We start from the raw sequence: 57,671 nt of genomic DNA, 5'->3' as shown, positions 1-57,671 counted from the left end.
GGCGGTGCGGGTTTCTCCACTGGCCTAAAGTGGAGCCTGATGCCGAAAGACGAATCCATGAACATCCGTTACCTGTTGTGTAACGCCGATGAAATGGAGCCGGGCACTTACAAAGACCGTCTACTGATGGAGCAACTGCCACATCTTTTGGTGGAAGGCATGCTGATCTCCGCTTTCGCTTTGAAAGCCTATCGCGGTTATATCTTCCTGCGTGGCGAATACGTTGAAGCGGCGGTGCATTTGCGTCGTGCGATCGCGGAGGCCACCGAAGCGGGGCTGCTGGGCAAAAATATCATGGGCAGCGGTTTTGATTTCGAGCTGTTTGTCCACACCGGCGCCGGGCGTTATATCTGCGGTGAAGAAACCGCCTTGATTAATTCACTGGAAGGCCGCCGTGCCAACCCCCGTTCCAAGCCGCCATTCCCGGCCTCCGCCGGCGTCTGGGGTAAACCGACCTGTGTGAATAACGTTGAAACGTTGTGCAACGTGCCGGCGATTTTGGAACACGGCGTGGACTGGTATCAGGGGATCTCTGCGGGTAAGAGCAAAGACGCCGGTACCAAGCTGATGGGGTTCTCTGGCCGGGTAAAAAACCCTGGGCTGTGGGAATTACCGTTTGGCACCACCGCGCGTGAGATTCTGGAAGATTATGCAGGCGGCATGCGTGACGGCCTGAAGTTCAAAGCCTGGCAGCCGGGCGGCGCCGGAACCGACTTCTTGACCGCCGATCACCTCGACTTGCCGATGGATTTTGAGAGCATCGGCAAAGCGGGCAGCCGGTTGGGTACCGCGCTGGCGATGGCGGTGGATCACGAGATCGGTATGGTTTCGTTGGTGCGCAACCTGGAAGAATTTTTCGCCCGTGAGTCGTGCGGTTGGTGTACACCTTGCCGCGACGGTTTGCCGTGGAGCGTGAAGATCTTGCGTGCGCTGGAAAAGGGCGAGGGGCAACCGGGGGATATCGAAACCCTTGAGCAACTGTGCCGCTTCCTTGGCCCGGGCAAAACCTTCTGTGCCCACGCGCCAGGTGCCGTAGAGCCACTGCAAAGCGCGATTAAATATTTCCGTGATGAGTTTGAAGCCGGTATCGCTGCCCAACATTTCAGTAATGCCAAAGCGATTGGCGGTATTCAGGCCAACAACTTACTGAAACAGCGCTGGTGATACCTCAGCAACATCTGGGGCGTTGAACACAACGCCACGATTGCGGGTAACAAATTTTATAATTAACGCTTGAACATAACCAACGCGTTTACGTTGCGGCAAGGCGGTCACGCAGTAGCGTAAAAGATAACGGTTATTTCAGGCCATTTGGAAGCATGCTGACTATGGCTACGATTCATGTAGACGGCAAAGAATACGACGTAGATGGAGCCGACAACCTGTTGCAGGCGTGTCTCTCTCTCGGCCTCGATATTCCTTACTTTTGCTGGCATCCGGCGCTGGGAAGCGTCGGCGCTTGCCGCCAATGTGCGGTAAAGCAATACCAAAATGCGGAAGATACGCGCGGCCGTTTGGTGATGTCCTGTATGACACCGGCATCTGATGGAACGTTCATTTCCATCGACGACGAAGAAGCCAAACAGTTCCGTGAGAGTGTGGTGGAGTGGTTGATGACTAACCACCCACATGACTGTCCGGTTTGCGAGGAGGGCGGCAACTGTCACCTGCAAGATATGACAGTGATGACCGGCCACAGTTTCCGTCGCTATCGCTTTACTAAACGTACTCACCAAAATCAGGATTTAGGGCCATTTATCTCGCACGAGATGAACCGCTGTATCGCCTGTTACCGCTGCGTGCGTTATTACAAAGACTATGCCGATGGCACCGATCTGGGCGTGTATGGCGCACATGACAACGTCTACTTCGGTCGTCCGGAAAGTGGCACGCTGGAAAGCGAGTTCTCCGGTAACCTGGTGGAAGTGTGCCCAACCGGCGTGTTTACCGATAAAACCCATTCAGAACGCTACAACCGTAAGTGGGATATGCAGTTCGCCCCTAGCATTTGCCAACAATGCAGCATCGGTTGTAACACCAGCCCAGGTGAGCGCTATGGCGAACTGCGTCGGATCGAAAACCGTTATAACGGCAGCGTGAACCATTACTTCCTGTGCGATCGTGGTCGTTTCGGTTATGGCTACGTCAATCTGGACGATCGCCCACGTCAACCGCAGCAGCGTCGCGGCAATGACTGGATCGCCCTGAATGCCGAACAGGCAATGCAGGGTGCGGCGGATATTTTGCGTCAGGCGAAGAAAACCATCGGTATCGGTTCACCGCGTGCCAGCCTGGAAAGCAACTTTGCGCTGCGCGATCTGGTGGGAGCAGAGAATTTCTATACTGGCATTGCTAAAGCAGAACAGTCGCGTTTGACATTGATGCTGAACGTGCTGCAAAACAGTGGCGTTTATACCCCTGCGCTGCGCGAAATCGAAGACTACGACGCGGTGCTGGTGCTGGGTGAAGATTTAACCCAAACCGGTGCGCGCATCGCCCTGTCTGTTCGTCAGGCGGTGAAGGGCAAGGCCAGAGCGATGGCGGCGGCACAGCGGGTTGCCGATTGGCAGATCGCGGCGGTGCAAAATATTGGTCAGCACGCTAAACATCCGCTGTTTATTACTAACGTCGATAACACCCGCATGGATGACATTGCCGCGTGGAATTATCGTGCGCCGGTAGATGAGCAAGCTCGCTTAGGTTTTGCTATTGCTCACGCGCTGGATAACGCCGCGCCAGCGGTGGACGATCTGGCCGAAGGGCTGAACAAGAAAGTTGATATCATCGTGCAGGCACTGGCCGATGCACGTAAACCGCTGATCATTACCGGCAGTAACGCGGGCAGCGATGCGATCATCGAAGCGGCGGCAAACATTGCCAAAGCGTTGAAGGGGCGGGGCTCTGACGTGGGTATTACCTTCGTTGCGGCCGCCGCTAACAGCATGGGGCTGGCAATGATCGGCGGTGGTTCACTCGATCAGGCACTAGAACTGCTGGAAAGTGGCGAAGCCGATACCGCCATCGTGATGGAAAACGATCTCTATCGTCACGCGCCGGCGGCAAAAGTGGACGCGGCATTGGCGAAGGTCAGTCATCTGATCGTTGCCGATCACCAACGTACCGCCATCATGGATAACGCCGACCTGATCCTGTCAGCCGCCAGTTTTGCTGAAAGCGACGGCACGCTGGTTAACCAAGAAGGTCGCGCGCAGCGCTTCTTCCAGGTTTATGATCCGGCTTACTATGATGATGCGCAGAAAAACAGCCATACGGAAATGTTGGAAAGCTGGCGTTGGATGCACTCGTTGCATTCGACCTACACCAGCCGCCACGTTGACTGGACGCAGCTTGACCATGTGATTGATGCCTGTGTCAGCGCACTGCCGCAGCTACAGGGCATTGTGGATGCGGCACCGGATGCAGCGTTCCGCATTCGCGGCCAGAAGCTGGCGCGTTCTCCACACCGGTCAAGCGGTCGTACTGCGATGCGCGCCAACATCAGCGTGCATGAGCCACGTCAGCCGCAAGATAAAGACACCATGTTCGCCTTCTCCATGGAAGGTAACAACAGCCCACTGGCCGATCGTCAGCAGATTCCTTTTGCTTGGGCTCCGGGCTGGAACTCACCACAGGCATGGAACAAATTCCAGGCTGAGGTGGGCGGTAAATTGCGCTTTGGCGATCCGGGCGTGCGTTTGATCGAAGCAGGGGAGGGTAACCTCGACTACTTCACCCAGGTTCCTGCTGCCTTCACCGCACAAGGCTGGCGTGTGGCGCCGTATTATCATCTGTTTGGTAGCGACGAAATGTCGCAGCGAGCCGGAGTCATCCAGCAACGCATGCCGCAAGCGTACGTGATGGTCAACCCGGCCGATGCCGCGCAACTGGGCGTTAATGCCGGCAGTGTGATGGAATTCAGCTGTGCGGGTCAGACGTTGCGCTTGCCGGTACGCCTGAGTGAAACCCTGACCCAAGGCCAGGTTGGTTTGCCGCTCGGCTTGCCAGGGATCCCGCCGATCTTGGTGGGTGCAACGGTTGAAAATCTGCGGGAGGCGGCACGATGAGCTGGTTTACCCCTGAGGTGATTGATGTTCTGATCGCCGTTCTGAAAGCGGTAGTGATCCTGCTGGTGGTAGTGAGCTGCGGGGCATTCATGAGCTTCGGCGAACGCCGCCTGCTCGGTTTGTTCCAGAACCGTTATGGGCCAAACCGTGTTGGCTGGGGCGGCTCACTGCAGCTGGTCGCCGACATGATTAAAATGTTCTTTAAAGAAGACTGGGTGCCGAAATTCTCCGACCGGGTGATCTTTACCCTGGCGCCGATGATCGCCTTTACTTCTTTATTGTTGGCCTTTGCTATCGTCCCGGTTAGCCCAACTTGGGCGGTTTCCGATCTTAACATCGGTATTTTGTTCTTCTTGATGATGGCGGGCTTGGCGGTGTATGCCGTGCTGTTCGCCGGTTGGTCGAGTAACAACAAATACTCGTTGTTAGGGGCGATGCGTGCTTCTGCGCAAACCTTGAGCTATGAAGTCTTTCTGGGGCTGTCGCTGATGGGCGTGGTGGCACAGGCGGGTTCATTCAACATGCAGGCTATCGTTGAATCGCAGGCCCATCTCTGGAACATCGTGCCGCAATTCTTTGGTTTCCTGACCTTTGCGATTGCCGGCGTTGCGGTGTGTCACCGTCACCCGTTTGACCAACCGGAAGCCGAGCAGGAATTGGCGGACGGTTACCACATTGAATATTCCGGCATGAAATTCGGTTTGTTCTTCGTCGGGGAATACATCGGTATTGTCACCGTTTCCGCCCTGATTGTGACGTTGTTCTTCGGTGGCTGGCAGGGGCCTTTCCTGCCACCGTTCATCTGGTTCGCATTGAAAACGGCATTCTTCATGATGATGTTCATTCTGATTCGTGCTTCGTTGCCGCGTCCGCGTTATGACCAGGTGATGTCTTTCGGCTGGAAAATTTGCCTGCCGTTGACGCTGCTGAACCTGTTGGCGACCGCAGCGGTCATTTTGTACAACGCTCAATAAGGGGTGAATAAACCATGACATTGAAAGAGTTAGTGGTTGGTTTCGGCACCCAGGTGCGCAGCATTTGGATGATTGGCCTGCACGCCTTCGCCAAGCGCGAAACCCAGATGTACCCGGAAGAGCCGGTATATCTGCCGCCACGTTATCGCGGCCGTATCGTATTGACGCGCGATCCCGACGGCGAAGAGCGCTGCGTCGCGTGTAACCTGTGTGCCGTTGCCTGCCCGGTTGGCTGTATCTCGCTGCAAAAGGCGGAGCAGAAAGACGGGCGTTGGTATCCAGAATTCTTCCGCATTAACTTCTCACGCTGCATTTTCTGCGGCTTGTGTGAAGAAGCGTGCCCCACCACCGCGATTCAGCTAACGCCGGATTTCGAAATGGGTGAGTTCAAGCGTCAGGATTTGGTGTACGAAAAAGAAGATTTGTTGATCTCGGGCCCGGGTAAATATCCGGAATATAACTTCTACCGGATGGCCGGTATGGCCGTTGACGGCAAAGCGAAAGGCGAAGCTGAAAACGAAGCCAAACCGATCGACGTCAAAAGCCTGTTGCCGTAGGAGCAAGCCAAACATGGAAATTGCATTTTATCTGGCAGGATTAATCGCGATCCTCGCGACCATTCGCGTGATTTCGCATACCAATCCTGTTCATGCGTTGCTGTATCTGATCGTCTCACTGTTGGCGATCTCTGCAGTCTTTTTCTCATTGGGTGCTTACTTTGCTGCGGCGTTGGAAATCATCGTTTACGCCGGCGCCATCATGGTGCTGTTCGTGTTTGTGGTGATGATGCTGAACTTGGGTAATGCGGTGCAGCAGCAAGAGCGCGAATGGTTGAAGCCATCGGTGTGGATAGGCCCGGGTCTGTTGTCACTGATTCTTCTGGTGGTATTGATTATCGCCATCCGCAGCGTGTCCGATCAGGGCATCAGCGGCGAGATGGTGGATGCCAAAGCGGTCGGTATCAGTCTGTTCGGTCCTTATGTGCTGGCGGTTGAATTGGCTTCAATGCTGTTGCTGGCCGGTCTGGTGGTGGCTTTCCACATTGGCCGCGAGCATAAACCGGGTGAGGTGTTGAGTAACGCGCCGGCGGGTAGCGAAATGGCGAAAAGAAAATCGGAGGAGCAAGCATGATCCCTCTCCAACATGGGCTGATTCTGGCGGCGATTCTGTTCGTACTCGGTCTGACCGGGTTACTGATCCGTCGTAACTTGCTGTTTATGCTGATCAGCCTGGAAGTGATGATCAACGCAGCGGCGTTGGCGTTTATCGTGGCGGGAAGCTACTGGGGGCAGGCGGACGGGCAGGTGATGTATATCCTGGCGATCAGCCTGGCAGCAGCCGAGGCCAGTATTGGCTTGGCTCTGCTGCTGCAGCTCTACCGCCGTCGTCATACTCTGAATATTGATACTGTCAGTGAGATGCGCGGATGAACCTATTATATTTAACTATTCTGCTACCGCTGATCGGGTTCTTGCTGTTAGCGTTTTCTCGTGGCCGCTGGTCGGAGAACACGGCGGCGACCGTTGGTGTAGGTTCGATTGGCTTGGCGGCGGTCGTTACCCTTTATGTGGCGATGGATTTCCTCAGCCAAAAAGCAACCGGCGTGCAGCTGTTTGAACAGCATCTGTGGAACTGGATGAGCGTCGGCAACTTCAATATTGGCGTTACGCTGGTGTTGGACGGCCTGTCGCTGACCATGCTGTCGGTTGTCACCGGCGTCGGTTTCTTCATTCACATGTTTGCCTCTTGGTACATGCGTGGTGAAGAGGGTTACTCGCGCTTCTTCGCCTACACCAACTTGTTTATCGCCAGCATGGTGGTATTGGTACTGGCAGATAACCTGTTGCTGATGTACTTGGGTTGGGAAGGCGTGGGCCTGTGCAGTTACTTGCTGATCGGTTTCTACTACAAAGATCCGGCTAATGGTGCGGCGGCGATGAAAGCGTTCGTTGTTACCCGTGTCGGCGACGTGTTCTTGGCTTTCGCGCTGTTCATCCTGTATCACGAACTGGGCACGTTGAACATTCGTGAGCTGATGGTGCTGGCGCCGCAAAAACTGGCGGTAGGCGATACGGCGATCACTTGGGCGACGCTGATGCTGTTGGGCGGCGCGGTCGGTAAATCGGCGCAGTTGCCATTACAGACTTGGCTGGCTGATGCCATGGCCGGCCCGACGCCGGTTTCCGCGCTGATCCACGCAGCCACCATGGTTACAGCAGGGGTTTATCTGATTGCGCGTACCCACGGTTTGTTCCTGATGGCGCCGGAGGTATTGAACCTGGTGGGCATCGTAGGGGCGGTAACGCTGTTGCTGGCGGGCTTTGCCGCGCTGGTGCAGACCGATATCAAACGCGTGTTAGCCTATTCCACCATGAGCCAGATTGGTTATATGTTCTTGGCGCTGGGCGTGCAGGCGTGGGATGCGGCGATCTTCCATTTGATGACCCATGCGTTCTTCAAGGCGCTGCTGTTCCTGTCGTCCGGTTCGGTTATTTTGGCCTGCCACCACGAACAAAACATTTTCAAAATGGGTGGCTTGCGTAAAAGCATCCCGCTGGTCTATGTCTGCTTCTTGGTCGGTGGCGCAGCCTTGTCGGCACTGCCGATTATCACGGCGGGCTTCTTCAGTAAGGACGAGATCCTGGCCGGCGCGATGGCCAACGGTCACGTTAATCTGATGATCGCCGGTCTGGTGGGGGCATTCATGACCTCGCTGTATACCTTCCGCATGATTTTCATCGTGTTCCACGGCGAAGAAAAAATCAAAGCGCATGCCGGTAAGGGGATTACGCACCATCTGCCACTGCTGGTTCTGCTGGTGCTCTCTACCTTCGTCGGCGCGATGATCGTGCCACCGTTGCAGGGGGTATTGCCTGCGACTACGGCGTTGGCGCACGGCAGTGTATTGATGCTTGAAGTAACCTCGGGTGTGGTGGCTATCGTCGGTATTCTGTTGGCGGCTGCATTGTGGCTGGGTAAACGTCGCTTGGTTACCGCGATTGCGAACAGCGCGCCGGGGCGTTTCTTCTCGACCTGGTGGTTCCATGCATGGGGCTTCGACTGGTTGTACGACAAGGTATTCGTTAAGCCTTATCTGGGTATCGCCCGCTTGTTGCAAAGCGATCCGCTGAACTCGCTGATGAACATACCGGCCGTGTTCTCCCGCTGGGGGAACCGAGGCCTGACGGTCAGTGAGAATGGTCAGATACGCTGGTATATCGCGTCTATGGGTGTGGGAGCAGTGGTCGTATTGGCGCTGTTGATTTTGGTTTAACCAATAATCTATAAAGCATTTATCGGGCAGAGCGCCTATTCATCGGGTGCTATGTACAATGTTTTATACCGTATGAATTTCACGTTGTGGTGAGGTGGCAAGTGCGTAAATTGCAGCAACTTACTTATTGTAAGTGGCAACAGAAGCGTAGCTTGCCAACAACGCCACAGCGTGAAGGACAACGGTAGAAATAAGGGACACAAAACGCCATGCTATTACCTTGGCTAATTCTTATCCCCTTTATCGGCGGTCTGCTGTGCTGGCAGTGCGAGCGTTTTGGCAGCAAAGCGCCACGCTGGATCGCGTTGATTACGATGGGGCTGACATTGGCGCTTTCGCTGCAACTGTGGTTGCAGGGTGGCTATACATTGCTCAAACCGCAGGGCATACCGCAGTGGCAGTCTGAGTTCATTCTGCCGTGGATCCCGCGTTTTGGTATTACTGTTCATCTGGCGCTAGACGGCCTGTCACTGCTGATGGTGGTGTTGACCGGGTTGCTGGGTGTGCTGGCGGTTCTCTGTTCCTGGCGTGAAATCCAGAAATATCAGGGCTTCTTCCACCTGAACCTGATGTGGATCCTGGGTGGCGTTATCGGCGTGTTCCTCGCCATCGACATGTTCCTGTTCTTCTTCTTCTGGGAAATGATGTTGGTGCCGATGTACTTCCTGATCGCGTTATGGGGCCATAAGGCATCGGATGGTAAAACGCGTATCACAGCGGCCACCAAATTCTTCATCTATACCCAGGCCAGCGGCTTGGTGATGCTGATTGCGATTCTGGGGCTGGTGTTTGTGCACTACAATGCGACCGGCGTGTGGACCTTCAACTACGAAGAGCTGCTGAAAACCCCGATGTCGCATAATGTGGAATACCTGCTGATGCTGGGCTTCTTCATCGCTTTCGCGGTGAAAATGCCGGTGGTGCCGTTGCACGGTTGGTTGCCGGATGCGCACAGCCAGGCACCGACGGCCGGCTCGGTTGATTTGGCAGGTATCTTGCTGAAGACGGCGGCCTACGGTCTGTTGCGTTTCAGCCTGCCATTGTTCCCGAATGCCTCTGCCGAGTTTGCGCCGATTGCCATGTGGCTGGGCGTCATTGGTATCTTCTATGGTGCATGGATGGCCTTTGCGCAGACCGATATTAAGCGTCTGATTGCTTACACCTCCGTTTCACACATGGGCTTCGTGTTGATCGCCATCTACACCGGTAGCCAACTGGCTTATCAAGGTGCGGTGATCCAGATGATTGCGCACGGCCTGTCTGCGGCCGGTATGTTCATCATTTGTGGCCAATTGTACGAACGTCTGCACACGCGTGACATGCGTCAGATGGGCGGTTTATGGGGGCGTATTAAGTTCATTCCTGCGCTGTCATTGTTCTTTGCGGTTGCCACGTTGGGGATGCCGGGTACCGGTAACTTCGTCGGTGAATTCATGATCCTGTTCGGCAGCTTCCAGGTTGTTCCGGTGATCACCGTGATTTCTACCTTCGGTCTGGTGTTTGCTTCGGTCTACTCGTTGATCATGATGCAGCGCGCGTACTATGGCGCCCCCAAGTCTGATCAACCGTTACCGGGCATGACGGCACGTGAGCTGTTCATTATTCTGTTGCTGGTGGTTCTGCTGGTGCTGTTGGGTGTTTATCCGCAGCCGATTCTGGATACCTCTGCGGCGGCAATGAGCAACGTGCAACACTGGTTTGGTTCGTCAGTTTCTGCAATTTCAACAACAAGGCCGTAATTCGCCATGACAATAACTCCTCAACAACTGATCGCACTCTTGCCGCTGTTGATCGTCGGATTGACGGTAGTGGTTGTGATGCTAAGCATTGCGTGGCGACGCGACCACTTTATCAACGCCACCCTGACCGTTATCGGCCTCAACCTGGCACTTTTTTCGCTGTACTTTGTGGGGCAGGTTGGCCCGATGGACGTGACCCCGCTGGTGCGGGTTGACGGCTATTCGATGTTCTATACCGGTTTGGTGCTGCTGGCGAGTCTGGCGACCTGTACCTTCGCCTATTCTTGGCTGGTCGGTTACCCGGACAACCGCGAAGAGTTTTACTTGCTGGTGTTGATCGCGGCAATGGGCGGTATTCTGCTTGCCAGCGCCAACCACTTGGCCTCGCTGTTCATCGGTATCGAATTGATTTCACTGCCGTTGTTCGGTCTGGTGGGGTATGCATACCGTCAGAAACGTCCGTTAGAAGCCGCGATCAAGTACATGCTGTTGTCTGCCGCTGCGTCCAGTTTCTTGCTGTTCGGCATGGCATTGCTGTATGCCGAGTCGGGCGATCTGTCGATAGCCGGTTTGGGTAAGAGCTTGGGCGAAAACATGATGCATCAACCGTTGATCCTAGCGGGTATGGGCATGATGATCGTCGGTCTGGGTTTCAAACTGTCGCTGGTGCCGTTCCAGTTGTGGACGCCGGATGTTTATCAGGGCGCACCGGCACCGGTTTCAACCTTCTTGGCGACCGCCAGCAAGATCGCTATTTTTGCGGTGGTCATGCGCTTGTTCCTGTATGCGCCAGCCGCCGATAACGAAGCGCTGCGTATGGTGTTGTCAATTATCGCCGTGTGTTCGATTCTGTTCGGTAACCTGATGGCGATCAGCCAGACCAATATCAAACGTCTGCTGGGGTATTCATCGATCGCGCATTTGGGTTATCTGTTGGTCGCATTAGTTGCGGTACAAACCCATCAACTGTCGCTGGAAACCGCCGGTGTTTATCTGGCGGGATATCTGTTCAGCAGCTTGGGCGCGTTTGGCGTGGTGAGCCTGATGTCCAGCCCGTACCGCGGGCCTGATGCTGACTCGTTGTTCTCCTACCGTGGTCTGTTCTGGCATAAGCCTATTTTGTCGGCGGTGATGACGGTCATGATGTTGTCGCTGGCCGGTATCCCGATGACGTTGGGCTTCATTGGTAAGTTCTTCGTGATTGCGATGGGCGTCAGTGCGCATCTGTGGTGGTTGACGGGGGCAGTGGTGCTAGGGAGTGCGATTGGTTTGTATTACTACCTGCGTGTGACCGTCAGTTTGTTCCTGAGCGCGCCGGAAACGCTGTCGCGTGACACGCCGAACAATTGGGCTTTAACCGCGGGTGGCGTGGTCGTCTTGATTTCTGCCGCGCTGGTATTGATTTTGGGTATCTATCCGCAACCGCTGATTACGTTGGTGCAGATGGCACAACCAATGTTCTAATCAAACACGGCAAGTCAGCAATGAGAATGCCGATCGGTTTTACCGGTCGGCATTTTTTTTGTCCAGCGTCAGTGGCAGTTTTGGGACGATGTTGCCAAATGAGTGTTAGTTCGATCACGGTGCCAAACCTGTTCGACCCGCGCTAGGTTCACCGTTAAGGTTGAACGGTATAAAAGAGTATTGTGTAACGCTGGCTTACTTTAATTGCCCTATCAGCACCGAGCTTCCTTTTCTTCCTCTGCATTAGGCCATTGTCAGGGCCGTAGGCGCGGCCCCGACACCCGCGCCCGGCTTAACATGGTCTGCCGGCTTCGCCGGTTCCCTCGCTGCGTCATCGTCGTCGGACGGGGCGCCTACGACTGGCTTCCCTGCCAATCTCGCCTCAATCGGCCATCCCTGGCCGATTGCCCCTGACGCCGCTGCTTTGCTCGGCAGCCCATGATGCGCTCAAGGTCAACCCCCCGAACCGGAGCAGATTCGCGATGGTTTAAAGCCAATGTCGCCAGGTAATTGGAATTGTTAGCTTGTCACTTAACCGTCGTGGCCGGCCAGTATTCAGTATTTGGCATCAAGCAACCGGGCGCGGCGTGCCACGCCCCTACGCGGTGAGCGGATGCGCTGTTGTTAGAAGAACATTAATGTGGGCACGGTGCCAATCGTAGGGGGTGAACATGTTCGACCCGAGCCAGTACACCGTTATGGTTGACCGACATGACAGATTATTTTGTAACCACGCCCCTACGCGGTGAGCGGATGCGCTGTTGTCAGAAGAGCATTAATGTGGGCACGGTGCCAATCGTAGGGGGCGAACATGTTCGACCCGAGTTGAGCACAGCGTTAAGGTTGAACGGTATAAAAGAGTATTGTGTAACGCTGGCTTCCTTTAATGGCCTTATCAGCACCGAACTTCCTTTTCTTCCTCTGAATTAGGCCATTGTCAGGGCCGTAGGCGCGGCCCCGACACCCGCGCCCGGCTTAACATGGTCTGCCGGCTTCGCCGGTTCCCTCGCTGCGTCATCGTCGTCGGACGGGGCGCCTACGACTGGCGTCCCTGCCAGTCTCGCCTCAATCGGCCATCCATGGCCGATTGCCCCTGACGCCGCTGCTTTGCTCGGCAGCCCATGATGCGCTCAAGGTCAACCCCCCGAACCGGAGCAGATTCGCGATGGTTTAAAGCCAATGTCGCCAGGTAATTGGAATTGTTAGCTTGTCACTTAACCGTCGTGGCCGGCCAGTATTCAGTATTTGGCATCAAGCAACCGGGCGCGGCGTGCCACGCCCCTACGCGGTGAGTGGATGCGCTGTTGTCAGAAGAGCATTAATGTGGGCACGGTGCCAATCGTAGGGGGCGAACATGTTCGACCCGAGCCAGTACACCGTTGTGGTTGACCGACATGACAGAGTATTTTGCCACCATCATTCCGGGTAGGTTTTGAACGCTTCTTCTAATGCCGTGACCACCGCACGTACCCGCGCGGCGCGCTGTAGATCCGGGTGTAATACCAGCCAAATATCCACCCAATCTTGCCGATCGGGGAAGATGCGCACTAAATCTGGATCGTTATCCGCAAGAAATGAAGATAGCAGGCCAATACCCAGCCCGTTACGGGTCGCCGAGCGTAACAACAGCTGTGAGTTGCATTGCAGTACCACGTTGGGATTGTTCAGCGTTTCGCCACAAAAACTTTGCCAGTGGCGTGGCACCAGTTCGCGCGGGAACATCAGCAAATCATGCCCGCGTAAATGTTCGCCTTTGACGGGCTCACCGTGTTTATCGAGGTATTCCTGCGTGGCGTATAACCCCATTTCGATGGTTGCCAACCGTTTGATGATCAACTCATCGGAATCAGGGCGAGCGCCACGAATGGCCAGATCGGCACCGCGATAGGAGATATCAGAAATATTTACCGCCGTCAGTAGGGTAACGGTAATCAGTGGATACTGGTCACGCAATTTTCGTAACGCGGGGATGACGAAAGTTTCGGCCATGGTGTCGGTGGTGGCGATACGGACATTACCGCAGAGACTCTCGTCGCCGCTGGTGGCTTTGCGACCGATAGCCTGTACCGCGTTCTCCATGTTTATCACGTCGGCCAGCATCTCCTCGCCCAAGGGGCTGAGAGAAAACGCTTTCGGCGTGCGAATAAATAATTTTGAACCCAACACCTCTTCAAAGGCGGCAAGGCGCCGCCCAACCGTGGCTTGATCGACATGAAGCTCTTGAGCGGCTTTACGAAGAGTGCCGCAGCGAGCTACAGCCAGGAAGAAGCGTGCATCATCCCAGTTCATTTGCGGTTTCCTTTGTGGTAGCCGTTTACAGGTGTGAGCGGTAGAGAAAACCTACCGCTAGGCGCCTGATTTACGCTAAAATGAGGCACCCGTATCATAATTATTTATTATGTTTCATAATATGAATAATTGCATCATTGTGACGCAATTTTGCATCTTTATTTTTACTTATCAATCCTTATGCTAATCCACGCCTTGTTGTGAGTGGGCACACATTTCATAAGAGCCGGTCTCTGCGGGCGTTACCGCCTGATGGGATTCGCTCGCACTTCCTATCATGATTGGACATTCAAAAATGGAGTCTCAGGCAGAGAATATGTATCCCTCCGTTGCGTTAGCGACGGCGGACGGTGTCAGCGTTATTGCGTCTGCCGATGCCAAGGTTGCAGATAAAAATAACGCCGATGTGATTATTCAGACGCTCGAAGCGCGTGGTATTCAGCATATCTTTCTGGTGCCCGGCAAATTAGTTTATCCCCTGATTAAATCGATAGAACGCTCTGCTATTGCCGGGATTGTCGGCGCGCATGAAACCGCCTGTGGTTTCATGGCGGATGGCTATGCGCGTGCGAGTCGGAAATTTGGCGTGTGTCTGGGTATCTCCGGCCCCGGCACCATGAATTTTTTGCCTGCGATGGCGGCGGCACAGGCCGATAAAATCCCGGTGCTGTATCTGGCCGGCGGTATTGCGACCTATCACGAAGCCCAAGGGGCATTCCAGGACGGCAGCAACAGCGGTATTGATGAACTGACGATCGTTAAGCCGTTGCTTTCAGCCGCGATTGAGGTCAAAAACCCCCTTACGTTGCAGCATGAATTGCGTCGCAGCCTGTCGTGCCTGAACAGCCAGCGTAAAGGCCGTGCCTACCTTAGCGTACCGGTCGATATGCAAAAGAAACCGTTGCAGGATAAGCCACCGGCGCAACCGCAACGCACGCCGTTGTGCCGTGAAACCGCGGTGGATGACGCGGCGCTGGATAGCGTGTTGGACGACTATGTACTGCGCGGTCTTAACATTGCCTGTCTGGTCGGTAGCCGGGTCAATAACCCGCAAGATGCAGAGTTGTTGTTGCGAGTGGCAGAGAAGTACCGTTTACCGGTGGCGACGACGCTGTCTGGTAAAGGCGCGTTTCCCGAAAAACACCCGTTGGCATTGGGGCTGTACGGTTTTGCCGGGCATACCCGTGCGGTGGAAACCATTAACGGTGATGGGGTGGACGTATTATTGGTGTTGGGCTGCGATCTGAGCCAACGCGATAGCCTAAACTGGAACCCGAAACTGCACGGAACGAAAACGCTGGTGGTGATTGATGAAGACTTCGATAAAGTCAGTTCGCATTATCAACCGGAGGTGCAGATTTTCTCCAACCTGACCGGCGCGCTACAACGGTTACTGGATGCGGTAGCGGATGACGACGCACATTTAGCCTGCGTTAATAAATTACGCGAACAATGGATGGAGCACGTCAGTCAACTGCCGCTGGAACAAACACCGTCAGATCTGCCTGCACGCGAAGCGCTGGGGGAGGCCAACATGTATCCCGGCGATGCCATTAAACATCTGCGTCGCCGCACGGCGGCTGATACCAATGTGGTGGTCGATTCCGGTGCACACCGGATTTTCATGGCGCACCACTGGCAAAGCAGCGGTTGTGGTGATTATCACACCTCCAGCTCATTGGCACCGATGGGCTGGGCGATTTGTGCTGGTATTGGCATCAAGCTCGCTGCGCCACACCGTGACTGTCTGGTGGTGACGGGCGATGGTTGTATGCTGATGCACGGGATGGAAATTCAGACGGCGGCGCGTTATCGCATAAAAATGACCTTTGTGGTGATGAATAACTGTGCGCACGGTGCGATGCACATTGATACGCTACAAAATCGCGGGATTTCTGCCGACTACACGGTGTTGCCAAACCATGATTGGCGGGCTTTTGCTCAGAGCCTTGGCGTCGCGGCGGCCAGCGCATCAACATTAGAGGAGTTGGATAACGCCTTGACGGCAGCGGCAGCACATGATGGCCCGTATCTGATTGAAATGCGGGTAGGCAATCATGTCGCGCCTAATCGTTACTATGCTGAGAGTATCGTAGAATATGAGCAGCGTATTAAAACGCTGTAAGGTGATGACCTGCCGCAGAGAAACTCTGGTGGCGAGCCTGCGGCAGGATGGGTTATTTAATGGTGTCTTGGTGTAACATTATTCAGTGGTGTTAATGAACAACCGTCACGGAGTGATAATAAAATGCATAAAATTATAGTGTTGTCCGTCATCATGGCAATTTGCGGCAGCGTGCAGGCAGCAGAGGATCACGGTGAAGGGATCAACAAAGAGACATTGTTGAAAACGGAAACCTCATGGGAAGGTACGCCGTATGGACATTATCCCGCCGGGGCTGCGCAAATTACCATGTTGAAAGTGACGGTCGAGCCGAACAAAGTGTTGGCCTGGCATACGCACCCGTGTATCAGCGCGGTATATATGACCGGAGGTAGCGTTTCATTGACCGTGGAAAAGACCGGTGAAAATAAAACCTTTAAGCAAGGTGATTCGTTTACCGACACGGTAGATATTGTGCATCAAGGCACGTCCGGTGCGGAAGGCGCAGAAATGCTGGTGTTTTTTGCTTGTGCAGACAATAAACCCTTAACGGTGAGTGCCAACAAATAATTGAAAATGCCTGACATACTTCAGGTTGCCGCTTAGTTGGCTATGTTCGTAGCTTCCGTGCAGCGCGTTTTTCTCTGTGTCTGAGAGCAGGCCGAACACCTTAAGTCACTCGAATTAATTAGGGCTTAGATCGCCAGAGTATTTTTTAGCTTCAAGGGAGTGCGGTCTTTCCAGGCCGCTATCAGAGGGTGTTATGGTTGCTTTGTGGATGTTGGTTGCCAGCGTGTTTTTTGCGCTGATGGGAGCCAGCATAAAACTGGCCTCGTCGAAGGTCGGTTTCTTCGAACTTATTTTTTATCGCTCGTTTATTAACGTGTTGATTGTCGCAGTATTGATTAAAATTAAAAATATTGGCTTCCGTACGCGTCATGTTGGCTTGCACATGAAACGTGCCGCCATCGGCAATGCGGCAATGTATTGCGGTTTTTACGCGTTGATCAATTTGCCCATTGCGACCGCGACCACGCTAGGTTACACCAGTCCTATCTTCCAATCAGTGATTACGTTTATCACCGCCAAAGGTCAATTAACCGGCAAATTGTTATTTTCTGTGTTGTTGGGATTTGTTGGGATTGTGGTGTTATTACGGCCAGATATGCCGCACGAAGCTTATAGCGCCACATTGGTTGGTTTATTATCCGGGTTGTTGACTGCGCTGGCGTATTTTAACGTCGGTAAGTTGGTTCGAACCGGTGAGCCTGAGTTGCGCGTGGTATTCTATTTTTCGTTAATAGGAACCTTGGTCGGGTTGGTAATGGCGGGTGCAACAGGGTTTACCGCCTTGGATGCGGTGATGTTGCTTAATGTGTGCGCCATCGGTATTTTCGGTAGCCTAGGGCAAATCGCCATGACGCGCGCCTACGGCAGCGGTAATCCGGTTATTGTCAGTATTCTTTCCTACAGTACGATTATCTTTTCGACGCTACTTGGTTTTCTGCTGTTTAATGAAAAACTGTCGTATATCGCGGCTATCGGCATGGCGTTAATTATTCTTTCGGGCGGCTTTGCCATTATGCGACGCGCGCCGGGGAAAGTACGTAAGGCCGAGGCAATTTAACGTTAGGTGAAATAACATTTGCTTATATCTTATGCTTAATTTGTCCAATGCGTTTTCTAGGCTTATTGTGCTAAGCCAGTAATAATGCAGATACATTAATGCATTAATGAATCACCGTGATGCATTCTTGGCTATTTTGAGTGTTATTCCAGAACGGTATGATAAATGCGTTTCCTGATAGAGTTTGGTTTTTCAGGATCCGGATTGATTAAGGCTGAGAGCCGATTTGTTCTGGGAGAAAATAATGTCTGATAGTTTGGCGGTTGATGACGCTGCTAAAGCGAATGTGGGCACATCGCATGTTGCCATTTTGCTGTTTTTAGCCCTGGCGTTAATGTCGGCATTGCTCAATAGCAGTGCGCCGACGCCGCTTTATCCGCTTTATCAGCATCAGTTGGGCCTGACCTCGGTCAGCCTGACAATGATTTACGGTGCTTATGCTGCTGGGGTGCTGATTTCGCTATTTGGTGTTGGCAATATGGCCGGCAAGGTAAACGATCTGCGTAGCATGATCGTACCGGCATTGCTGGTGGTGCTAGCTGGGGCGTTGTTGTTCTCAATGGCGGATTCGTTTTGGATGATGTTCATGGCGCGTCTGCTGGCGGGGATCGGAACCGGCGCATTAACCGGGGCGGCCAACATTGCATTGGTGCGTTTCGGGCCAAAAGATGGCGGAAAAAATGCCGCCTTGATTGCCACCTTGTCGTTCACGATGGGCTTGGCGCTGGGGCCGATATTCAGCGGCATTGCGTTGCAAACCGGGTTTCATACCACGTCATTGCCGTTCATGATTATTATGGCAGTGGCTGCGGTGGCCGCATTAGGCGTGACGCTCAAATGGCCGCGTGATGTGGTGGCGACGCCGGTAAACGCGACGCCAAGTGAAGCGCAACCGGCAGAAAAGGGCTCGCTAGCGGAGGGATTGCAGGCGACGGGAAGTCGATTTTTCCTGTGTGCCGGTGCCTTGTTTATATGCTGGGCGGTGGCTGCGAGTATTTTGGCGATTGGCCCGAGTGTGGCAGAAAAATTATTAGGTATGCACAGCCGTGGCATTTATGGCTATGTGATTGCGGTCTATTTAGTGATTGCTGGCATCAGCCAGATACTGAGCCGCAGAATTAACGCGCGTCATTCGCTGATGTTTGGCTGCTTAGCGCAGGCGTTATCGGTGGTGGTGTTTGCTGCCGCGATACAGATTCATTCTTTAGGATTGGCTAGCGTTGGCATGCTGATAGCCGGATATGCCTACGGGGCTATTTTTGTCGGTAGCGCAACCTTGGTGAACGTTATTTCACCGAAATCTAGCCACGCAAGATTGATTTCGTTGTTTTATGTTATTGCCTATATTGCCAACTGGGTACCTATCCTGTTGGGTGTGGTTATCGACCAGGCAAGTTTGCAACTGGCGGTTAACCTGTTATTCCTGGTCAGTACGTTGGTTTGCCTAGCTTTGGGCTTACTGGTAACACGAGCGGGTTTTCCGCGCTAAGAATCTATTATTGATGTAAATGTACGACCGACGATTTCCCTGGTGTTGTTGTGTGTCATTTCCAGCGTGCTTGCACGCTGGTTTTTTTTGTGATTAATCTTTAACTTTCAGAATTAGCCTTTCCCTAATTACATTCATTTAGTGATATTGGTCACAAAATAACCCCAGTTTTCGGGTACACTGCGCGGCTTCTTTTCTTACGAGTCGGTTTTATGAACGTTATTTTTGCCATAGCCATCACCACCGGCATACTTTCCGGCATTTGGGGCTGGGTGGCGGTCAGTTTAGGCTTGATCAGTTGGGCGGGCTTTTTGGGCTGCACGGCGTATTTCGCCTGCCCACAGGGCGGGGTAAAGGGGCTGGCAATCAGTACGCTGACCTGCTGCAGCGGTATCTTCTGGGCGATGGCTATCATTCTGGGCAGTGCGCTGGAACCGGCCTGGAGTTTGCTAGGATATCTGCTCACCGGCGTCGTGGCATTTTTGATGTGTATCCAGGCGCGGCAGCAATGGCTGGGCTTTGTGCCTGGCACCTTTATCGGTGCTTGCGCCACTTTTGCCGCTGAGGGAGACTGGCGATTGGTGACGCTTTCGTTGCTAGTGGGGCTGCTGTTCGGTTACGCAATGAAAAATAGCGGATTGTGGCTAGCGTCGCGCGGAGGTCGAAGCACGTCAACCGTGCCCGCCCGACAAAGCGGTGGGGATGCCTAAGCAGAAGGGGTTTTTTAACCTTAATTCTGATGGCAATGGCGTGCGGTTGTTGTCTATAGTTACCATTCGGTGATGGCCTTTAATAAGGAGAACGCGAGATGGCGACAAATCGGGACGAGAATCAAACTACCCTGGATGATGATCTGCGTATGCTGACGGATACGCTGGAAGAGGTGCTGAAATATTCCGGCGACCGCGCCGACCACGCGTATATCGAGATTAAATCCCGTGCGGAACAGGCAGTAGAGGAGGTGAAATCGCGCCTGAACGGTACCTCTGAAACCTATTATGCGCGAGCCAAAGAAGTGGCTTCCCGCACCGATGATTACGTGCGCGAAAAACCGTGGCAGGGGGTGGGGATCGGCGCCACGCTCGGATTGGTCTTCGGGCTGTTGCTGGCGCGCAAATAACGCGCTGCCGCTCAGGTTTCGCTATAGCATTGGACAATGCCACTCTTCACGTGCATGGGGGCGTATCTACGCCCCCTTGTCGTTTCGCCAGTGCGATAGGTCATCACTTTGCAGATAACAGCACGTCTACCTGATGGTTTTCGCCATTATCACGCAGTGGGATCACCGCCTCGGTTTGTACCTCACCATCAATGCTCACTTGTTCCTCACCATCTCCTTGTCGCACCGTAATGTGATAATGGCTGCTGCCTTCACGATAATGCAACGTCACAGAAGGCCAATTGGCTGGCAACCGGGTAGTGATGGTCAATGTTGAACCGTGACGTTTCAGGCCGAGCAGTGATTCAACGATTAACCGGTACATCCAGCCTGCGGAGCCGGTGTACCAACTCCAGCCGCCACGGCCGATGTGGGGTTCTACCGCATAAATATCCGCCGTTGCCACATAGGGCTCGACCTTATAACGCTCGGCGGCGGCGGCATCTAAACTGTGATTGATAGGGTTGATCAGCGCCATCAGTTCCCAAGCGCGTTCAATATTGCCCATCTCAGCGAAGGCCATCACCGCCCATACTGCACCGTGCGTATACTGCCCACCGTTTTCCCGCACGCCTGGCAGATAGCCACGAATGTAACCGGGGTTTGGCCCGTTGCCATCGAACGGCGGTGTCAGCAGCTTGATTAACCCAGCCCGATCGTCAACCAGATGCCGATCGAGGGATGCCATGGCCTGTTGACTGCGTTGTTCATCACCGCCGCCGGACAAAATCGACCAGCTTTGCGCGATGGCGTCGATTTTACATTCGGCCGCCAGATGCGAACCGAGCGGTTCCCCACTGTCAAAATACCCACGGCGATACCATTCACCGTCCCAGGCGTGATCGTGCAGGTTTTTTTTCAGCGTCGCTGCCTGCTCGCGGCACAAGGTTGCCAGCCGATTGTCGTTACGATTGGCGGCCAGCTTGCCGTAGCGTTGCAATATGTGGAATAAGAAGAAGCCCAGCCAGACGCTTTCGCCGCGCCCCTCCAGCCCGACCATATTCATCCCGTCGTTCCAGTCACCGGCGCCCATTAGCGGCAGGCCGTGTTCACCAAAGGTTAAGCCGTGTTCTATTGCCCGAGCACCATGTTGATATAGCGTTTCTTTCTTGCCGCTGGCGGACGGTTGCTCATAAGCAGACTCTTCGCCCGGAGCCAGTTTACGCGCTTGCAGATACTCCACTTCTTCTTCCAGAATAGCGTGATCGTCGGTGGCATCAAGGTAATGGCAAATTGCCAGTGGAAGCCACAGATAATCGTCAGAACAGCGGGTGCGCACCCCATTGCCTTGCGGCGGATGCCACCAGTGTTGCACATCGCCCTCAACGAACTGACGCGAGGCACACAGTAGAATCTGTTCACGCATGCGCTGTGGGAGAGCGTGGGTTAACGCTAGGGTATCCTGGAGCTGATCGCGAAAGCCAAACGCGCCGCCAGATTGATAATAACCACTCCGTGCCTGGATACGGCAGGACAGCGTTTGATACAGCAGCCAGCCGTTGGCCAGCAGGTTTACCGCCGGCAGTGGCGTTTCGATCTGCACTTTGCCCAGTATCTCATCCCAGTATTGTTGAACCTGTTGACGTTGTTCCTGTAACGCTTCTTCTTGCAAATAATGGTGCAGCAGGTTTTCCGCCTCCTCGGCGTTTTGCCCCAAACCAAGCACAAAGACAAAACTGCGCTGATCGCCATCGATCAGTTCGATCGCTGACTGCACCGCACCACACGGATCCAGTGCGGCTCCCGTTTTGCCGGAAAGGCGGCGCAGTTTCAATACCGCTGGATTAGCCAATGAGCCGTTACGGCCGATAAATTCACGGCGGTCGCCGGTAATTGAGCAATGAGCACCGGTCACGCCAAAGAAAGCGGTGCGCTCAGAACCGCTGCTACCGTAGTGGTTGGTTGCCAGCACTGCTTTACCGTTTTCACGCTCGGAGCCGCGCGTCACCACGTGCATAGCGGATTTCTGGCGTAAATCACCGAGTACAAACTCCATATAGCCGGTGGCCGACAGCTTGCGCGTTCGGCCGGAGTGGTTAGTCAGCGTCAACAGGAATAATTTGACCGGAGCATCTTTGGCGACCAACACGGTGAACTGGCTGTCGATACCGGTTTCTCGGTGCTCAAAAATGCTGTACCCAAAGCCGTGGCGGGTTAAGTAATGGCCACGGCCGCTGGCGGGTAGGGGAGTGGGCGACCAGACATGGCCGCTTTCTTCATCGCGCAGATAAAAGGCCTCGCCGCTGCGATCGCTGACGGGATCGTTGTCCCACGGCGTTAGCCGATATTCATGGGCGTTTTCATACCAGGTGTAAGCCTGGCCACTTTCTGAAATCACCGTTCCGAACAGGGAATTGGCGATCACATTCGACCACGGGGCGGGGGTAACCTTACTTTCGTTCGATGCGATGAGGTATTCACGGCCGTCTTTGGCGAAGCCCCCTATACCGTTAAAGAATTGCAGATCGCCGAATGAAGGTGACTGCGGAGAATGCAGATTGCGCTGAGGCTGTTTATCCAACACCAGTGTAGACGATGCCGTTGGTGGGCCCAGCGGTTGTTGCAAGGTTTGAGGCATTTGTAGCCGTTGGTTGAGCTGTTCAGTTAGCCCGCCGCGTTGGTCATCAAGATAAATTCGCGCCACGCTAAACAACAGTGTGCGGTCTTCGGGGGACATATGTTCGCTGGTACGGACAAAAATTCCCCCGGCCTTATCGGTCTGAGCTTCCAGCCCGGCGGCGATCAGCCCCATGATTTGGTTTTGTAACTCTTGGCGATAACCGCCAGCATCCTCATTGAGGATCACCAAATCGACCCGCAACCCTTTCAAGCGCCAATAGTTGTGTGCTTGGATCAGCTGTTGTACCAGCCTGATATTTTCGCTAGCGGTGACGGTCACCAGTACGATCGGCAGATCGCCAGAGATCGAGTGCCCCCATAAACCGGATTGACCACGACGGTTGTGGATGATCTCAGCGCTGGCGGCGCGCATTTCCTGTGTAGGGAAAATTACCGCGCTGGCCAACCGGTTAAACAGATTGGCATCTTCTTCGTTGGCGTTGATCTGGCGTAATACCACTTGGCTGTGTGACCAGGCCAACTCAAAGATACGATCGGCAAGATGCCGGTCGCGGTATTTTTCCAACATCGCGAGGCTACTGGCGCGATCCTCACAGACGCCGTAGAAAATATCCAACGTCAACGGCACATGTGGCTCGAGTTGTACCCGATGGCGGATGGCAATGATCGGATCAAGTACCGGCCCCGCCGTATTGCTCAATGGTTCACTTTGATGCATCACGACAGGATTGGCTGGCGAACGGCCACGGCCAATAAATTTAGCGCGATCGGTCTCAAATGAGGTTTGGCTGCTTTGCCCTTGCACCGTCATCATATGCAGCAGCCACGGTGAGTTATCTTTCGGTTCGCGCGGGCGGCGATGGCATAAAATCGCGTGTTGTTCTGGCAGTAACTCGGTTTGTACGAATAGATTGCTGAATGCCGGGTGAGCCAAATCATTACTGGCGGGGGCCAGCACGACTTCTGCATAGGTGGTGATTTCCAGCGTGCGGGGGTGTTTGCCATGGTTGACCAATGTGATGCGTCGCAGTTCGATATCATCCTCTGGCGACACCACAACCTGCGTTTTCATCTGTAACAGGCCTTGATGCCGCTGGAATTCTGCGCCTGCGTCATTGAACACGGCACGATAGCCCGTCGCCGCCCCGCCGACCGGTTGCCAGGTGTTACTCCAGATTTCACCGGTTTGGGTATCGCGCAGATAACAGAATGCGCCCCAATTATCGCGCGTGCTGTCCTCACGCCAGCGCGTTAGCGCCAGGTTGCGCCAGTGGCTGTAGCTGCCGCCGGCCTGGGTCAGCATCAGGTGATAATTGGCGTTGGACAGCAGTTGAACTTCGGGGATCGGTGAATCGACACGGTTAAATTCACGCGCGCTGAAATTGGCTGGTTTGAGCGTGCCGTCGTGCGTTTCGAAATGGCGGCGAGTGCTATAGAGTTCTACCGCATCGGGCACCCGTTCTTGCAACAGTAGCCGCGTCGCCTGGAAGGCCGGATATTGCGCAAAGCGTTCCACCATCGGCGCATCCAATAACAGATGCGACAGCGCCAGAAAACCCATGCCCTGATGGTGTGCCATGTAAGAACGGACAATCACATACAGTTGTCCTCGGCTAAGGCGCGAGGTGGTGTAATCGAGCGCTTCATAGTAGCCATACTGCCCCTTGGCACCGTTTTTCTCGAGCGCCAACAGATTGAGGTAGGCACTGTCAGGATCGACGATCAGCGCCATGAGCGTAGCGTAAGGAGCGATCACCATATCGTCGCCCAAGCCCCGCCGTAGGCCTAACCCGGGAACGCCAAACGCGTGATACTGATAGTTTTGTTGGGCGTCAAAGCCAAAATAACCGGACTCAGAAATGCCCCACGGCACACCACGCTCCTGGCCCCAGGCGATTTGCCGTTTTACCGCCGCGCGACACATTTGAACCAGCAATGAGTCGGGGTAAGCGGGCATCACCAACTGCGGCATCAGATATTCAAACATCGAACCGCTCCATGACATCAGAGCCGGTTCGTTATCGATCTGCGTGAATAGCCTGCCTAGTGCGAACCAACTGCGTTGCGGAACCTGATTGGTGGCGATGGCGACGTAATTGGTGAGGCGGATTTCCGAGGCTAGCAAATCGTATTTACCGTTATCGGCGCGATTGAGATCGCAATTAAAGCCGACGGTTAATAAATGGGTCGCGGAGTCATAGAGGAAATGGAAATCCATTTGCGCCATCTGCTCAAGCCGTTGCTGCAACTTCGTCAAGTCGCGGAGCCGTTGTTCAGCCAAGGCGCTGGCGCTAGCCAGTTGGTTTTTTTGTTCTGGTGACAGCGTTAATTGCTGCGGTGGATTTGCCAGCCAGCAGAGGCTGGGTAATTGTTCCAGCTCAGGCATGTTGTCGCTAAGCCAACTGTACCACTGGCTCCACTCTTGGCATAAATCAGTAAGCTGTTGATGCAGCGCGCTGGCCCAGCGTAGGGTATCTTGATGGTGAGCCTGCGCCGCTTCCTGCAGACTGTTGCAGAGTTGGCGCATGGCATTCAATTCGCCGAGCAAGGCGGCCGGGCGGGTATTTCCCGCCTGTTGCCAATGTTTACGCAGTTTGGCGAGCGCGCTGGGTGCGGCTTCTCCCCACTGCAACTCCAAGAGTTCAAGCGTGTCTTCCAGCCCGTTCAGCACTTGTTGCGGATCGATTATTGGTTGATGCATCAGACCGGGCAGAGCGGCGCTCAGCGTCAGCAGATGCCCGGCGAAGTTACCGCTGTCAACGCTCGAGACGTAGCGCGGATTGAGTGGCTCAAGTGTGCGGGTGTCATACCAGTTATACAGATGGCCGCGATAATGCTCCATGCGATCCAAGGTATTCAGCGTGAGTTCGGTGCGCTTTAGCGCGGCGCTGAGCGTGATATAGCCAAAATCATAGGCAGTCAGGTTAGCCAACAGTGACAAACCGATATTGGTTGGCGAGGTACGGTGAGCTACCACTGGCTCCGGCGTCTCTTGATAGTTATCCGGTGGCAGCCAGTTTTCCTGTTGATTGACGAAGGTGGCAAAAAAGTCCCAGGTCTCGCGCCCGGTGCGGCGTAAAAAACGCCGCTGTTGCCCATCTAATACGGTTTTACTGCGTTGAGGCGTTCGGCTGAGGGTATAAAGCAAGTACGGTGCCAGCAGCCACAGCGCCGCGAATGGCACGCTAATGATCAGCGCCATCGGGTTATACAACCCGGTGAACAGCAACAACAACGCGCCCGCGAACGGGTTAATCACCATATGGCGATAAAAGTTGAGCGGGGTAATATTCAGCTTATCCTGGCTCTGATCGAAACTGGTCCACTCTTGCAGATGGCGTTTACTGACCAGCAGCCGCCACAGGGTCACGCCGATAGCCTTCAAGCTATAAGTAGCTTCGTGTGGCAGCGTCGCTAAACGCAACCCAACTTGCGATACGCGCCGCAGTGTCCCTTTCAATGCCAGACGGCCATGTTGCAGCAGCGGTTGCCGCGACGGTTTGCGTAGCAGGTCTTGCAACAGCGCCAGCAGCGAAGGCAGCAGCAGAATAATGGCGAACACCCCTAGCCAATAGCGCGTACCCGGCAGCCAGATAAAGCCGCAGAACAGCAAAATCAACAGGCTCGGCGCGACCAAACTGCGACGCAGGTTATCGAGTAGTTTCCAGCGTGACAAGGTGCTCAGCGGGTTAGTGCTGCGCTTGCCCTCTTCAGTAACGACGCGTGGCATCAGCCAGTTCAGCAGTTGCCAGTCGCCACGAATCCAGCGTGAGCGGCGCGCAACATCAACCAGATAATTGCTGGGATATTGTTCATACAACAGAACGTCGCTTAGCAAGCCAGAGCGAGCGTAGCAACCTTCGAGCAAATCATGGCTCAGCACCAAATTTTCGGGGCAGCTCCCCCTGAGGCTATGCGAGAAAACATCAACGTCATAAATACCTTTACCGACAAACGAGCCCTCACCGAATAAATCTTGATAAATATCCGATGACATCAGGGTATAAGGATCGTTGCCCGGGGTACTGCTACACAGCGCGGCGTAACGGCCTTGACCATAGCGAGGGATTTCTTCCGCCATACGCGGTTGCAGAATGGCATAACCTTCCACGACACGACGCTGTTTGGCATCGTACTGAGGCTGGTTGAGCGGGTGCGCCATCGCGGCAATCAACTGATGCGCGCAATCTCGCGGCATGACGGTATCGCCGTCGAGCGTGATAACGTACTTAACGTTTTTCAGGACTTCTTTGCCTTCACCCAATGTTACCGAAAAGGCATCGTTGCGGTTGCGTAACCAGTCATTGAGCGCATTCAGTTTGCCACGCTTGCGTTCGTAGCCCATCCACACGCCTTGTTGTTCATTCCATTGGCGATCGCGGTGAAAAAGAAAGAAATGGCTAACGTTATCAGTGGCATAACGCGAATTTAGCGAGCGAATCTGTTGTTCGGCATAGGCCAGCAAGGCATCGTCGTCTGGATGCAGTGCCTGCGCGTGGTCGTGAAAGTCGGTGAGCAAGGCAAAGTGCAGATGCTTCATTGCATTCCCCAGATAACAGACCTCAAGGGTATTAACCAGTTTATCTATGGCGCTTTTACTGTTTATCAGCGTCGGAATGACCACCAGCGTACGAAATTCCGCAGGAATACCGCAGGAGAAATCCAATCTGGGCAACGGTTGCGGCGCCCGGCTGCGAGTGGTGATTTCACTCAGTACGTTTAACACAAACTGACTCAACACGATCGCTAACGGAATTAACAGCAATAGCAAACCCAGCCAACCGACGCCGCTTTGATAGCTGTGGCGCAATAATATAGCGCCCCCGGCGGTGATCAGCAGGCTCAGACTGCCAAGCCATGACAGTAACGGCGCCTGGCTCAGCGCGTGGCGTAGGCGAGTGATTCGGCCAAGTTGCACCCCAAGCTGTTGTTCTAACTCAGGGCGGCCATCGTCAATCAGGTAATAGCCGATATGATGACGGCGCGGATCGCTGTTGACGTCATCGGCAGCGGCGCACGCCATTTTCAGCACCTGCCTGGCAACGTCGACCTCGTTAAGCGCACAATGGCGCGCCAGCATCTCAATAACATGGCGGTAATGATCGCGAGTATCGAAATGCATCATCGGAAAGACGCCTGCGGGATCTTCACGCAGCGTTTGGTCAACCTGGCTCATGGTTTCGACAAATTCGGCCCAGTCCATCTCACTGAGCTGGCGCAGACCGGCAATGCTGTTGCTCACGGAGAGTTGGTTCACCGCCAACTGTTGGTTAAAACGGTGGATTAATTCATCGGAGGTTAGGCTCACTTCCGCTAAACGTTGTTCCACCCAGGTCAACGGCAGGGCTAACATGGTGCCATGGCCTTGCAGGCGGCGCACCAATTCAGCGACAAAGGCGCTGCTCCGTGGCGGGTTTGAGCGTGCCATATCAGCGATCACCACGATCAAATTGGCCGGATCGTTTTCCGCCGCTTCGAGCATGTTATTCACCCAGCTATCGGCCAGGTTACGTTCCTGCTGTGCCTGCGCGACATCGACCGCCACGCGCCGCAGATTTTCTATCAACGCCAAACGTAACATGCCGGGCAGTGCCCACAGTTCGCCAAGCGTTAAATTCGCTTCTTGTTGATAAGCGGCGATATAGCGTGTCAGACTTTCGGCATCCCAGCGCCCGTCGCCGTGGGCAATGGCCTCTGTGGCGATATCATAAATACGTGGGCAGTTGTGCGGTGGCGCTAGCTGAGGTAAGCCACGGCCGAAGTTTTTGGGCAGGTGATGGCGTACCACACGGATTTGCTCCTCGATCAGATAATAGTTATCCAGTAACCACTCGCCAGCCGGTGTCATACTGGCTTTGTTACCATTACTGAGTTGACGACAGCTGGCGGCCAGTACCTGTTCGTTCTCATCCAGACGCTTTAATAAATGGTAAGCCGTCTTGCGCGTTGCCAGTTTGTGAGAGCGTGCGAGCCGGTGGCCATAACGTTCCATCTGGTCGACGGAAAACAGTTCTGCCTTAATATTGCTGACGTAGTTTTCTTGTGGCGAGGTGTTGCGACGAAAAAAAGGGGTTTTTCCGCACTTTCCATGGCGGCGATCGTTTAGCCAATTGATTAATTTTTCTTTCACACAAAAGCTCCTTACATCTGACCAAAAAGGCAGCCGGTCATCACTGCTGGGATAGCGGGAGCATCCTGTTTTCAGCACCAGGGAGATCTGGTGAGGGCTCATTACAGGCAGGAACATGGCCTATCAGTATAGACCTTTAATGGCGCGCTGTTGGTTTTTTACTCAAAACCTTTAGTTTTGATAAACTGTTTTGTGTGTGAATGATGACGAGGCAGACGTTATTTTTCCGCCGGTCATCGTTGATTTACCGTATAATTCCCCACATTACGTTTGGTTAAAGAGGTCGTGGTGGAACAACTTTCAACATTGCTGCGGCGGTTCAGCCAGCAGTTGGAACAGCAGGTGCCCGATGAACCTGGTTTTCGCCAGTTTTCCCTTCCCGTGCCGCAGCGGCTAAGCGATAGTCTGTTAGCCTGGCTGGCCGCGCAACGGGCCTTTCCGCAGTTCTATTGGCGTCATCGTGATGAGCATGAAGAAGCCGCGGTCTGTGGTGCATTATGTCAGTTTGCCGATCCGCCAATGGGGCAGGATTTTGTGCGTCGTTACCCTACGGCCAGGCTGTGGGGGCTGAATGGTTTTGACGCGCGTTCAACGCTGTTTTTACCGCGTCTGGAGATTTTGACGCGTCATCATCAAACGGCACTGACGCTCAACCTGTTTTCCGAGGTTTCGCTGCGGCAAGATGCCGCCGTAGCCCGCGCCTGGTTTGCAACACTCAGCGCGCCAGAACCGATTGCGCCGTTGCAGGCCGAGGTGCAAAGCGTGCAGCATCAGCCTGACTTCCGCGGTTGGGAAAGCATGCTAAAACAGGCGTTACAGGCCATTGAATTACGGCAGATGGATAAGGTGGTGTTGGCACGCAGCACGCGCCTGCGTTTGCGCCATCCATTGTCTGCGCCGGCGCTGATGGCAGCCAGCCGACAGGTTAATCACCATTGTTATCATTTCATGATGCGTTTTAGCGCCGATTCGGCCTTTCTTGGTTCCAGCCCGGAGCGCCTTTATCTGCGGCGTGGACGCCAGTTATTGACCGAGGCGCTAGCGGGCACCGTGGCCAGCCATCAGGATGCGTATCAGGCGCAGTTGCTGGCGCAATGGCTGCTGACGGATGGCAAAAATCAGCATGAAAATCTGCTGGTGGTGGACGATATCTGTCAACGGTTGCAGGGGGGGGCCCGCGCGGTGGACGTGCTGCCACCGGAAGTGGTGCGCTTACGTAAGGTGCAACATCTCCGGCGTTGTATTGAAGGTCAATTGAATGCGGCAGATGATGCGGATTGCCTGCAACGTTTGCAACCGACCGCGGCCGTTGCCGGCTTGCCACGTCAGCCTGCGCGCGAGTTTATTGCCGAACATGAACCGTTTTCCCGCCGGTGGTATGCCGGTTCTGCAGGTTACTTGTCGCAGTCGCAGTCAGAATTCTGTGTAGCGCTGCGCTGTTGTCAGGTTGATGACTGCTGTGTGCAACTGTATGCCGGTGCGGGCATTGTCAGTGGTTCGGATCCCGCAGAAGAATGGCTGGAGATTGAAAATAAAGCGGCGGGGTTGCGTTCATTATTACAGCCTGAAAAGAGCGACTGAAGATGCGAGCGTGTCAGTGTATGTTTCTGGCTGTAAAATAAATGTGGTATTTGTGTTTATATTTTGATTCAAAATCAAACTGTTGTCGGTGAGATAGTTGATCGACAATGGCATGGCCGCGTTTATCACCAGCACGCGATAAACGGCATTTTTGCGCTGGCGCAAAAGTCGTAAAGATAACTACTTATATAATTCAGGTTAATGACTTTTGGCGAATCTCTTTTTTAAAGCTATTCCCTAAAGCCTCGCCTCTTATTTTGACTTGTGAGCGTACTATGTCGACAAGTGTTTTTAATCGCCGATGGGCAGCGTTGTTATTGGAAGCGCTGGCCCGGCACGGGGTACGGCATGTCTGTATTGCCCCGGGATCGCGCTCAACGCCGTTGACGCTGGCAGCGGCGGCTAACAGGTCTTTTATTTGCCATACGCATTTTGATGAGCGTGGGTTGGGTCATTTGGCGTTGGGTTTGGCAAAAGCCACGCGCGAACCGGTGGCGGTTATTGTGACGTCTGGCACCGCTGCAGCTAACCTGTATCCTTCGCTGATCGAGGCTGGGTTGACCGGTGAACGATTGGTATTCTTGACCGCCGATCGACCTCCGGAATTGATTAACTGCGGTGCTAATCAGGCGATTCGCCAAACCGGTTTATATTCCAGCCATCCAACACAACATATTGATTTACCGCGCCCAACGCCGGATATTCCCGCCAGTTGGCTGGTCTCTACCGTCGATAGCGCGATGGCGCAGTTGCGGCATGGCGCATTGCACATCAATTGCCCGTTTGCCGAACCGTTATACGGCGGTGATGACCAGTACTATGCTGACTGGTCCGCCGCGCTGGGGGCATGGTGGCAAGGTAATCAGCCGTGGCTGCGCGAGCAGGATCCGCATGGGGTACTGAAACAGCCTGACTGGTTCTTCTGGCGACAGAAGCGTGGTGTGGTCGTCGCCGGGCGCATGGGTGCGGAAGAAGGGCAGCAATTGGCAGCATGGGCAGAGATGCTCGGCTGGCCGTTGATCGGTGATGTGTTGTCACAAACGGGTCAACCGCTGCCGTGCGCCGATTTGTGGTTGGCGCAACCGCAGGCGCGTAAGCTGCTGGCCGATGCGCAATTGGTGATTCAGTTCGGTAGCAGCCTGACCGGTAAGCGCGTTTTGCAATGGCAGGCGGATTGCCGGCCGGAGGAATATTGGCTGATTGATGACGTAACAGGGCGACGCGATCCGGCACAGCATACTGGCCGGCGTATTCGTGCACGCGTCGGCGAATGGTTGGATTTGCATCCGGCTCAGCCGCGTTCACCGTGGGCCGGAGAATTGGCCGCGATCGCCGATGACGCCCTCGATACGGCGGCCGGCTATTTGGTCAACCGTTTTGGCGAGGCGTTAGTGGCGCATCGTCTGCCGGAATTACTGACGGAAAACGGCCAACTGTTTCTCGGCAATAGTTTGATCGTGCGGTTGATTGATGCACTCACGCAGTTGCCGGCCGGTTATCCGGTATTCAGCAATCGCGGTGCCAGCGGTATTGATGGTCTGATCTCCACCGCAGCCGGTGTGCAGCGAGCGACCGCCAAACCGACGTTGGCGATCATTGGCGATTTGTCGGCGTTGTATGATCTCAATTCACTGGCGTTGCTGCGCCAATGCTCCGCGCCGACGGTGTTGATCGTGGTGAATAACAATGGCGGGCAAATCTTTTCGCTGCTGCCGACACCGCAAGAGGAACGTGATCGCTTTTATTGTATGCCGCAGGATGTCGCATTCAGCCAGGCTGCGGCGATGTTTCAGCTGAATTATGCGCTGGCGGAAAACTGGGGCCAACTGCAACAGGCGGTGGAACAAGGGTGGCGCCACAGCGGAGCGACGCTGATTGAGGTGCAGGTACCGCCGGCCGACGGTGCAGAGACGCTACAGCATTTGGTTTCTCACATGGCGGCGTGTTGATGTTGGCCGCGCGCGTTTTGCAACAGGGCGCCGGCGATCGCCCGTGGTTGGTGTGGCTGCACGGTTTATTGGGCAACAACAACGAATGGCGGGTCATCGCCTCACGCTGCCCACAATGGCCGTCGCTGGCGATCGATCTGCCGGGGCATGGCGATTCTGACCGTTACGCTTGCCGTGATTTTGCCGATGTCAGCCGACAAATCAGCGCAACCTTACAACAGCATCATATCGAACGCTACTGGCTAATAGGCTACTCGCTCGGTGGCCGTATTGCTATGTATCATGCCTGCCACGGAGAGACGCGCGGCTTGCAAGGCCTCGTGATTGAAGGGGGCAACCCCGGCCTGCCTGACGCGGCATTACGCCGTGAACGCCGGGTTCAAGACGCACTCTGGGCCGCACGCTTTCGCAGTGAGCCGCTCAAGCAGGTATTGATCGACTGGTATCAACAGCCGGTATTTCGTGAAATGAGCCAGGTGCACCGTGATGCCTTGATTGACGCGCGAGCCGCTAACCATGGCCCCTCGGTCGCGGCGATGCTGGAGGCCACCTCGCTGGGTTGCCAGCCTTATCTGGTTCCCCAACTCCAGCAACTGAAGCTGCCAGTGCAGGTGTTATGCGGTGCCGACGATCCTAAATTCCAACGTCTGGCGCGCGAAGCCGGGTTGCCTCTGCGTACCATCCCGCATGCCGGGCATAACGCGCATTTGGCCAATCCGCAGGATTTCGCCGACCAGCTTCACCATTTTCTCGTTAACCCAGGTTAAGGAACCGAACATGCTTTATCCGAATGAAGAACAGCTTTATGCCGCCATCGATTGGCAAGACTGCACCGGCGATTTTGAGGATATTCTGTATCATAAATCGGCGGACGGTATTGCCAAAATCACCATTAACCGCCCGCAGGTGCGCAATGCGTTTCGCCCGCAAACGGTAAAAGAGATGATCGACGCGCTGAGTAACGCGCGCTACGACGACGGTATCGGTACCATTATTCTCACCGGTGCGGGTGACAAAGCGTTTTGTTCCGGTGGCGATCAGAAAGTTCGCGGCGATTACGGCGGTTATCAAGATGCCAGCGGCGTGCACCACCTGAACGTGCTGGATTTCCAGCGTCAAATCCGTACCTGCCCCAAACCGGTAGTGGCGATGGTGGCGGGCTATTCGATCGGTGGCGGCCACGTGCTGCATATGATGTGCGACCTGACGATTGCTGCAGATAATGCCATTTTCGGCCAGACAGGTCCGAAGGTCGGCTCCTTTGACGGCGGCTGGGGCGCGTCTTATATGGCGCGTATCGTGGGGCAGAAGAAAGCGCGTGAAATCTGGTTCCTGTGCCGCCAGTATGATGCCGCCGCCGCGCTGGACATGGGGCTGGTCAACACCGTGGTACCGTTGGCGGAGTTAGAAAAAGAAACCGTGCGCTGGTGTCGTGAAATGCTGCAAAACAGCCCGATGGCGCTGCGTTGCTTGAAAGCGGCACTGAATGCCGACTGTGACGGTCAGGCCGGTTTGCAAGAGTTGGCCGGTAACGCCACCATGCTGTTTTATATGACCGATGAGGGGCAGGAAGGGCGTAATGCATTCAATGAGAAACGCCAACCTGACTTCAGCAAGTTCAAGCGTAATCCGTAATGACGGCATTCATGCGAATCGCAACTGTGTATCGTTATAGCCTGCCGATGGAGGCGGGCGTGGTGCTGCGTAATCAACGTTTGAAAACCCGTGAGGGCTTGCTGGTGCATTTGCAACAGGGTGAACGCCAAGGTTGGGGGGAGATCGCACCGCTGCCGGGATTTAGCCATGAAACGCTAGCGCAGGCGCAGCAGGCATTATTGGCTTGGTTGCCGTCTTGGCTGGCGGGCACTGCTCCCGGCGACAGTGAGCTGCCCTCGGTGGCGTTTGGCCTCAGTTGTGCCGTGGCAGAACTGGAGCAACGCTTGCCGCTTGATGCCAATTATAGCAAAGCGCCGCTGTGCACCGGCGATCCTGATGAACTGTTCGCGCAGCTCGCGGCTTTACCGGGTGAGAAAGTCGCCAAGGTGAAGGTGGGGCTATACGAAGCCGTCCGTGACGGCATGATCGTCAACATGCTGCTTGAAGCCTTGCCGGATCTGCGGCTGCGGCTGGATGCTAATCGCAGTTGGACGCCGGCCAAGGCGGCAGGCTTTGCCAAATATATCAATCCCGCTTGGCGCGATCGTATCGCGTTCCTCGAAGAACCCTGTAAAACCCGTGATGAATCGCGCGCATTTGCGCAGGAAACCGGTATCGCGATTGCCTGGGATGAAAGCGTGCGCGAGCCGGGTTTTGTCGTACAGGCGGAACCTGGGGTGGCCGCTATCGTGATCAAACCCACGCTGACGGGCAGCCTGTCGCGCTGTCAGCAATGGGTGCAGCAGGCGCAACAGGCCGGTTTGACGGCGGTAATTAGTTCGAGTCTCGAGTCCAGTCTTGGGCTAAGCCAACTGGCACGGGTGGCACACTGGCTGACGCCAGACACCGTGCCGGGGCTGGATACGCTTAATCTGATGCAGGCGCAGTTAGTGCGTCACTGGCCCGGAAGCGATTTGCCTCTGTGGGACGCTGACGCGCTGGAGTGCGTATGGCGCAGTTGAGTGACTGGCCGTGGCGATCTTGGGCTGCACAGCGGCCATCGGCAGCCGCGGTGATTGTCGGTCGTCATGCCATCAGCTGGTCAGAATTACAACGGCAGATTGATGCACTGGCGGCGGACTTCCAGTTTCAGGGTGTTGCCCCCGGCTGCGGTGTTGCGCTGTGTGGTAAAAACAGTTACCCGTTGTTGCTGGCGTATTTGGCCTTATTACAGTGTGGTGCGCGGTTGCTGCCGTTTAATCCCGCGCTGCCGACGCCGCTGCTGGCAGAATTATTGCCGACGCTGGATATGCAGTTTGCTTTTAGCCCTGACGGTTTGCCGCCGTTGCCGACGGATATTTTGCCCTTACTGCCGCCAGCCACCCGACAGCGTCAAGGGCAAGATCTGACCTGGGATGCACAACGGTTGGCAACGCTGACGCTCACATCGGGTTCCAGCGGCCTACCCAAAGCGGCAGCCCACAGTATTGCTGGGCATCTCGCCAGCGCGCAAGGCGTGCTGAACATGATGGATTTTCAGCCGCACGACAGTTGGCTACTCTCGTTGCCGCTGTTCCATGTTTCCGGTCAGGGCATCGTTTGGCGCTGGTTGGCGGCGGGGGGGCAAGTAGTGGTGCGCGAGAGTCCTTCGTTGGCTGAGGCGCTGGCGGGGTGTAGCCATGCTTCACTGGTGCCCACCCAGCTATGGCGTTTACTGAGCCAGCCGCAAGTCGATCATTCACTGAAAGAAGTGCTGCTGGGGGGAGCGATGATCCCGGTATCGTTGACTGAGCAGGCCGAAGCGGCGGGTATCCGCTGCTGGTGCGGATATGGTTTGACTGAGCTGGCCTCAACCGTGTGTGCTAAGCGCGCCGACGCGTTACCGGGCGTGGGCCTGCCGTTGGCGGGGCGGGAAATTAAGCTGGTCGATGATGAGGTATGGGTGCGTTCCGCTAGCCTGGCGTTGGGGTATTGGCGTCATGGCGAACTCCACCCGCTTGCCGATCGGCAAGGTTGGTTTCACACTCGCGATCGCGGGGTGATGGAACAGGGGGAACTGCGCATTCTCGGTCGGTTGGATAACCTCTTCTTTAGCGGTGGTGAAGGCGTTCAACCGGAAGATGTCGAACGCGTACTGGCCGCGCACCCGCAGATATCTCAGGTATTTGTGGTGCCGGTAGAGGATGCAGAATTTGGTCAACGGCCAGTAGCCGTCGTCGAGGCCGAAGGCGAGTTGACGCTGGAGGCGGTGCTGGCTTGGTCACAGCAACGGTTAGCTAACTTTCAACGGCCGGTGGCGCTATTACGTTTACCGCAACAGTTAAAAACGGGCGGCATCAAGATAGCCCGGCGGCAGGTGCAGGCATGGGCCGCTCAACAGCGCTGCAAATGAATGTTGATAGGAAAATAGGGGCGCTCTGATGCCCCTGAGGTTGATGACCACGTTGTCTTAGAACCTGCGATACTTGGGCCTGGCGCTCCGGCGGCAATCCGCTACCCCCTTCGGCACGCGTTCCCTAATCACAGGTTTTGTCAGCTGTCTAAGGGGCGCCTACGGCGTCCCTTAAAACAGGTTTACGGCTAATTATAGGCCCAGCGCCTTGGCCACACCGGCACCGTATTTCGGATGAACCTGGGTGAACAGTTCAATCTGACGGCGTTGGATCGCTTCTGGCACCTGTGACAATTCGCCAGCGATACGCTCAAACATACGCTGATGCTCTTCATCACTGAGCAGCTCAAACAGCGCCCGCGGTTGGCTGTAGTAATCGTCGTCCTCGCGGTGATTCCAGTGGTCGGCAGCGCCTTCAATGCTCAACGGCGGCTCGCTAAAGTCGGGTTGCTCCTGGAAGACGCCGAAGCTATTAGGCTCATAGGTTGCACCGTTGCCGCTGTTACCGTCCACGCGCATGGCGCCATCGCGGTGGTAATTGTGGAACGGGCATTTTGCCCCATTGACCGGAATCTGATGATGGTTGACGCCTAAGCGATAGCGGTGCGCATCGCCGTAGGAGAATAAGCGGCCTTGTAGCATTTTGTCCGGTGAGAAACTGATGCCCGGCACCACATTGGCCGGATTCATTGCCACTTGTTCCACTTCAGAGAAATAGTTATCCGGGTTGCGATTCAGTTCAAAGTAGCCGACATCGATCAGCGGATAGTCTGCATGCGGCCAAACCTTGGTCAGATCAAACGGGTTATACGGGGTTTGCGAAGCCTCGTCTTCGGGCATGACCTGTATTTGTAGATTCCAGCGGGGGAAATCGCCACGTTCGATGGCGTCATACAGATCGCGCTGCGAGCTTTCACGGTCTTTGGCAACGATCGCTTCGGCTTCATGATCCATCAGGTTCTCAATACCCTGCTGGCAACGGAAGTGGAATTTAACCCAGAAGCGTTGGTTATTGGCGTTGATGAAGCTGAAGGTGTGGCTGCCGAAGCCGTGCATATGGCGATAAGATTTTGGCAGACCACGATCGCTGAAGTCGATGGTTAATTGATGCAGCGATTCTGGCAGATGCGAGAAGAAATCCCATTTATAGACTGGGTTACGCAGGTTGGTGCGTGGGTCGCGTTTAACGACATGGTTGAGGTCGGGGAATTTCAGCGGGTCGCGCAGATAAAATACCGGCGTGTCGTTACCGACCAGATCCCAATTACCTTCTTCAGTGTAAAACTTCATTGCAAAGCCGCGTATGTCACGTTCGGCATCTGCGGCACCGCGTTCGCCCGCAACGGTAGAGAAACGCACAAACATGTCAGTCTGTTTACCGATCTCGGAGAAGATCTTAGCGCGGGTGTATTGTGTAATATCGTGGGTGACGGTGAAGGTGCCATAAGCGCCAGAACCTTTGGCGTGCATGCGGCGCTCTGGGATCACTTCGCGGTCAAAGTGAGCCAATTTTTCTAGGAACCAAACGTCCTGAAGCAGCATCGGGCCGCGTTTGCCTGCGGTAATGACATTATTATTATCTACAACCGGCGCCCCAGCCGCGGTCGTCAATCCTTTCTTGCTCATCATGTGCTCCTTTAAGGTACAACAGTGAATGGTGACAGCTCATACTCGGGTGACTGGGCGTTTCAACGTCCCTGCGGAGGGAGTCATCCCTCACGCTCTGTCAAAGCCATTATTAGTTGTAGCGCTATTATTCGGCTGTCGCAAATAGGTATAAGTTATCGCTGCGATACTGTGGCGGTGGGTGTGTTAACTCTTTACAGTTTACTGAGAATTGAGGGGATTTAGGGGTTGCAATCGTAATGAGTCAGGGTGACGAAATTGGCAACGACAGCAAAAGTACGAATAAACACCCCACGTAGGGATGGCGACGTCGGTGACGCTAAAAAAATACCTATAGCGCCAGAAGCAATGGCTTGCCGCACCGCCAAACATATTGGTCGGGGACTCGCAGGCGCGCCCCCGACCGATCCAGCACTCAGAGGATTGCGCTTAGCCTACCGACGGCAACATGCCACTGGCGATACCGAGTTGAATGGCAATAACGACGATCCCGCAGACAAATACCAGCGCCAGCGCGGGTGTGCCCCCCCAAACGCGATACTGCGCCTGATGTTGGCGACGGGTTTTCCATACCAGTAAAGCCGGAAGCAACAGAGCCAGTACCGACAAGGCGATGGCGGCAAAGCCCAGCGCTAAGACAAACCCGCGTGGGTAAAACAGGGCAAACACCAACGGCGGGATAAAGGTCATCAAACCGGTTTGCAGACGACCGCGTGCGTTGTTCTGGCGTTTGCACAGATCAGCCATAAAGTCGAACAGGCCAAGGGATACGCCCAGGAATGAGGTCGCCAGCGCCAGATCGGCAAACAGATGGACTGCCAGCTCAACATGCGGCGTTGCGACCACATCGCGTACTGCCTGTAATAAACCGTTCAGCCCCGCCTGCTGTGCCAGGATGCCGACAAAGGTGGTGGAGTTGATGCTGCCTAAGGTTGCCAGTTGCCAGAAAATATAGGCGACCAGCGGGATTGCGCTGCCGATGATAAATACCCAGCGTAGCTTGCGGATATTGCCGTTCATGTAATTAACGATGCTCGGTACGCTGCCGTGGAAACCAAATGAGGTAAAAATCACCGGGATGGCCGATAACGCCAGCCCTTGCTCCAAAGGCAAGGTCAACAGGTTAGTTTGATGAATGTTTGGTAGCATCAAACCAAGCATAACGATGAGAAAGATGATCTTAGCGCTAAACAGGATACGGTTAAACAGATCGACCGAATGTGTGCCGATGCAGACTATGCCGCCTGCGACGAAAGTGAACAACAACACCCCGAATGAGGTTGGGAACGCCTGTGTTGTCCATTGACTGATACTGACGGAAAGCAGTTCGCCGGCGCCACTGATGTAGGCGGCAGTCAGAGCGTACATCAGGAACATCATGCTAAAACTGGTCAGCCATTGCCCGCCACCGCCGAGATAGCGTTTCGCCAGCGTGCCAAGGCCGGTATCCGCCTGCTCATGCTGGTAAACCTCCACCAGCAGCAAAGCGGTATAACACATCAGCAGCCATAGCCCGACCAGTAACATCAGGGTGACGCCAAAGCCAATGCCCGCCGCTGCCAACGGCATAGCTAACATTCCTGCACCAATGGTGGTGCCTGCCACGATAAAAACACTGCCAAGCGTGCGATTTTTCACGTTTTTCTCTACCAGCCAATGATTTTGAGAAATTATAGGTAACGATTTCTGAGTGCAGCAGGATAGTTGAACCGCAATTTTCTGTCAAACATCCGTTACGATGAGTGTATATTAATATTTACACCTTGATGTGCAGCACACTGCCACAAAAAAATGCGTTGTTGCATCATAAGTCGGCAACCCATAGTGAAAAGTTGTTTACAGGCTTCTATAGTGGAATGACCAAAATATGTGGGAGAGATCAATGTTACGGGTCGAGATGCTTAGTACCGGTGATGAAGTGCTACATGGGCAAATTATTGATACTAATGCCGCTTGGTTAGCGGATTATCTGTTTCAGCAAGGTTTACCGATGAGTGGACGGGAAACGGTAGGGGACAATCTCTTTGCCCTGATTGAAACGCTGAAAGAGCGCAGCCACATTGCGGATGTATTGATTGTTAATGGCGGTCTGGGGCCAACCAGTGACGATCTCAGCGCGCTGGCGGCGGCTACGGCGTGTGGTGTGGAGTTGGTTGAACATGCTGCATGGATAACCCGTATGGAGGCTTACTTTGCCAGGTATAACCGCCCGATGGCAGCCTCTAACCGTAAACAGGCGCAAATTCCGGCTAATGCGGAACTGATTGATAACACGGTGGGGACCGCCTGCGGGTTCATGCTGCAACTCAATAAATGCCTGATGTTCTTCACGCCCGGCGTGCCATCGGAATTCAAAGTGATGGTTGAACAGCAAATCATGCCGCGTTTACGCCAGCGGTTTCCCCTGCCGGAGCCGCCATTGTGCTTGCGTCTGACCACTTTTGGCTGTTCTGAGAGCGGTTTGGCCGCTGAGTTAGACGGTATGCCGTTGCCGTCGGGCGTGGTGTTGGGGTATCGCTCATCTAGCCCCATTATCGAGCTCAAACTCACCGGGCCGGTTTCACAGCGTGCGGCGATGGAGCAAGCGTGGGAACGTGTGCGGCAGGTGGCCGGTGACAACACGATTTTTGAGGGGACGGTAGGCCTGCCAGCGATGCTGGCGCAGCGTTTGCATCAACGGGGAATGAAGTTGGCGCTGAGCGAGCAGTTTAGCGCCGGGCTGATCAATGTGCAGCTTCAGAGCGAGGCCGCGCCATTGGCGGGGGGGGAACTGCTGCCATCACACTGCCTGGAGACACTGGAAACCACGCTGATACGTGCGCGGTCGCTGGCGGAGTTGACGGGGGCGCACTTGGCACTGGCGGTCAGCGCGATGAGCGATGATCAAGTCAGTATCGCGTTACATACGCCGAAAGGTGGCATAGGGCAGACGGTGCGTTATTGCGCGGCACGCCATGGCCTGCGACTGAGGCAGGAATCGGTGGCGATGCTGGCGCTTGATATGTTGCGACGTTGGTTAAATAGCGAGCCCGTCTGTGGCAAGAATCGTTGGTTGGAGATTGTTGAGATTATTGAGTAGCAAAGGCGGTAAGTGGGGAATGTGCGATGCATGTTATGGCTGGCTGGCACTGTATCCGGTGGACTGACACCGCCGGTGTGATTAGCCAAGCGGGACGCCCCGCTTGGCTTACAATTCCAGCTCAATATCGGTATGTGGCATGCAGCAGCAAGGCAGGATCTCGCCGTCATTGATAAACGCCAGCGGCTGTTGACGATACACCACTTCACCTTCCAACAGTTTCAAACGGCAGGCGCCGCAGTAACCGGAGCGGCATTGGTACTCTACCTGCACGTCGTGTAACTCCAGCACGTCGAGCAGGCAGCTTTCATTTTCCTGGCAAGCGAGCTGCGTACCTGAAGTTCGCAGCGTCACGGTTGGCATCGCCATATTACAGCTCGAAATCGCTCAGGTCGTCGGCATTGATTTCTGAATCGATTTGGCCGACCAAGTAGGAACTGACTTCTACTTCTTGCGGTGCCACTTGCACGTTATCAGAAACCAGCCACGCGTTGATCCATGGGATTGGGTTAGAGCGGGTTTTAAACGGTGAGCCCAGCCCAACCGCTTGCATGCGGATATTGGTGATGTATTCCACATATTGACACAGAATATCTTTGTTCAGGCCGATCATTGAGCCGTTGCTGAACAGATATTCTGCCCATTCTTTTTCCTGCTGGGCTGCCAAGACAAACAGATCGTAACATTGTTGCTGACACTCGACGGCAATCTCGGCCATTTCCGGGTCATCCGCGCCTGAGCGCATCAGGTTTAGCATGTGCTGCGTCCCGGTCAGATGCAGCGCTTCGTCACGCGCGATGAGTTTGATGATTTTGGCATTGCCTTCCATCAACTCACGTTCAGCAAAGGCGAACGAACAGGCGAAACTGACGTAGAAGCGGATCGCTTCCAGTGCGTTAACGCTCATCAGGCATAGATAAAGCTGCTTTTTCAGCGCGCGCAGGCTGACGGTGATGGTTTTACCGTTAACCTGATGCGTGCCTTCGCCCAGCAGATGATAATAGCTGGTCATCTCAATCAGACTGTCGTAGTAGCTTGAGATGTCTTTTGCACGCTTTTTGATCTCTTCGTTGGTGACGATGTCGTCAAATACCAGCGCCGGATCGTTCACGATATTACGAATAATATGCGTGTAAGAGCGTGAGTGAATGGTCTCAGAGAATGACCAGGTTTCAATCCAGGTTTCCAGCTCGGGGATCGAAATCAGCGGCAGCAGAGCGACGTTCGGGCTGCGGCCTTGGATCGAATCCAGCAAGGTCTGATACTTCAGGTTGCTGATGAAAATATGTTTTTCATGTTCCGGCAGCGCCTGATAGTCGATGCGATCGCGTGAAACGTCAACTTCTTCTGGACGCCAGAAAAAGGAGAGCTGTTTTTCGATCAACTTTTCGAAGATTTCATATTTCTGTTGATCGAAGCGTGCCACATTGACTGACTGGCCGAAGAACATCGGTTCGAGTAGCTGATCGTTTTTGTTCTGAGAGAAAGTGGTGTAAGCCATAAGCCTGAGTCCTTTGATACCACCCAGCGGTGAGCCGGATTACTCCGGCTGCTACGCGGTAAACAGTGTAAGGGCCGAGATGCGGCCCTCAGTATTGAAACTTAAATTTTGCAGGCGCCGCTTTCGCAGTCGTCATCACCGCCTTTCGCAGGCAGCATATCTTCCTGAACGTCCTCAGCACCGTCACGGGTGTTTTGGTAGTACAGCGTTTTGACACCAAATTTATAGGTGGTCAGCAGATCTTTCAGCAGTTGCTTCATTGGCACTTTGCCACCCGTGAAACGATTTGGGTCGTAGTTGGTATTCGCCGAGATCGATTGATCGATAAATTTCTGCATCAGGCCAACCAACTGCAAGTAACCGTCATTGTTTGGCATGTCCCACAGCAGTTCGTAGGCGTCTTTCAGACGCTCGTACTCCGGCACCACTTGGCGCAAGATACCGTCTTTAGACGCTTTGATACTGATGTGGCCGCGCGGTGGCTCAATGCCGTTAGTCGCGTTGGAAATCTGCGAGGAGGTTTCCGAAGGCATCAGCGCAGACAGGGTGGAATTGCGCAGGCCGGTTTCCTGAATTTCTTGACGCAGCGTTTCCCAATCGTAATGCAACGGCTCTTGGCAGATGACATCCAAATCTTTCTTGTAGGTATCGATCGGCAAAATACCCTGTGCGTAGGTGGTTTCGTTGAACCACGGGCATGCGCCTTGTTCCTGAGCCAGACGGTTAGAGGCTTTCAGCAGGTAATACTGAATGGCTTCGAAGGTCTTGTGGGTCAGATTATTGGCGCTGCCATCAGAGTAACGCACGCCGTGCTTCGCCAGATAGTAAGCAAAGTTAATGACGCCAATACCTAACGTGCGACGCCCCATCGCGCCACGTTGAGCGGCGTTGATTGGGTAATCTTGATAATCCAACAGGGCGTCAAGTGCACGCACCGCCAAGGTTGCCAACTCTTCCAAATCATCCAGGCTATCGATGGCGCCTAAGTTGAAGGCAGACAGCGTACACAACGCTATCTCACCGTTTTCGTCATTGACATCGTTTAGCGGCTTGGTCGGCAAGGCGATTTCAAGGCACAGATTGGATTGACGAACCGGTGCGATCTGCGGATCGAACGGGCTATGCGTGTTGCAGTGATCGACGTTTTGAATGTAGATACGGCCAGTAGAGGCGCGTTCCTGCATCATCAATGAGAACAACTCAACCGCTTTCACGCGTTTTTGGCGGATGCTGCTGTCTTGTTCGTATTGGGTGTACAGCCGTTCGAATTCGTCCTGATCGGCGAAGAACGCATCGTACAATCCCGGCGCATCGGACGGGCTGAACAGCGTGATGTCACCGCCTTTGATCAGACGTTGGTACATCAGGCGGTTCAACTGGACGCCGTAGTCCATGTGGCGGACGCGGTTGCCTTCCACACCACGGTTATTCTTCAATACCAGCAGGCTTTCTACTTCCAAATGCCACATAGGGTAGAACAGGGTAGCCGCACCGCCACGTACGCCGCCTTGTGAACAGGACTTCACCGCGGTTTGGAAATGCTTGTAAAACGGGATACAGCCGGTGTGGAAGGCTTCACCACCCCGGATTGGGCTACCTAGTGCACGAATGCGGCCGGCGTTGATGCCGATGCCGGCGCGTTGAGAGACGTATTTCACAATCGCGCTGGAGGTCGCGTTGATCGAGTCCAGGCTGTCACCGCATTCGATCAGTACACATGAACTGAACTGGCGGGTAGGGGTGCGCACGCCAGACATAATTGGCGTAGGCAGAGAAATTTTGAAGGTGGAAATCGCGTCGTAGAAACGTTTAACGTAATCCAGACGGGTTTCACGCGGATAGTTAGAGAACAGGCACGCGGCAACCAAGATATACAAGAACTGTGCGCTCTCGTAGATGTCGCCGTTCACACGGTTCTGTACCAGATATTTCCCTTCTAACTGCTTGACCGCCGCATAGGAGAAGTTCATATCACGCCAGTGATCGATAAAGGCGTCCATCTGCTCGAACTCTTCAGCGGTGTAATCTTCCAGCAGATGCTTATCGTATTTACCCATCTCAACCATGCGAACCACATGCTCATGCAGCTTTGGCGGCTCGAACTGGCCATAAGCTTTTTTACGCAGATGGAAGATAGCCAAGCGGGCAGCCAGATATTGATAGTCTGGCGCATCGCGTGAGATCAGATCGGCGGCGGCTTTGATGATGGTTTCATGGATATCGGCGGTTTTGATACCGTCATAAAACTGGATATGCGAACGCAACTCTACTTGAGATACCGAGACGTTGTGTAAACCTTCTGCGGCCCAGTCGATGACCCGGTGGATTTTGTCGAGGTTGATGCGTTCTTTACGGCCATCGCGTTTAGTTACAAGTAGACTTTGGTTCATGTGCGGTTATACCTGTCCGTATAGTGTCCTAAGCAGAAGTGTAGTCGCTCTGCTCAGTATGTAAACACTATATATAGGGGGTGTGTGTCAATGGGGTAACAAGATAGTGATAAAGTGAGGTGTTTGCAAGTGAACAAAATGGCATGATTTTGTGGATAACTTGGGGGTGAAATGTGGTTGTCTGTTCGCAGTGCGCGCTGCGTCTGGCCCCGTAAGTTTGTCAATATGCGGGATAAGATTTTCCTCAAATTCGTAAAAAAGTGATCGATTGCCGATTTCTTAAACGTTAGAAAAAAACGGTATATTGATCGGATTTAATATTCTTAAAAACCGTTTACATGCTGTTTATTGATCGAACCCGCAAAAACTCGCTGTTTTCTAACGGCCTTCTGCTTACCCGATGCGAACAGATGAAACCCTGCACAGAGCGAGAGGCTTACCTAGAGTGCATGGCAACGTCAGCATAGGTTGAGCTTGTCGGCCTGTATCTTCAGATTGCGGCTAACGAATGCCGGTGTAAACGGGCGCGGCGAGCCACGCCCCGACGCAGACATCAGCTACGATTTATTCACCTTCGTGTTGTGTGTGCACCATGTAGTTCACATCAACGTTGCGGCCAAGCTTAAAATGATCGGTGATCGGGTTGTAATGCAGGCCAATCATGTGCTTTTCGCGTAACGCCGTGCCATCAACCCAACCGATCAGTTCGGACGGTTTGATGAACTTTTTGTGGTCGTGGGTGCCTTGCGGAACCATCTTCAAGATATATTCGGCACCGACCACGGCCATCAGCCAGGCTTTGGTATTGCGGTTAATGGTCGAGAAGAACACATGACCGCCCGGTTTGACCAAATGCGCGCAGGCGCGAACCACCGAGGCCGGATCGGGGACGTGTTCCAACATTTCCATGCAGGTCACAACATCGTATTGCTGCGGATGAGCGTGGACGTGGCTTTCCACCGTTTCTTGAACGTAAGTGACCTGGATACCGCTTTCTAACGCATGCAAACGCGCCACCTGTAAGGGTTCTGCCCCCATATCCAACCCGGTGACCTGTGCGCCTTCACGCGCCATACTTTCCGCCAGAATGCCGCCGCCGCAGCCGACATCGAGCACATTTTTATCAAAGATGCCACCGGCGCGTTGCATGATATAATTCAGGCGCAGTGGGTTAATCCGATGCAGCGGTTTGAACTCACCTTCCAGATCCCACCAGCGCGAGGCGACGGCCTCAAATTTGGCGATTTCCTGATGGTCTACGTTTTGCGCGCGGCTGGATGATTCTGCATTCATGGGCGTGTTTAGCTCCTGGTTCTCTTTGCGGCGGATTATACATGTTACCGCAGGGCGCTGCTGCAACCGAGGCATTTTTAGCGCGCGGTGAAGCACAAATTCCAGCAAACTCTGCCGGTTATTTTCCCGCAAAGCCTGCGTTGTGATATAGTTTTACACCTTTGGCACTATGCCAGGGCAGATGAATCATTCAGTATGAGGGATAGCAGCTCCATGAGCGACCTTGCCAGAGAAATCACACCGGTAAACATCGAAGAAGAGCTGAAAAGCTCGTATCTGGATTATGCCATGTCCGTTATTGTCGGGCGTGCGTTGCCAGATGTTCGTGATGGACTGAAGCCGGTGCACCGCCGCGTGTTGTACGCGATGAATGTACTGGGTAACGACTGGAATAAACCCTATAAAAAATCCGCCCGTGTCGTCGGGGACGTGATCGGTAAATATCACCCACATGGTGATAGCGCAGTTTACGACACCATCGTGCGTATGGCTCAACCGTTTTCGCTGCGCTACATGCTGGTGGACGGTCAGGGTAACTTCGGTTCTGTCGATGGCGATTCCGCCGCGGCGATGCGTTATACCGAAGTGCGCATGTCCAAAATTGCACACGAATTGCTGGCGGATCTGGAAAAAGAAACCGTCGACTTCGTGCCTAACTACGACGGCACCGAGCAGATCCCTGCTGTCATGCCAACCAAGATCCCTAACCTGCTGGTCAACGGGTCTTCCGGTATTGCCGTCGGTATGGCGACCAACATCCCGCCACACAACCTGTCTGAAGTGATCAGCGGCTGCTTGGCCTATATTGATGATGAAAACATCAGCATTGAAGGGCTGATGGAGCACATTCCGGGGCCGGACTTCCCGACCGCCGCTATCATCAATGGCCGTAGAGGCATTGAGGAAGCCTATCGCACGGGGCGAGGCAAGGTGTATATCCGCGCCCGTGCCGAAGTCGAGGCTGACGCCAAAACCGGCCGTGAAACCATTATCGTTCACGAAATCCCGTATCAGGTGAACAAAGCGCGGTTGATCGAAAAGATCGCCGAGCTGGTAAAAGAAAAACGCGTAGAAGGTATCAGCGCATTGCGTGATGAGTCTGATAAAGACGGCATGCGCATCGTGATTGAAGTGAAGCGTGATGCGGTGGGTGAAGTGGTGCTCAACAACCTGTACTCACTGACGCAATTGCAGGTTACCTTCGGCATCAACATGGTGGCACTGCATCAGGGGCAGCCAAAACTGCTGAACCTGAAAGACATTCTGCAAGCCTTTGTGCGCCACCGCCGTGAAGTGGTAACACGCCGTACCATCTTTGAACTGCGTAAAGCACGTGACCGTGCGCACATTCTGGAAGCGTTAGCTATCGCATTGGCCAACATCGATCCAATTATCGAGTTGATTCGCCGTGCACCGACGCCTGCGGAAGCGAAAGTTGCGTTGGTTGCGCAGGCGTGGGCGCTGGGTAACGTGAGCGCGATGCTGGAACGTGCCGGTGACGATGCTGCACGCCCAGAGTGGTTAGAGCCAGAATTCGGTATCCGTGACGGCAAATATTACCTGACCGAGCAGCAAGCTCAGGCCATTTTGGATCTGCGTTTGCAGAAACTGACGGGGCTGGAGCACGAGAAGCTGCTGGAGGAATATAAAGAACTGCTGAACGTGATCGCTGAGCTGATCTTTATCCTTGAAAGCCCGGATCGTCTGATGGAAGTGATCCGTGAAGAGCTTGAAGCGGTGCGCGATCAGTTTGGTGACAAACGCCGCACTGAGATCACGGCTAACTCTTCCGACATCAACATCGAAGACTTGATCAACCAAGAAGACGTTGTGGTGACCTTGTCGCATCAGGGCTATGTCAAGTACCAGCCGCTGACCGATTATGAAGCGCAACGCCGTGGCGGGAAAGGCAAATCCGCTGCACGTATTAAAGAAGAAGACTTTATCGATCGCCTGTTGGTCGCTAACACCCATGATACCATCCTGTGCTTCTCTAGCCGGGGGCGTTTGTACTGGATGAAGGTTTATCAGCTGCCAGAAGCCAGCCGTGGTGCGCGTGGCCGTCCAATCGTCAACCTGTTGCCGTTGGAAGCGAATGAGCGTATCACTGCCATTCTGCCGGTTCGTGAGTATGAAGAAGGGCGCCATGTGTTTATGGCGACCGCGAGCGGTACCGTGAAGAAAACCGCGTTGACCGAGTTCAGTCGCCCACGCAGTGCGGGCATTATCGCCGTGAATCTCAATGAGGGCGATGAGCTGATTGGTGTTGATCTGACCGACGGCAGCAACGAAGTGATGTTGTTCTCCGCCAACGGTAAAGTGGTGCGCTTCATTGAGTCGCAGGTGCGTTCGATGGGCCGTACTGCTACCGGCGTGCGCGGTATCAATCTGGGCGAAGGCGATCGTGTTGTGTCCCTGATCGTGCCGCGTGGCGAAGGTGACATCCTTACCGTGACGCAAAACGGCTACGGTAAACGGACTGCCGTGACCGAATATCCGACCAAATCACGTGCCACCCAAGGGGTTATCTCCATCAAGGTGAGCGAGCGAAATGGTCAGGTTGTCGGTGCGGTACAGGTGGAAACCACCGACCAGATCATGATGATCACGGATGCCGGCACCTTGGTGCGCACGCGGGTGTCGGAAGTCAGCGTGGTGGGGCGTAATACCCAAGGTGTCACGCTCATTCGTACCGCGGAAGACGAGAACGTGGTTGGGCTACAGCGCGTTGCAGAGCCGGTTGAAGACGAAGAGCTGGATAGCATCGAACCGGGTGAGGCGTTGGAAGAGGCCGCACCGTTGGACGATAGCGAAGACGGTGATGTTGTCGACGATGCGGATAATGAAAACGCATAATCGCGTTTTTTGATGTGCGGCGGTTGCCCGTCGCTCTGCATCATCGAACAGTAAAGGGCTTAGCAGCGATGCTAGGCCCTTTTTCAAAGATATGGTTTAATTTACCGGGCTTAACAACCGGGCACAGTCTGCGATAAATGCGCCTACCACCACTCACTTTCGTATGGTAACAGATTGAAATATTTAGCCTCTTTCCGTACCACGTTAAAAATTTCCCGCTACCTTTTCCGGGTGCTGGCGATTATGTTGTGGTCGCTTGGTGCACTGCTCACCCTGTTTTACATTCTTAATATCCTACACCAAAAAGAATCTGATCTGCGGCAGGAATATAATCTTAACTTCGATCAGGCGCAGGGATACATACGTCATTCCTCAGATATCATTCGTGATATTAAATATATGGCAGAAAATCGTCTGAATAGCGCGGTCAGTAGTTTGGAGCTGTTCAGCGGCGTGTTCCCAAGTAAAACGATACAGCCAGAATTTTCGCCACTGTACCCTGAATCCAACTGTGCGCTGAATAATCCCCACCGCAGTTCGCTCAATTCCCTCAGCGGTTTGATTCAATATTGGAAAGATAACTTTGTTGCCGCGTACGATCTGAACCGCGTTTTTTATATCGACGGCGATAGTTTGTGCATTGCCGAGTTTGGTAAAAGCAACGGCGTCAGCGATCGTGACAACGTGTTGAAGCCATTACACGAGCGTATTTTGACATACCGCAATGGCAAAAATCAGGATAAAGACAGCAATATCTATTGGGTAATGCCCAGCCAACAGCGTCAGGATGTGGGTTATTTGTATGTCCTGACACCCATTTATATTGGCAACAAGCTGGAAGCGTTGCTGGGGATTGAGCAAACCATTCGATTAGAAGATTTTGTCACGCAAGGTAATTTGCCGATTAGCGTGATGTTATTAGATGAAAATAATCAGCCGTTGCTGCGGTTGGGGGATGGCGATCGGCATACGTCTGTGCTTGATAACTATCCTGAAAAACACGCCTATTTCGGCTATGTCGACAGCTATCATGATTTGATCATGAAAAAAGCATTGCCGCCGTCGTCGCTGAGTATTGTTTACGCGCTGCCGGTCAAGAACGTAGCCGAGCGCTTCAAGATGTTAATCCTCAATGCGGTGTTGCTTAACCTGTTGTCAGCGATTGTTTTGTTTACCTTGGCCTGGCTATTTGAGCGAAAAATGTTTTTGCCTGCGGAGAACAATGCTTTCCGGCTTGAAGAGCACGAACAATTCAACCGCAAGATTGTCGCTTCGGCACCGGTTGGGATCCTGATTCTGCGCATCAGCGACGGCACCAATATTCTGAGTAATGAGTTGGCACATAACTATATCAACCTACTGACGCATGAGGACCGCGAACGTATCACGCGTATTATTTGCGAACAGCAGGTCAATTTTGTTGATGTCATGACGAGTAATAACAACAACTTGCAAATCAGCTTCGTGCATTCCCGCTATCGTAACGAAGACGTAGCCATTTGCGTGTTGGTCGATGTCAGTGCGCGGGTGAAGATGGAGGAGTCGCTACAAGAGATGGCGGCGGCGGCCGAACAGGCAAGCCAGTCGAAATCGATGTTCCTGGCGACCGTCAGCCACGAATTGCGTACGCCGTTGTATGGCATTATCGGCAACCTTGATCTGTTGCAAACCAAAACCTTGCCGGAAGGGGTTGAACGGCTGGTTAACGCGATGAATAACTCCTCCAGTCTGTTATTGAAAATCATCAGCGATATTCTGGATTTTTCGAAAATTGAATCTGAGCAGTTAAAGATCGAGCCGCGCGAGTTTTCATGTTTGGAAGTGATCACCCATATTGCCGGTAACTATTTGCCGCTGGTGGTGAAAAAGCGTCTCGGCCTGTACTGTTATATTGAGCAGAATGTACCTGAGCGCATTTCTGGCGATCCGGTGCGCTTGCAGCAAGTGCTGTCCAATTTGTTGAACAATGCGATTAAATTCACCGATACGGGCTGCATCATCTTACAAGTACGCACCCACGGCGGTTATCTGGAATTTAGCGTACGCGATACCGGCGTGGGCATCCCGGAGAAGGAAGTAGCTCGCCTGTTTGATCCATTTTTCCAGGTGGGTACTGGCGTGCAGCGTCACTTCCAAGGTACGGGATTAGGGTTAGCGATTTGCGAAAAGCTGATCAACATGATGGACGGTGACATTGCTGTGGAATCGGAGCCGGGTTTAGGCAGTCTGTTTACGGTTCGCATTCCCGTGTTCAGTGCGCAATTCCCGATGTTACAAGCCAGTGATACCTGGCACGGGCGAACCCTTTGGCTGGATATTCGTAATCAGCGGTTGGAAACTTACCTGATGGCGATCCTGAGTGGTTATGGGGCGACGGTAACGCGTTATCACGGGCAAGAAACGACAGAAGAAGATATATTGCTGAGTGATTATGCACGACAGGTGAATACACCCGTGTTAGCGCAGGTGCAGTTCTCGATTGAGCATATTGGACCATCGTTTGAAACGCGGCCAGGTTATTGGATGCACAGTACCTCGACACCGCGCGAAACCCTCACCTTGCTTAATCGGTTATTGGGGGGGGACGATGATCATACCAAGTCGCTGATGCCATTGCCGCAGCCAGCGAAAACCAGCGCGGTTAGCCATAGTGATATTCGTTTGTTAGTGGTGGACGATCATCCGATTAACCGACGGCTGTTATCCGATCAACTGACATCGCTTGGCTATCAGGTGATCACGGCTAACGATGGTGTTGATGCGTTGGGCGTCCTCAATCATAACCCGGTTGATATCGTTCTCACCGACGTCAACATGCCAAATATGGATGGTTACCGACTAACGCAGCGGTTGCGGCAAATGAGCTTTACATCACCGGTTATTGGCGTCACGGCGAACGCACTGGCAGAAGAGAAGCAACGCTGTATTGAGGCGGGGATGGATAACTGTCTTTCGAAGCCCGTTACCTTGGAGACCTTAGAGCATGCGTTGGCGGTGTATTCAGCTCGGGTGCGTAAAAATAACCAGCAGGCTTAACGGATAAGTAGAATAGAACAGGGGCCGGTTGGCCCCTGTGGAATGTTGACTAGTCTTTGTCCAACGGCGTCATGCTGACGGAGGACAAATAGTTGAGTAGGGCGATGTCGTTATCAACGCCGAGCTTCATCATGGCCGATTTCTTTTGGCTGCTGATGGTTTTGATACTGCGGTTCAGCTTTTTGGCGATCTCGGTCACCAAGAAGCCTTCAGCGAACAGGCGCAGCACTTCACTTTCTTTTGGTGACAGACGTTTATCACCATAACCGCTGGCGCTGATTTTTTCCAACAGCTTAGACACGCTCTCTGGCGTGAACTTTTTGCCTTTTTGCAGAGCGGCCAACGCCTTTGGCAGGTCAGTTGGCGCGCCTTGTTTCAGCACGATGCCTTCAATATCCAGATCTAACACGGCGCTGAGAATCGCCGGGTTGTTGTTCATGGTCAGAACGATGATAGAAAGCTGAGGATAATGGCGCTTGATATATTTAATCAGCGTTATGCCGTCGCCATATTTATCTCCGGGCATGGAGAGGTCGGTGACCAGCACGTTGGCGTCGAGCTTGGATAAGCTGTTGATCAGTGCTGTTGAGTCTTCAAACTCCCCAACGACATTCACCCATTCTATTTGCTCGAGTGACTTCCGGATGCCAAACAGTACGATAGGATGGTCATCAGCAATAATTACGTTCAGGTTATTCATGTGGTTGGCTACCTTGCTGCAGCAGTCTACTGATGAAAAAATCAATCTGACTGATGTTGTTCTCAATCTTAAGCGCATCACCGTCTGCGATGTGCTGTTCTAACGATTCACACAGTTGCTTGCCGGGAAGCAAATTTAACATCGCAAACACCCCTTTCAAGCGGTGTGCGGTTTGGGATAAAGCATCAAAATCACCATGGCCCGCCTCAGTATACAGTTTTTTGACATCGGCGGGTACTGTCTCAATAAACAGGTCATAGTAATCACTTGATTTCAATTGTTTTTCATACAGTTGGAACTCATCGTTGGTGAGTAAGTCCGGGCTTTCTGCCTGATCCAGTGCGGTTATTTGTTGCTCGATGAGCATGAGCATGGCGTCAATCATCGCGCTGGCAAGATTATAATTTACTCGGATGTAACGTTTGTCGAGTTGTTGCCAGCCCGCTTCGTCGCTGGCCAGTAACAGGGTGTAATCGTCCGCACGTTGTGGGTTGTCGGTCAGTAAAACGTCATAGTCACGTTTGATCTGGCTGTCTTCAGCAATGATGCAACTGGCACCATAGGACTGGAGCTGGTGGGTAACGATGCCGCGAACCTGTTCCGAGGTGATGTCGAGCAGCGCGGTAACGCCATCCAGTAACTTCTCTTGTTGTTCTTCTTCCTGTTGCTCAATTTCCAGTGGCACATGAATGGTGTAGCGAGTCCCGATATCAACCTTGCTACGGATATCCAACTGGCCACCCAGCTTTTTGCATAATTGATTACATAAAAAGAAGGTCAAACCGGAGCCATGATCGAAGCGATCGACCAACGTTTGGCTGAGGAACGGATAGTTTAGATTACTGATCTCCTCGTTAGAGATACCTGCGCCGGTATCGTTAATGTGGAACACCAAGCGATCGGGGCGATCCGTCTCGTGATCGATCATCATCGAAATTTTGCCATAGGCGGTGCTGATGATGGCGTAGCGCAACAATAATGACAGCACCTTACGCAATGCGTTGGCGTCGCCAATGTAATTCTGACTGATATCGAGCTGATAATGATTGAATAATGTCAGCCCTTTTTGATTGATGGCGGGCAACATTTCTTTGAGCAATTCATCGACCAATGCCGCAGGAGAGAACGTCTGACGGGAGGGTTGCCAGTCTTGCGTTTCCAGGCGGGTAAGCAGAGTAATGTTATCGATCAAGCCCAGCACCGAATCTGATTCAGTAACAAGTTGTTCCAATAACGTTTGCTGTTGCTGCCGATCGGGCTGGGTGCGGAGACGATCGGCAAGACTGTGAATATGACCAATGGGTTGATTGAGCTCAATACCGAGGTTATGCAGCATCAGTTTACGTGCCTGCACATTCTTGTCGTATTCGCGCCGAGCCTGTTGCAGACGTTTATTCACTACCATTTCTTTATCCTGATCGTTCAGCAGAAAGAGGTAGGTTTCTGGTGATATATGGCTGCGGAAAATACGTATTTCATAGACTTCATTATTCACCGTGGCCTGGATCACACCATGATGTTGTTCGGCCATATGGGCAATTTTTTGCAGACTGAGGTGTGGCAACAGGTGTTCGGCAATCTTGTTGCTGGCGATGACGGTGTTGCGAGCAAAGTTATACACCAACAAACCGGAGGGCAGGCTAGCAATGATTTCCTTATTCAACAGGCGTTCGGCATCTAACTCTACCGCTAGGTTTTCGCTGGGTTGAATATATTGGTGCCGGATAAAATAAACACCGATGAGCGATAGCGTGAGCAGCAGTAGATTGACCACCAACAACCACATATTGTTGCGTAGTAAATCTAGGATTAAATTAAATACGGAAACGCGGAACATGACTTTCAGCGGCGCATTGGGCAGGTTAGCGCTGATTTCGAGACTGCTTCCTGATAACGTGGCGTGCGTGGTGCTAGCGACATCTTTGAGTACACCATCATCGTCCAGAGCCGCGTCTTGATTCGCTAACAACACAAAGTTGGCGCGTGCCATATTGAACGGAATGAGATCGTTAAACGGTAGGTCAAACGCAATAACCGTGGCTAAATGGCCAGGTTGGTTGAACGTGGTACGAATGGAAAATGAATACGTATTTTGGAACCGTTGTTTTCGCAGTGCGGAGAAGCTTTCACGCTCATCCAGCATATTCGCCTGTTGCAGCATTTCAGCCCGACGATCTTCCGCCGAGTTGGTTAGGTAGTTATCACGAAAGCGTGAGGTCAGTTCTTTGAGCGGCTGTGTGGTCACTAAGCTCAGACTGTTATCCTGACCATTCAGATAATACATGGCGTAGTTTTCGGTCTTTGCGCCCCAATGGCTGTCTAGATATTCCGAAATGTTGGCGATCATCGCCAATGTATTACTTTCATGATTACCAAAAATCACCGCATCGGTCTTCTTATGCGGCTTTTCCACGTAGTAGACATCTGGGCGTAGGCGGGTTTCTCGTAACGTGGGATCGGTCGGCTGAGGTTGCGTGTTGCCGAAACGGTCGTAAATCTGATCGGTAAGATAACGATAGTTATCAATACGCTTTTGCAGACTGTGGGCAACCGTGTTTAACGCATATTTTTTTTCGGTCAGATAGGCATTGGTATAGTTGTAGCCATAGAGGCCGAGGCCGACAACAATTAATACGATAAACGCTAAAAAATAGCGGGAAATATTGCTTGAACTGATGGTCAGTTGTTTAGTTTGCATAATCGACAATACGTCCTAAATTAGCGTGTTACGGCTCTGGCGCTGGCTGCAACTAACAACAGCAGCACGGCCACACAACCAAAGGCAATCGTCAGGCTGGATAATTGAGCGATAAGGCCGATCAGCGCAGGCCCGGCAAGGATACCGGCGTAGCCGACGGTGGTGACGGAAGCAATGGCCAGATTGGCTGGCATGTCGCGTTGATTGCCTGCGGCGCTGAACAGGATAGGCACCACATTAGAGGCCCCAAGACCGACGAGCATAAAGCCTGCCATTGCCAGCAGTGCGTCGTTACAGACTATGGCAAGCGCTAAACCCAGTGCGGCACATAGGCTACCTGCCAGCAAAACTTTATAGCGGCCAAGCGCGTTGATCAGTCTATCCCCATTCAGGCGGCCTAGCGTCATGGTTATTGAAAACAGTGCGTAACCCAACCCAGCTTGGCTAGGTTCGACATGGTGCAGCGTAGTGAGAAACAGCGCGCTCCAGTCCAGCATGGAACCTTCGGCTAAGAACATAATAAAGCACAGTGTGCCGATAAACATCACCCAACCGCGTGGCAGCACGAACATTGGGCCACCTTCTTCTGCGCCGCTGTCGCGCAACAGATTGTTAGCGGATACCCCTAATAACAGCACAATGGCGAATAGTGTCACCAGCGTTGCGACCAGTGGACTCAGCCCCAGCCACATGAGGGCGCTGACGCCACCGGCACCGGCAATGCCGCCGATGCTGAAAAATCCGTGGAAACCGGACATCATGGCACGGCCGCTGGCTCGTTCAACTATCACCGCTTGAATGTTCATCGCGACGTCAATCATGCCCAATGCTGCACCAAACAACAGCAGCGCTAGTGCCATGCTGGTTGTCGTATCCATCATAGCTAATAGCGGCAGATCGATACAAAGCAGTAGCCCAGCCAGCAAAATAACCTGACGACAACCAAACTTGCCGGTCAAAAAACCGGTCAACGGCATCGCCAACATTGAACCGGCACCGATACACAATAATAATAAGCCGAGCGAACCGTCATCCAAGTTTAGTCGGGTCTTGGCAAAGGGAACGAGCGGAGCCCAAGCCGCCATAGCGAGGCCCGCGACGAAAAATACCGTACGTGTAGCCACCTGTTCTGGAAGGCCAGGTTTTCGCTGTTCAGTGCATAAAATGGATGTCATGTGGGCATTACGATCAGTTAAAGAATGTTCGGCCAGAATTGTGCACTGTTTTTATCATAAAGCGTGATCTGGGTCGAAGGGATTCGCGCGTTGCTCTGTCGACGCCCCCGCTTTACGCACCAGCCACAGGGCAATCAGTTGCACAATATAGTCACGTTGTGGCTCGCTCAATGCCTCTCCGGGGGCAATCGAATGCCATTTCGCAAGGCAGCCGCGACAGCAGGTCGCGGTGGCATGCTGGGCGACAAACACGGGATGGCCGCGCATCGGCGTTTGTTTGCCGTCGTTTTTAGGCCATGCGGGTGCCAAGCGTTGATCGATAAAATCGCGGGCGTGATCGAGGATAAGTGATAAGCCTTTATTATGGAGGTAGAGCCGATCTTTTGCGTTAAGGCGAAACTTGGCGCGGAACGGCGAAGTTTGTAGCCGTTGCCATTGGTTTTCGAGTTGGGAAGTCATGCGGTTTTCCTACCCAAGGGAATGAATCACGTAAAGAATAACAGATTGCGTTAGCGAGGACGAACGTGGCTGCTTTAATCGGCGTTGCGGTCGGTATGAGTGGATAAAGTTAATGGTTTGTATAGAAGTAAGTTGCAAGATAAATAACACTTATTGAGATGAGCAGTGCGTAAGCAGATGGCGATAAATTATCACTAAGGGTGACTATTTTTTAGTGGGCATTTACCTATCAAGATGTTTTTGAAACACGCAAAAATAAAAAAACCGGCCAAAAGGCCGGCTGTAAACTACAGATATTATCATTACGATAATGAAGGTAATAATGAAAATAATGATGATAGCGCGAGTATTAGAGCCTGTCCATAATTCTGTGTAACTGCCAACGTATTAAAGATGACCGTCTAAGCGGTCACCGAACTCGATAATAAAACGACTCATTGCCAACCG

36 protein-coding genes (1 of these 36 running past the window's edge) are annotated in these 57,671 nt (G+C 53.5%); 24 read left to right on the top strand and 12 right to left on the bottom strand.

Annotated elements, in window-relative coordinates; translation table 11 throughout:
- The 9 genes from nuoF to nuoN form a co-directional block, all read left to right on the top strand.
- Positions 1–1,164, top strand: the 3' portion of a protein-coding gene (nuoF, locus tag ACQKDS_RS09855) for an NADH-quinone oxidoreductase subunit NuoF (protein ID WP_399669645.1). Its footprint begins 189 nt before the window's first position; the window shows 1,164 of its 1,353 coding nt (coding positions 190–1,353); its start codon lies off the left edge, out of view; the stop codon is at positions 1,162–1,164.
- 164 nt (positions 1,165–1,328) lie between these two features.
- Positions 1,329–4,064, top strand: a complete 2,736-nt coding sequence (gene nuoG / locus ACQKDS_RS09850) for an NADH-quinone oxidoreductase subunit NuoG (protein WP_399669648.1) — start codon at positions 1,329–1,331, stop codon at positions 4,062–4,064.
- On the top strand, positions 4,061–5,038 hold the full coding sequence (gene nuoH / locus ACQKDS_RS09845) for an NADH-quinone oxidoreductase subunit NuoH (RefSeq protein ID WP_399669651.1): 978 nt from the start codon (positions 4,061–4,063) through the stop codon (positions 5,036–5,038). Before nuoG ends, nuoH begins: the two co-directional genes overlap by 4 nt.
- A 14-nt stretch (positions 5,039–5,052) precedes the next feature.
- Complete coding sequence (nuoI, locus tag ACQKDS_RS09840) at positions 5,053–5,595, top strand: NADH-quinone oxidoreductase subunit NuoI (RefSeq protein WP_399669654.1); 543 nt, start codon at positions 5,053–5,055, stop codon at positions 5,593–5,595.
- A gap of 13 nt (positions 5,596–5,608) precedes the next feature.
- Entirely contained in the window at positions 5,609–6,169 is a 561-nt protein-coding gene (gene nuoJ / locus ACQKDS_RS09835) for an NADH-quinone oxidoreductase subunit J (RefSeq protein WP_399669657.1), read from the top strand.
- A complete protein-coding gene (gene nuoK, locus ACQKDS_RS09830; RefSeq protein WP_004960562.1) occupies positions 6,166–6,468 on the top strand; it encodes an NADH-quinone oxidoreductase subunit NuoK in 303 nt (100 codons plus the stop codon). The genes nuoJ and nuoK overlap by 4 nt, the downstream gene beginning before the upstream one ends.
- Positions 6,465–8,312, top strand: coding sequence for an NADH-quinone oxidoreductase subunit L (nuoL, locus tag ACQKDS_RS09825; protein ID WP_399669661.1), 1,848 nt, complete (start codon positions 6,465–6,467; stop codon positions 8,310–8,312). The genes nuoK and nuoL overlap by 4 nt, the downstream gene beginning before the upstream one ends.
- A gap of 209 nt (positions 8,313–8,521) precedes the next feature.
- Positions 8,522–10,051, top strand: coding sequence for an NADH-quinone oxidoreductase subunit M (gene nuoM, locus ACQKDS_RS09820; RefSeq protein WP_399669664.1), 1,530 nt, complete (start codon positions 8,522–8,524; stop codon positions 10,049–10,051).
- A 6-nt stretch (positions 10,052–10,057) separates the two neighbouring features.
- Positions 10,058–11,515 carry an NADH-quinone oxidoreductase subunit NuoN gene (nuoN, locus tag ACQKDS_RS09815; protein WP_399669667.1) on the top strand — a complete coding sequence of 486 codons (1,458 nt, stop codon included), beginning with the start codon at positions 10,058–10,060 and terminating at the stop codon, positions 11,513–11,515.
- Positions 11,516–12,931: 1,416 nt separating this feature from the next.
- On the opposite strand, the gene ACQKDS_RS09810 is transcribed toward nuoN, so the two are convergent.
- Positions 12,932–13,804 carry a LysR family transcriptional regulator gene (locus tag ACQKDS_RS09810; RefSeq protein ID WP_399669670.1) on the bottom strand — a complete coding sequence of 291 codons (873 nt, stop codon included), beginning with the start codon at positions 13,802–13,804 and terminating at the stop codon, positions 12,932–12,934.
- 295 nt (positions 13,805–14,099) lie between these two features.
- Between ACQKDS_RS09810 and ACQKDS_RS09805 the strand changes: the two genes are divergently transcribed.
- From ACQKDS_RS09805 to elaB, 6 genes are all read left to right on the top strand, one after another.
- Positions 14,100–15,929 (top strand): thiamine pyrophosphate-binding protein, encoded by a 1,830-nt coding sequence (locus ACQKDS_RS09805; RefSeq protein WP_399669673.1) that lies wholly within the window; start codon positions 14,100–14,102, stop codon positions 15,927–15,929.
- 123 nt (positions 15,930–16,052) lie between these two features.
- Positions 16,053–16,478, top strand: coding sequence for a cupin domain-containing protein (locus ACQKDS_RS09800; RefSeq protein WP_399669675.1), 426 nt, complete (start codon positions 16,053–16,055; stop codon positions 16,476–16,478).
- Positions 16,479–16,671: 193 nt separating this feature from the next.
- Positions 16,672–17,535 carry a DMT family transporter gene (locus ACQKDS_RS09795; RefSeq protein WP_399669678.1) on the top strand — a complete coding sequence of 288 codons (864 nt, stop codon included), beginning with the start codon at positions 16,672–16,674 and terminating at the stop codon, positions 17,533–17,535.
- 244 nt (positions 17,536–17,779) lie between these two features.
- Entirely contained in the window at positions 17,780–19,024 is a 1,245-nt protein-coding gene (locus ACQKDS_RS09790) for an MFS transporter (RefSeq protein ID WP_399669681.1), read from the top strand.
- Positions 19,025–19,236: 212 nt separating this feature from the next.
- Positions 19,237–19,734: a DUF1097 domain-containing protein gene (locus ACQKDS_RS09785; RefSeq protein ID WP_399669684.1), complete on the top strand. Its 498-nt coding sequence runs from the start codon at positions 19,237–19,239 to the stop codon at positions 19,732–19,734.
- Between the two features lie 98 nt (positions 19,735–19,832).
- Positions 19,833–20,144, top strand: a complete 312-nt coding sequence (gene elaB, locus ACQKDS_RS09780; protein ID WP_399669687.1) for a stress response protein ElaB — start codon at positions 19,833–19,835, stop codon at positions 20,142–20,144.
- Positions 20,145–20,247: 103 nt separating this feature from the next.
- Here elaB and ACQKDS_RS09775 read toward each other — a convergent pair whose 3' ends face one another.
- Positions 20,248–28,893, bottom strand: coding sequence for a GH36-type glycosyl hydrolase domain-containing protein (locus ACQKDS_RS09775; RefSeq protein ID WP_399669689.1), 8,646 nt, complete (start codon positions 28,891–28,893; stop codon positions 20,248–20,250).
- Positions 28,894–29,181: 288 nt separating this feature from the next.
- Between ACQKDS_RS09775 and menF the strand changes: the two genes are divergently transcribed.
- From menF to menE, 6 genes are all read left to right on the top strand, one after another.
- On the top strand, positions 29,182–30,474 hold the full coding sequence (gene menF / locus ACQKDS_RS09770) for an isochorismate synthase MenF (RefSeq protein WP_399669691.1): 1,293 nt from the start codon (positions 29,182–29,184) through the stop codon (positions 30,472–30,474).
- 275 nt (positions 30,475–30,749) lie between these two features.
- Complete coding sequence (menD, locus tag ACQKDS_RS09765) at positions 30,750–32,423, top strand: 2-succinyl-5-enolpyruvyl-6-hydroxy-3-cyclohexene-1-carboxylic-acid synthase (RefSeq protein WP_399669694.1); 1,674 nt, start codon at positions 30,750–30,752, stop codon at positions 32,421–32,423.
- The gene (menH, locus tag ACQKDS_RS09760) at positions 32,423–33,190 is read left to right on the top strand and encodes a 2-succinyl-6-hydroxy-2,4-cyclohexadiene-1-carboxylate synthase (protein ID WP_399669697.1); all 768 of its coding nucleotides are present in this window, start codon (positions 32,423–32,425) and stop codon (positions 33,188–33,190) included. Before menD ends, menH begins: the two co-directional genes overlap by 1 nt.
- Positions 33,191–33,200: 10 nt before the next feature.
- On the top strand, positions 33,201–34,058 hold the full coding sequence (gene menB / locus ACQKDS_RS09755; protein WP_399669700.1) for a 1,4-dihydroxy-2-naphthoyl-CoA synthase: 858 nt from the start codon (positions 33,201–33,203) through the stop codon (positions 34,056–34,058).
- Positions 34,058–35,041, top strand: coding sequence for an o-succinylbenzoate synthase (gene menC / locus ACQKDS_RS09750; RefSeq protein WP_399669703.1), 984 nt, complete (start codon positions 34,058–34,060; stop codon positions 35,039–35,041). The genes menB and menC overlap by 1 nt, the downstream gene beginning before the upstream one ends.
- On the top strand, positions 35,029–36,411 hold the full coding sequence (gene menE, locus ACQKDS_RS09745; RefSeq protein WP_399669706.1) for an o-succinylbenzoate--CoA ligase: 1,383 nt from the start codon (positions 35,029–35,031) through the stop codon (positions 36,409–36,411). Before menC ends, menE begins: the two co-directional genes overlap by 13 nt.
- A gap of 192 nt (positions 36,412–36,603) precedes the next feature.
- On the opposite strand, the gene katA is transcribed toward menE, so the two are convergent.
- Both katA and tyrP read right to left on the bottom strand, forming a co-directional pair.
- On the bottom strand, positions 36,604–38,040 hold the full coding sequence (katA, locus tag ACQKDS_RS09740) for a catalase KatA (protein ID WP_399669709.1): 1,437 nt from the start codon (positions 38,038–38,040) through the stop codon (positions 36,604–36,606).
- 426 nt (positions 38,041–38,466) lie between these two features.
- The gene (gene tyrP / locus ACQKDS_RS09735) at positions 38,467–39,675 is read right to left on the bottom strand and encodes a tyrosine transporter TyrP (protein ID WP_399669712.1); all 1,209 of its coding nucleotides are present in this window, start codon (positions 39,673–39,675) and stop codon (positions 38,467–38,469) included.
- A 244-nt stretch (positions 39,676–39,919) separates the two neighbouring features.
- On the opposite strand from tyrP, the gene ACQKDS_RS09730 reads away from it, so the two are divergent.
- A complete protein-coding gene (locus ACQKDS_RS09730; RefSeq protein WP_399669715.1) occupies positions 39,920–41,116 on the top strand; it encodes a nicotinamide mononucleotide deamidase-related protein YfaY in 1,197 nt (398 codons plus the stop codon).
- Between the two features lie 108 nt (positions 41,117–41,224).
- Here the strand turns inward: ACQKDS_RS09730 and yfaE are convergent, their stop codons facing one another.
- From yfaE to ubiG, 4 genes are all read right to left on the bottom strand, one after another.
- Positions 41,225–41,485, bottom strand: a complete 261-nt coding sequence (gene yfaE, locus ACQKDS_RS09725) for a class I ribonucleotide reductase maintenance protein YfaE (protein WP_399669718.1) — start codon at positions 41,483–41,485, stop codon at positions 41,225–41,227.
- Position 41,486: 1 nt separating this feature from the next.
- Positions 41,487–42,617, bottom strand: coding sequence for a class Ia ribonucleoside-diphosphate reductase subunit beta (nrdB, locus tag ACQKDS_RS09720; RefSeq protein ID WP_399669721.1), 1,131 nt, complete (start codon positions 42,615–42,617; stop codon positions 41,487–41,489).
- A 101-nt stretch (positions 42,618–42,718) separates the two neighbouring features.
- Entirely contained in the window at positions 42,719–45,007 is a 2,289-nt protein-coding gene (gene nrdA, locus ACQKDS_RS09715) for a class 1a ribonucleoside-diphosphate reductase subunit alpha (protein ID WP_399669724.1), read from the bottom strand.
- A 564-nt stretch (positions 45,008–45,571) separates the two neighbouring features.
- Entirely contained in the window at positions 45,572–46,300 is a 729-nt protein-coding gene (gene ubiG, locus ACQKDS_RS09710; protein WP_399669727.1) for a bifunctional 2-polyprenyl-6-hydroxyphenol methylase/3-demethylubiquinol 3-O-methyltransferase UbiG, read from the bottom strand.
- Positions 46,301–46,513: 213 nt separating this feature from the next.
- On the opposite strand from ubiG, the gene gyrA reads away from it, so the two are divergent.
- Positions 46,514–49,156 carry a DNA topoisomerase (ATP-hydrolyzing) subunit A gene (gene gyrA, locus ACQKDS_RS09705; protein ID WP_427622614.1) on the top strand — a complete coding sequence of 881 codons (2,643 nt, stop codon included), beginning with the start codon at positions 46,514–46,516 and terminating at the stop codon, positions 49,154–49,156.
- Between the two features lie 174 nt (positions 49,157–49,330).
- The gene (rcsC, locus tag ACQKDS_RS09700) at positions 49,331–52,192 is read left to right on the top strand and encodes a two-component system sensor histidine kinase RcsC (RefSeq protein WP_399669732.1); all 2,862 of its coding nucleotides are present in this window, start codon (positions 49,331–49,333) and stop codon (positions 52,190–52,192) included.
- 49 nt (positions 52,193–52,241) lie between these two features.
- On the opposite strand, the gene rcsB is transcribed toward rcsC, so the two are convergent.
- Genes rcsB through ACQKDS_RS09680 form a run of 4 tightly spaced genes read right to left on the bottom strand, consistent with a single transcriptional unit; the run spans position 52,242 to position 57,224 of the window.
- The gene (gene rcsB, locus ACQKDS_RS09695; RefSeq protein ID WP_399669735.1) at positions 52,242–52,892 is read right to left on the bottom strand and encodes a response regulator transcription factor RcsB; all 651 of its coding nucleotides are present in this window, start codon (positions 52,890–52,892) and stop codon (positions 52,242–52,244) included.
- Positions 52,885–55,590: a phosphotransferase RcsD gene (rcsD, locus tag ACQKDS_RS09690; protein ID WP_399669738.1), complete on the bottom strand. Its 2,706-nt coding sequence runs from the start codon at positions 55,588–55,590 to the stop codon at positions 52,885–52,887. Before rcsD ends, rcsB begins: the two co-directional genes overlap by 8 nt.
- 20 nt (positions 55,591–55,610) lie before the next feature.
- On the bottom strand, positions 55,611–56,765 hold the full coding sequence (locus ACQKDS_RS09685; protein ID WP_399669741.1) for an MFS transporter: 1,155 nt from the start codon (positions 56,763–56,765) through the stop codon (positions 55,611–55,613).
- 54 nt (positions 56,766–56,819) lie between these two features.
- A complete protein-coding gene (locus ACQKDS_RS09680; protein ID WP_399669744.1) occupies positions 56,820–57,224 on the bottom strand; it encodes a DUF4186 domain-containing protein in 405 nt (134 codons plus the stop codon).
- Positions 57,225–57,671 lie beyond the last annotated feature (447 nt).

Origin of the sequence: Serratia sp. NPDC078593 (assembly GCF_050268245.1) — a bacterium.
Taxonomy (GTDB): Bacteria; Pseudomonadota; Gammaproteobacteria; order Enterobacterales; family Enterobacteriaceae; genus JBNNGK01.
The sequence above is the reverse complement of the archived record's forward strand: the minus strand, read 5'-3'. Positions and strand labels throughout refer to the sequence as shown.

What these genes read in the sequence shown, in the direction of transcription:
- nuoG (WP_399669648.1), top strand. Translation starts at nt 1,329, where the DNA reads ATGGCTACGATTCATGTAGACGGCAAAGAATACGACGTAGATGGAGCC.
- nuoH (WP_399669651.1), top strand. Translation starts at nt 4,061, where the DNA reads ATGAGCTGGTTTACCCCTGAGGTGATTGATGTTCTGATCGCCGTTCTG.
- nuoI (WP_399669654.1), top strand. Translation starts at nt 5,053, where the DNA reads ATGACATTGAAAGAGTTAGTGGTTGGTTTCGGCACCCAGGTGCGCAGC.
- nuoJ (WP_399669657.1), top strand. Translation starts at nt 5,609, where the DNA reads ATGGAAATTGCATTTTATCTGGCAGGATTAATCGCGATCCTCGCGACC.
- nuoK (WP_004960562.1), top strand. Translation starts at nt 6,166, where the DNA reads ATGATCCCTCTCCAACATGGGCTGATTCTGGCGGCGATTCTGTTCGTA.
- nuoL (WP_399669661.1), top strand. Translation starts at nt 6,465, where the DNA reads ATGAACCTATTATATTTAACTATTCTGCTACCGCTGATCGGGTTCTTG.
- nuoM (WP_399669664.1), top strand. Translation starts at nt 8,522, where the DNA reads ATGCTATTACCTTGGCTAATTCTTATCCCCTTTATCGGCGGTCTGCTG.
- nuoN (WP_399669667.1), top strand. Translation starts at nt 10,058, where the DNA reads ATGACAATAACTCCTCAACAACTGATCGCACTCTTGCCGCTGTTGATC.
- ACQKDS_RS09810 (WP_399669670.1), bottom strand. Translation starts at nt 13,804, where the DNA reads ATGAACTGGGATGATGCACGCTTCTTCCTGGCTGTAGCTCGCTGCGGC.
- ACQKDS_RS09805 (WP_399669673.1), top strand. Translation starts at nt 14,100, where the DNA reads ATGGAGTCTCAGGCAGAGAATATGTATCCCTCCGTTGCGTTAGCGACG.
- ACQKDS_RS09800 (WP_399669675.1), top strand. Translation starts at nt 16,053, where the DNA reads ATGCATAAAATTATAGTGTTGTCCGTCATCATGGCAATTTGCGGCAGC.
- ACQKDS_RS09795 (WP_399669678.1), top strand. Translation starts at nt 16,672, where the DNA reads ATGGTTGCTTTGTGGATGTTGGTTGCCAGCGTGTTTTTTGCGCTGATG.
- ACQKDS_RS09790 (WP_399669681.1), top strand. Translation starts at nt 17,780, where the DNA reads ATGTCTGATAGTTTGGCGGTTGATGACGCTGCTAAAGCGAATGTGGGC.
- ACQKDS_RS09785 (WP_399669684.1), top strand. Translation starts at nt 19,237, where the DNA reads ATGAACGTTATTTTTGCCATAGCCATCACCACCGGCATACTTTCCGGC.
- elaB (WP_399669687.1), top strand. Translation starts at nt 19,833, where the DNA reads ATGGCGACAAATCGGGACGAGAATCAAACTACCCTGGATGATGATCTG.
- menD (WP_399669694.1), top strand. Translation starts at nt 30,750, where the DNA reads ATGTCGACAAGTGTTTTTAATCGCCGATGGGCAGCGTTGTTATTGGAA.
- menH (WP_399669697.1), top strand. Translation starts at nt 32,423, where the DNA reads ATGTTGGCCGCGCGCGTTTTGCAACAGGGCGCCGGCGATCGCCCGTGG.
- menB (WP_399669700.1), top strand. Translation starts at nt 33,201, where the DNA reads ATGCTTTATCCGAATGAAGAACAGCTTTATGCCGCCATCGATTGGCAA.
- menC (WP_399669703.1), top strand. Translation starts at nt 34,058, where the DNA reads ATGACGGCATTCATGCGAATCGCAACTGTGTATCGTTATAGCCTGCCG.
- menE (WP_399669706.1), top strand. Translation starts at nt 35,029, where the DNA reads ATGGCGCAGTTGAGTGACTGGCCGTGGCGATCTTGGGCTGCACAGCGG.
- katA (WP_399669709.1), bottom strand. Translation starts at nt 38,040, where the DNA reads ATGATGAGCAAGAAAGGATTGACGACCGCGGCTGGGGCGCCGGTTGTA.
- ACQKDS_RS09730 (WP_399669715.1), top strand. Translation starts at nt 39,920, where the DNA reads ATGTTACGGGTCGAGATGCTTAGTACCGGTGATGAAGTGCTACATGGG.
- yfaE (WP_399669718.1), bottom strand. Translation starts at nt 41,485, where the DNA reads ATGGCGATGCCAACCGTGACGCTGCGAACTTCAGGTACGCAGCTCGCT.
- nrdB (WP_399669721.1), bottom strand. Translation starts at nt 42,617, where the DNA reads ATGGCTTACACCACTTTCTCTCAGAACAAAAACGATCAGCTACTCGAA.
- nrdA (WP_399669724.1), bottom strand. Translation starts at nt 45,007, where the DNA reads ATGAACCAAAGTCTACTTGTAACTAAACGCGATGGCCGTAAAGAACGC.
- ubiG (WP_399669727.1), bottom strand. Translation starts at nt 46,300, where the DNA reads ATGAATGCAGAATCATCCAGCCGCGCGCAAAACGTAGACCATCAGGAA.
- gyrA (WP_427622614.1), top strand. Translation starts at nt 46,514, where the DNA reads ATGAGCGACCTTGCCAGAGAAATCACACCGGTAAACATCGAAGAAGAG.
- rcsB (WP_399669735.1), bottom strand. Translation starts at nt 52,892, where the DNA reads ATGAATAACCTGAACGTAATTATTGCTGATGACCATCCTATCGTACTG.
- rcsD (WP_399669738.1), bottom strand. Translation starts at nt 55,590, where the DNA reads ATGCAAACTAAACAACTGACCATCAGTTCAAGCAATATTTCCCGCTAT.
- ACQKDS_RS09685 (WP_399669741.1), bottom strand. Translation starts at nt 56,765, where the DNA reads ATGACATCCATTTTATGCACTGAACAGCGAAAACCTGGCCTTCCAGAA.
- ACQKDS_RS09680 (WP_399669744.1), bottom strand. Translation starts at nt 57,224, where the DNA reads ATGACTTCCCAACTCGAAAACCAATGGCAACGGCTACAAACTTCGCCG.